This is a genomic window from Cyanobium sp. WKJ7-Wakatipu, assembly GCF_024345355.1.
Classification (GTDB): domain Bacteria; phylum Cyanobacteriota; class Cyanobacteriia; order PCC-6307; family Cyanobiaceae; genus Cyanobium_A; species Cyanobium_A usitatum.
Genome location: NZ_JAGQAY010000004.1, coordinates 1 through 55448, shown reverse-complemented (window position 1 = coordinate 55448; position 55448 = coordinate 1). Strand labels below are relative to the sequence as shown.

Here is a 55448-nt window from a genome sequence, read left to right as displayed (position 1 = left end):
GTTGCTTTCAGCCTCACCGCGAGCCCCCTTCTGCCAGAGCAGCGCCGTGAGACCAGCTCGAGCATCGGCAAACAGGGGATAGCGGCGGATCAGGTTGCGCAGCTGCCGCTCGGCCTCGGCGCGATCACCCAGCTGGAAGGCCGCCAGGGCGGCGCTGGAGCGGGCCATGGCGAAGCCTGGCCTGGCTAGGGAAGCGGCTTCAAAGCAACGGCGCGCTTCCTGCCAGTCACCCAGGGAGCCCTGCACGTTGCCGAGGTTGTAGAGGGCTGAGGCGCGCGGTTCACCCTCGTCGCTGGGGGCGCGCTCAAGGATCCAGCGGTAGTCGGCTTCGGCGGCAGCCCACTGGCCCAAGGCCTCCTCGGCTGTGCCGCGATTGAGGTGAGGATCGGGGCTCTCGCCATCGAGCTGCATCGCCTTGGTCTGGTCAGCAATGGCGGCGCGGGGATCGCCCAGGGCCAGCTGCACATTGCCGCGATTGCTCCAGGCCGCCGCATCGCCTGGGGCCACCTCCAGCACCTGGTTCCAGAGCGGTAGAGCCTCGTCAAAGCGCCCCTGCCGGCTGGCGCTGAGGGCCTGATCAAACAGCTGGGGCAGCAGCAGTTGCAGGCCCAGCAGCAAGGAAAACAATGTAGGAATCATGGTTGGCTGCTGGTCATGCGGCCGCGTTAGCCGGCCAGCCCAGGTGATTGCGGCCCGCCGGGGTAACCAGCCGACCCCGGGGGGTGCGCTGCAGAAAACCCAGCTGCAACAGGTAGGGCTCCACCACCGCTTCGAGGGTGGCGGAATCTTCGCCGAGACCGGCAGCCAGGGTATCGAGGCCCACGGGGCCGCCGCCATAGCCCTCGAGCATCAAGGTGAGCAAACGCCGGTCACTGGCATCGAGGCCGCGGTCGTCAACGCGATGCAGGCTGAGGGCCTCCGCAACCAGGGGCGCGCCGATGCGGCCATGGCCCCGCACCGAAGCCACATCGCGCACCCGACGCAGCAGGCGATTGGCGATGCGGGGGGTGCCGCGACAGCGGCGGGCCACTTCCAGGGCCGCCCCACCCTCCAGCTTGATCTGGAGCAGGCCAGCAGCCCGCTCCACAATTTGCTGAAGCTCATCGAGCCCGTAAAACTCAAGCCGCTGAATCAGGCCGAAGCGATCCCGCAGCGGTGAGCTCAGCGATCCCGCCCGGGTGGTGGCGCCAACAAGCGTGAAAGGGGGCAGATCCAGGCTGCGGGTGCGGGCCGTGGTGCCCTTACCCACGGTGAGATCGAGGCGGTAATCCTCCATCGCTGGATAAAGAATTTCCTCAGCCACCCGGTTGAGCCGATGAATCTCGTCGATGAACAGCAGCTCATGGGGCTGCAGGTTGACCAGCAGGCCAACGATGTCGCGAGGGCGCTCTAGAGCCGGGGCGCTGGTGATGCGGCAGCGCACGCCCAACTCCTCAGCCAGCACCAAAGCCATGGTGGTTTTGCCCAGGCCCGGTGGGCCGTAGAGCAGCACGTGGTCGAGGGCCTCTTGGCGGGCGCGGGTGGCCTCCACCGCAATTGCCAGCACCTGCTTGAGCTCGCTCTGACCGATGTAATCGGCAAGGCGCTTGGGGCGGAGACTGTCCTCGCGGGGCAGGCCACTGGCTGCAGCCGGGAGCTCCTCAAGCACGGGAGCGGGATCAACAAGGCGTGCTGGTAGCTCGTCGCGGCTGGGGCGGCCGCGGGGCGCCGAGGATCCCGAGGAGACGATGGCCATGCAGCGAGGGTACCGGGGGCTCCCTAGGGTCGGGAGATCAAGGGGACGGTTGCGGAGCAGCGATGGCCAAGGGCGGGGGCAAGAAGAGCGCTAAGGCCCAGCGCGATGCCGCCAACAAGCTGCTGGCCGACAACCGCTTTGCCCGGCATCAATACGAAATTCTGGAAACCGTGGAGTGCGGCCTAGAACTGTTTGGCACGGAGGTGAAGTCGATCCGGGCCGGGCAATCAAACCTGCGCGATGGCTTCTGCCTGATTCGCAAGGGAGAACTGCAGCTGCACAACGTGCACATTTCGCCCCACAGCCATGCCAGCGCGTATTTCAACCACGAGCCGCTGCGGGTGCGCAAATTACTGGCCCACCGCCGCGAAATTGACAAATTGCGGATTGCCCTAGATCAAAAAGGCCTCACCCTGATCCCCCTGAACCTGCACCTCAAGGGCTCCTGGATCAAGCTGACAATCGGCTTGGCCAAGGGCCGCAAGCTGCACGACAAGCGTCACGAGGAGCGGCGCAAGCAGGACATCAAGGACGCCAAGGCCGCAATCGCCCGGCTCTGAATTGGGGGGCCAGAGCGCCCGAGTTACCCCCCCCATATGCCTCCCGGATTCCGTACAACTTGTACATAACCCGGGAGACGCCCAACACCTCACCCCCCAGGCTGGAGTCAGTTCACTGGCGGTGGCACGGGCGGCAGGGGATCGGCGGGAGGCACGGGCACGGCCGGAGCCTGGGGAGGCTCTGGCTGGGCCGCCGGCGCCTGCGGTGAGGGTTCGGGGACGGCCACCGGCGGCGTCTCGACAGGGGGCGGATCTGCCCGCAACGACAGGGTGATCAGGGCCGGAGCCACGCCCTCATTAGTCACCAGCAGCTGCACTGGGGAGTTCTTCTGCACCCCCAAACTGACCACCCGCAGGGGCCCCTTGGCTTCCAGCAGCTCACCATCGGCACTAAACACACTCATCTGCATCAAGGGCGAGCCGTTCACGCCCAGCACCAGGCGATAGCCCGGCGGCAACCGCACCGGGAACAGCCGAGCTCCACCAGCTTCGACCTGGGCTGAAATCACCTGGGTTGCCTGGGCTTGGGCCTGAATCGCCTCGATCTGCACGTTGGCCAGGCCCTGCTCCGCCGCGGCAAACCACAGCTGGCGAAAAGGCTCGGCAGGGATGTCAGCGCCGGAGCGGCCGGGCAGCAGGCTCTGGGCACTGCCCGACACCAACTGGCGCAACACCGCCGAGCTGAGTCCCTGGCCAACCAGGGCCTGCTGACGCCTCTCCCAGTCACCGTTTGTGTAGGAACCCAAGCGGCGCCGAATCTCGAGGGGTAGCTGCTCCACCCGAGCCAGCCACTCCTCTGCAAGCTCATTCCAGACCTTGCGCAGAGGGGAGTCGTCGAGGGAATCGCTGGGCAGGCGGCCGCCCCGCTCTGGAAACTGGGCCAGCAGGCTGGCATCCACCAACTTCAAGAACCAGCCCCGATCCACCTGCATAGCCCGCAGCCGGTTAAGCAGCTGCTGGCGCTGATCCACCTCCGCCGGCGGCAGGCTGTTGGGCAACTGCAGGGCCGCATCGGGAACGGGCATGGTCAAGCGACCGCGGCTCAGCCACCACCAGCCCAGGGCAGTGCCCACGACCGCCGACAGCACCAAGGCAATAACCACCGGCCAGACGCCGCCTTCAGCGACCTCCTCGCGCTCCTCCAAGCGGCTACGCAACGCGGCCGCAGGCGGTGGGGGCAGCTGAACCGGCTGAGACAGCTCAAGTGCGGGTTCAGCAGGAGCTTCAGGTGCGGCAGGTGCAGGTGCAGGAGGTGGTGGGGGCACCAGGGCGACGGTGCGGTCGGCGCGGGGCACCGGACCGGTGCTCTCTGGCATGGGTATGGCCTGAAAGGCGGCCAGGGCCTGGGAGGCGGAAGCGAAGCGCTCGCTGGGCTGGCGCTCCAGCAGCCGCTTGATTTGGGCCAGCAAGGCCGGTTCAGCCGTGAGGGCCGCCGGCCAGCGCCAGTCCATGGTGACCGGATCCAGGAGCCGGGCGGGCTCCTCGCCGCTGAGCAGCACCAGAGCCACCACTCCGAGGGCATGCAAATCCATCCAGGGCTCCGGCTCTGCGACCCGAACCCGCTCGGGTGGGGCGTAGCCCGGGGTGGCGACGGCCGTGCCTGCCACCAGGCCGAAATCGAGCAACACCGGCAGCCCGTCGCTGTCGCGGCGCAACAGGTTGGCGGGGCTGAGGTCGCCGTGCACCAGCTCCTGGCTATGCAATACGGCCAGCACCGGCAGCAGCTGGCGCAGGAGCAGCAGCACCTCGCCGGCACCAAAGACCAACTGGCGCTCGGCACGGGCCTGCAGCAGCAGTTGGTAGGTACGGCCGGCCTGCCATTCGCGCACCAGCCACAAACCCTCCTGGGCCTGGATGGCCGCCCCGAGCCGGGGCACCTGGGGATGGAGCAGCCCCTGCAGCTGGCCCCAGAGCTGGCGCGCCCGGGCCGGGTCGATGGCTGGGCCCAGCAGCCGCAACGCCATCGGCGCATCGGCGGCTAGCTGATCGCTAGCGCGCCAGAGTTCCCCCTGGGGAGCCTCTGCCGGCGGGGCGGAGCTGAGGCGTTGCTCGAGCCGGTAGCGCTCGCCGATCAACTGACCCACCTGCACCGCCATCAACCCACCTCCAGCGAGGGCCGCAGGGGTTGGTGAAACCCCTTGACCGCCAGCCAATCGGCTTCATAGAGCCGAGATCGGTAGCGATCGCCGCTATCGCACAACACGGTCACGATCGTGTGACCAGGACCAAGCCGCCGGGCCGTTTCCACCGCCGCGGCCACATTGATGCCCACCGAGCCGCCCATAAACAGGCCCTCCTGCCACAGCAGCTGATAGATCGTCTCGAGCGCGGTCTGGTCGTCGATGCGCACGGCATCATCGATGGGAGCACCCTCCAGGTTGGCGGTAACGCGGCTGTTGCCAATCCCCTCGGTGATCGAACTTCCCTCACTGACCAGCTCACCCCGGCTGGCCCAGCTGTGTAGGGCACTGCCGTGGGGGTCGGCCAGCACGCAGCGCACGGCTGGGTTCTGCTGCTTCAAATACAGGGCAACCCCGGCATAGGTGCCGCCGGTGCCAGTGGCCGCCACCCAGGCATCCACCGCCCCATCGGTTTGCTGCCAAATCTCCGGGCCGGTGGAGTTGAAGTGGGCGCGGCGGTTAGCCAGGTTGTCGAACTGGTTGGCCCACACGGCCCCGGGCGTTTCGGCAGCGATACGGCCCGAAAGCCGCACGTAGTTGTTGGGGTCGCGGTAAGGCACCGCCGGCACCGTGCGCACCTCGGCGCCGAGGCTGCGCAGCAGACCGATCTTCTCAGCCGACTGGGTGTCGGGGATCACGATCAGGGCCCGGTAGCCGCGGGCGTTGCAGAGGTGGGTGAGGCCAATGCCGGTGTTGCCAGCGGTGCCTTCCACCACCGTGCCTCCAGGCTGCAGCAGCCCCTGCTCCTCCGCCTCCAGCAGGATGCCCAGGGCGGCGCGATCCTTCACCGACCCCCCAGGATTCATGAACTCGGCCTTGCCGAGGATCTCGCAGCCCGTTTGCTCGCTCAGAGCATTGAGCCGGATCAGGGGCGTGTTGCCAACGGCGCCCACGAACCCTGAAGTGATGCCGGCCATATCCGCGTGCGATGCGTGGCGGGATCGTAGGCAAGGTCCCTAAGGTCGGGCCTGAATTAGCCCCAGATTGGCGGCAGCGGCATGGGGCAGGAGCTGAAGGTGCGCTACGCGCAGGTGCGCCAACGCAGCCTCGAGCTTGTGGCTCCCCTGCAGCCCGAAGACGTCTGCCTGCAGGGCATGGCCGATGCCAGCCCGCCCAAGTGGCACCTGGGCCACACCACCTGGTTTTTTGAGCAGTTTGTGCTGCGCAGCCCCGTGTCGCCAGAGGCCTGGGGCTTTCTTTTCAACAGCTATTACGACTCAGTAGGAGCCCGCCACCCCCGGCCCCAGCGGGGCCTGCTCAGCCGGCCGGCCCTGGCCGAGGTGCTGGCCTGGCGGCAGCGGCTGGATCGGGCCCTGCTCAGCCTGCTGGAGCAGCTGGAGCCGGGCGATCCCCGGCTGGAACTGGTGGAACTGGGGCTGCAGCACGAGCAGCAGCACCAGGAGCTGCTGCTGATGGACCTGCTGGATGGCTTCAGCCGCAACCCGCTCGAGCCGGAATATGGCCCAGAGCCGGAGGCTGCCTATCAGGCGAGCGTTACCCAAGAGCCCACCTGGCTGCAGCACGAGGGGGGGCTGGTGGAGATCGGCCATCCAGGTGGCAGCTTTCATTTCGACAACGAGGCGCCCAGGCACCGCCAGTGGCTCGAACCCTTTGCGCTTAGCTCCCGTTTGGTGAGCAACGGCGAATTTGCAGCCTTCATTGCCGATGGCGGCTACAAGAGGCCGGAGCTGTGGATGAGCGAGGGCTGGGCGGTGGTGCAGGCCCGGGGCTGGCGGGGGCCGCGCTACTGGCGCGACGGCGACGAGTTTTCACTGGCGGGGCGTCAGCCGCGGCGCCCCGAGTTGCCGGTGCGGCACCTGAGCTGGTTTGAAGCCGATGCCTACGCCCGCTGGGCGGGTGCCCGGCTGCCGGGCGAAGCCGAATGGGAGCTGCTGGCACCCCAACTTGACCAGGCCTTCGGGGTGCTCTGGCAGTGGAGCGCCAGCCCCTACAGGCCCTATCCGGGCTTCGCCCCGGCGGCCGGGGCGGTGGGGGAATACAACGGCAAGTTTATGAGTTCCCAGATGGTGCTGCGCGGCAGCTGCTTCCTCACCCCGCCTGACCACGAACGGCTCACATACCGCAACTTCTACCCACCGGCGAGCCGCTGGCTAGCCGCTGGCCTACGCCTAGCCCGGGATGGCGGCTGACATGCAACTGATCGACCTCCACCCCGAACCGGCCGACATGCGGCGGCTGGTGCGCGAGGGCATGGCCCGGCAACCACGCCAGCTGCCGGCCTGGCTGCTGTACGACGCCGAAGGCTCACGGCTGTTTGAGGCGATCTGCGAGCAGCCGGAATACGGGCTCACCCGCACCGAAACGGCCCTGCTGGAAGCGCGGGCGCCTGAGCTGGCGGCGGCCCTGGGGGAAGGGGTGCTGGTGGAGTTTGGCGCCGGCAATGCCCGCAAGGTGGGGCCCCTGCTCGAGGCGCTGCAGCCACCGGCCTATGTAGCCCTTGATATCAGCGCCGATCATCTTCAGCAGAGCTGCGTGGCCCTGCAGGCGCGCCACCCGGCAGTGCCCGTGCTCGGCATCTGCTGCGACTACAGCGTCCTGCGGCAGCTGCCCGAGCACCCCTTACTCAGCGGCCAGCGGCGGTTGGGTTTCTATCCCGGCAGCTCAATCGGCAACTTCAGCCCCGAGGAAGCGCAGGCGCTGCTGCAGCAGCTAGGCCAACTGCTGGGCCCCGGCGCCAGGCTGCTGATCGGCATCGACCAGCCCAAAGCCGTGGCACGGTTGGAGGCCGCCTACAACGATGCCGCCGGCGTGTCGGCGGCCTTTGCCCGCAACCTGCTGGTACGGCTTAACCGCGACCTGGCAGGCAGCTTCGACCCCGACGCCTTCGCCTACTCCGCCCGCTGGCAACCCGAGCACAGCCGCATCGCCATGGCCCTGGTGAGCCGCGAAGCGCAAACCGTGCAGCTCGCGGGAGAGGCCTGGAGCTTTGCGGTGGGCGAGCCGCTGATCACCGAGTACAGCGTCAAGTACGACCCGGTGGCCTTCCTCGCCCTCGCCGCCCGCGCCGGCTGGCGGGGCGCTGGCCGTTGGAGCGATCCGGCCGACGACCTTTCGCTGCACCTGCTGGTGACGGCAGACTCCTGACATCCGGCAGGAGAACCATGGGTCGTGAGGAGCAGCGGGCCGCCATGCGCCAGGTGCGCGAGGGTCTGATCGCCGAACTGGAGGAGCTGTATCGGGGCGCCTTTGATCGCATCAGCAACCAGGACCTGGGCGAGGGGGCAATCGCCCGACTCACCCAGCTGCTGCTGCGCTCCCGCGAAGCGGCGATCACACCGCTCCAGCAAGAGATCGAGGCGCCGTTGATCACCACGCCCGCCGGGCAGCCCGCCCCGTGAGCTGGCTCGACGAGCTGGAGGCGCAGCTGGATCAGCAACTTGCGGCCTTTCTCGCCGCCAACCCCAGCCAGGAAGCCCTGCTTGGCGAGCAGGAAGCGCGAGATCGCCAGGCCCGGCTGGTGGGGCAGCGGCGCCAGTTGCAAAGGCAGGCGGAACAGGAGCGCCAGGCCCTGCTGCAATTGGCCGCTGAAATCCGCTGCTGGCAGGAACGGCTTGCCAAGGCCCGCGCCGCCGGCGCCTCAGCCCTGGCCGAGCGAGCTGAAGCCCACCAACTGGGCCTGATGGAACAGGGCCGGCTGCGCTGGCAACGCCTCGGGGAACTGGGGGTGAGCTTCGTGGCCGTGGAGCGCGATCTGCGCGAACTGGAGAGCCGTCCCCGCCCGCCAAAGGCCTCCAGCCTGGAGCAGGACTGGGCCAGCTTCGAGGCCGAACAAGCCCTGGAGGCGTTGCGACGGCGCCAGGGCTGAGAACAAAGGCAGAGCTACGCCGGTCGACGCGTTCCAAGCCCGAGCCCTGCTGTATTCCGTACAGGCTGTACAGAATCCTGGAGAGCCCACAATCACAGCCGCTGACGCCCAGCCCAACCACCTGCCGCCATGGGTTTTCTGTTGTCCAAACTGCTGCCGTTGCTGCTCTACCCGCTGGGTCTAGGGCTGCTGCTGCAACTCCTGGGCCTGGCCGCGGCGTCCAAAGGCAGGGAGCAATGCAGTCGCCGGCGGCGTCAGGCCAGCCTCTGGCTAAGTGGCACGGGGGTGGGACTGATCTGGCTGTGTGCCATGCCGCTCAGCAGCCGCCAGCTGATCTGGGGCCTGGAGGATCGGGCGGCGGCGCTCACCCCGCGGCAGCTGCCCCGGGCCGACGCGGTGGTGGTGCTGGGCGGCGGCTTGCGGCCGGCCCTGCCACCCCGGCAGGGTGTCGAAGTGGCGGAAGGGGGCGACCGGCTCCTGCGCGGCGTGCAACTGGTGCGCCGGGGCCTGGCTCCCCTGCTGGTGACCAGCGGCGGACGGGTGAGCTTCACTGGCCATGATCCCGCCCCACCTGAAGCGCTCTGGGCCAGGGATCTGGCCGAGGAGCTGGGGCTGCCAGCCGATCGGATCCTGATCAACCCCGGCTCCCGCACCACCGCCGAGGAGGCTCGCGACATCGGCGCCCTGGGCCGGCGGCGGGGCTGGACCCGGGTTCTGCTTGTCACCAGTGCCTTTCACATGCCCCGCTCACTGGCCACCTTCCAACGGCGCAGCGGCCTGACGGTGGTGCCGGTCGCCTGCGACTACCAACTGCCGGATCGTGCCCACTACGGCAAACCCACCTTGGGCAACACGCTCAAGAGTTTGTTGCCCGACGCCGAAGCGCTCTACCTGAGCACCTTGGCCCTGAAGGAGCACTTGGGGCTGGCGATCTATCGGCTACGGGGCTGGAGTTAATAGAGCTGGCTTGTGGTCCAGCCTGTTGACCTTCAAGCCTTTTGGCGTTCAAGCCTTGGGCGCCGGGGGCACCAGGCTGACACCATCGGGTGGCGGAGTGGGGTCGGGATCGGCGATCAGCATGTGCTGCAGCACGATCTCGGGACGTTCACTATCCCGCCAACGAATTCGGTAGGCGGGCATCTTGGTGCCGCGGCTGGTGGTCTGCTCCACCGGTTCCATCACCCAGCCCCGGCGCGAGCGACCCTGGGGGTTGCGCTTCACCACAGCATCCGCGTGTTTGAAGCGAAAACCAACGCGCTCGCCACTCATGGAATCGCTGACCCCGGATGGGGGAGATTGCCTACTAGAGGGATTATCCCATTGCGCCAGGCCCAACCTCCTGACGCGTCTCCGGACGTAAGAGGGGGAAGGCGATCACATCACGGATCGAGGGGCTGTCGGTGAGCAGCATCACCAGTCGATCAATGCCAATTCCCAGGCCGCCCGTGGGGGGCATACCCACCTCCAGTGCCTGGATGAAGTCCTCGTCAACGCCTTGGGCCTCGTCGTCGCCGGCAGCACGGCGCTCCTGCTGGGCCTCAAGCCGCTGGCGCTGGTCCACCGGATCAATCAACTCGCTGAAGGCGTTGGCGGTTTCACGGCCCACGATGAACAGCTCAAACCGCTCCACCATGCCGGGCTTGCTGCGATGGGCCCGGGCCAGGGGTGAGTTCTCCACCGGGTAATCGACCACGAAAGTGGGCTGGATCAGCTCAGCCTCGACCCGCTGCTCGAAGGCCTCCACCAACAACCGGCCGACGGAATCGGCCAGGGCTGGCACCTCCAGCCCCTGCGCTCCCATGGCTGCAGCCGCTGCCTCTCGGCTAGCAAAAGAATTGAAATCAAGGCCGGTGGCGGCTTGCACCAACTCGTGCATGGTGGCCCGCCGCCAAGGGGGCGCCAGGTCGATGTCGGTGCCCTGATAGCTGATCTGGGTGGTGCCGCACACCTGTTGGCACACGTGGGCAATCAGCTGCTCAGTGAGCGCCATCATGTCGGTGTAGTCGGCATAAGCCTGGTAGATCTCCACCGAGGTGAACTCGGGATTGTGGCGGGTGCTGATCCCTTCGTTGCGAAAGATGCGCCCCAGCTCGTAGACCCGCTCGAAGCCGCCCACCACCAGCCGCTTGAGGTGCAGCTCGGTGGCAATGCGCAGGGTGAGGGGCAGATCGAGGGCGTTGTGGTGCGTCTCAAACGGGCGGGCATCAGCACCACCGGGCACGCTCTGCAGCACCGGCGTTTCGATCTCCAGAAACTCGCGCTCATCGAGCCAACGACGCATGGCACTCACAGCCACGGCCCGGCGCCTGAAGGTTTCGCGGGTCTGGGGCGACACGATCAGATCCAGGTAGCGCTGGCGGTAGCGCTTCTCCACATCCGCCAGGCCGTGCCACTTATCGGGCAGGGGCTGGAGCGATTTGGTGAGCATGGTCCAGCCCTTCACCTTCACCGAAAGCTCACCACGATCGGTGCGGCGCAAGCTGCCCTGCACGCCGATCAGGTCGCCAGCATCCACCAAGGAGGTGAGGTGGGCGAAAGCCTCGGGATCCTCCGGCATGGACGCCTCAAGGGTGGCCTTCTCAATAAACAGCTGAATCGGACCGGTTTCATCAGCCAGGGTGAAGAAGGCGAGCTTGCCCATCACGCGGCGAGTCATCACCCGGCCTGCCACGGCCACTTCCAGTTGCCGCTCCTCACCGTTGGCCAGGTCGGCATGGTCCTGCTGCAAAGCCGCCGTGCGGTGGCTGGGCTCAAAGCGCAGGGCGTAAGGACCCTGGCCGAGGGCAGCTAGGGCGGCGGCTTTCTCCAGACGGGTCTCGCGCAGATCCGACAAGGCAGACAGGGGGCTGAATCGGCCCATCCTGCAGTAGCGCTAGCCATTTGCAGCCAGGCTGGCTTCAGCCATCCGCTGGGAGGCGTAGCCAGTGCCGCGCACCGTGAGGATCAGCTCTGGATTGCGGGGGTCGGGCTCGAGTTTGCCGCGCAGGCGAGCTACATACACGTCCACCACCCGCAAGTCGGCTGCGCGGCGGGGGGGATAGCCCCAAAGCTGCTCAAGGATTTCGGCCCGGGGCACCACCCGACCGGGTTCCCGGAACAGCAGCTCCAGCAGGCTGAATTCGGTGTAAGTAAGCCCGATGCGCTCGCTGTCGCGGGTCACCTGGCGGCGGTTGGTGTCCACCACCAAGTCCCCAACCCGCAGCACACCGCTACCGCTGGGCACCTCGCGAGGCTCGGCAGAAGCTGAACCGCGGCCAACCCGTCGCAAAATTGTGGCGATGCGGGCTTCGAGCTCCTTGGGGCTGAAGGGCTTGGGCAGGTAGTCGTCGGCGCCGAGGTCTAGGCCCGACACCCGCTCGGCGATCGCATCAAGGGCCGAAAGGAAAATGATCGGCACGCAGGATTCAGCCCGCAGCCGGCGGCAAACCGCAAAGCCGTCCAGCTTGGGCAGCATCACATCGAGCACGACGAGATCGGGCTGCTCTTGGTGAAACAGGCTGAGGGCTTCCTCGCCGTCTTCAGCGCAGATCACCCTGTAGCCAGCCAGCTGCAAGCGCATCACCAGCACCCGGCGCACGGCGGCTTCGTCATCAACCACCATCACGGTGGCTTTGGGCTCGACCGGGGCAGGCCCCAGGGAATCGGAGAAGGCGTCTGAAATGGGCCTGTCCTCCGAAGGCATGGGCGGTGCGTCGGGATGAAGAATCGTAACCATACCGCTCGATGCCCCCTGGGGTCACCCCCAACGGGCTCGGGAGTAGCGGTTCCACTCGTCAGCCGCAGCAGTCAGGGCCGCATCACTGGCCACCTGGCCGAGCATGGCGCGCTGCAGCTGGGTGTACACAATCGCCTGCAGTCGTTTCACCCCCGGGCTCGCAGGCACCAGCACCCTGGCCTGGCGAAGGGTCTGGGCCGACAGCAACCGGGCCCGCTGCACCAGGGCCTCTTGCGCCCCAGCCCCAGCCCCAAGAGCAGGAGCAGGAGCAGTCGCCAGGCTGGCCTCCAGCTGCTTTAGGGCTTGCCGGTTGGAGGGCAGCACCCGCGCCTGCTCGGCGAAGGCCAACTGGTTGGGGCCATTGGTGAGAAATAGGGCGAAGCGGGCCGCCTCGGCCGCCAGGGCGCTCTGCTTGGGCACCACCAAATTCATCACCGCCACGTTGGCCTCAGCGCTGGCGCCCGTGAGCGGCGCAAAGGGCGCCGTGACCGCTGCAATGCCGGGAGCATTGGTCTGCAGGTTGCGCAGGAAGTCGGGGCCCGTGGCCACCTGGGCCAGGTCGCCCGATTGGTAGAGCTCGATAGCTCTGCGGTAGCCCTGGCTCACCACCTCCCGTGGCAACAGGCCGCGGCGGTAGAGGTCACTCCAGAAGGCAAAGGCCCGCCGCCCTGCGGGGCTATTAAAGGCGGCTCGTTGCTCCCCATCCAGCAACTTGACCCCCATCTGCACCAGGGTCTCGAGCAGCTCGGCGGAGTCGTCGGGCACCACGGTGACAAACAAGGCGTAGCGGCCCGTGCGGCGGCGCACGGCCTCGGCAAAGGCCGGCACCTGGTCCCAGGAAGCCGGTGGGGCGCTGTAGCCGGCCCGCTCAAGCAGCCGGCGGTTGGCCATGGTGATCCGCGCGGTCAAATACCAAGGAATGGCAAATTGCAGGCCCCCCTGCCCCTGGCGGCCTGCCTCCCAGATCGCTGGCAAATAGGCATCAGCAGCCCCCGCCGGCAGCACATCACTTAGATCAAGCAGCCCCCCCTTGCTGGCCAGGTTGGCCGCGAAAGGGGGGTTGAGATTCACCAGGTCCGGGGCGGTGCGGGCAAACACAGCCGCCAGCAACTTGCGCTCTACCGAGCTCCAAGGCACGTCGGTCCAGCGCACCTGCAACCCGGGGTTATGGCCCTCCCAGGCTGCGATCAGCTCCCGCAAATAGTCGTTGAACTTGGGGGCCAGGTCCAGGGTCCAGAAATTCAGCACCTGGGTCGCCGCGGAATCAGTCCCCGGACCAGTCCTGCCACAACTGCCCAGGCCCGCTGCCAGCAGGGCAGCAGCGGAGCCGCCGCCAAGAAGCTCAAGGAAACGCCGCCGGGTCTGGATCAATGCCATCTACTCAGCCTCGCCCGCCCTGGATCTGCTGGCGCCAAAGCAGCAGCTGCAGGGAGCAAAGCAGCGGTGCCAGCAGGGCCGTGAGCAGGGTTTGGGCCAGCCAGGTGTGCAATGCGGGCTCAAGGGGCCAGGGGCCCAGCAAGCGGCTCTGCAAAATCAGGCTGCCGCCAAGCAGGGCCGCACCCAACAGAGCCAGCAGGCCAAGACTGAAGCTGCGCTCGATCGGCGGCCCCTGGCGGCCCAGCCGACCCCACCACCAGCCCAGTAGGGCCAGGGCAGGAATCTGCGTAATTGGCCCGGGGTGCAAAGCATCAAGCAGCAGTCCCAGCCCGGCCCCAGCCAGGGCGCCGGAGAGGGGTCCATCGGCCAGGGCCCAGGGCAGCAGCCAAAGCACGGACCAAGCCGGGGGAATGCCCGCCAGCTTCAGGGGCCCGGGCGCAGCAAGCACCAGCCAGGGCACTACTAAAGCCGTAGCCACACACCAACCATGGCGGGCCAGCCGACTCATGGCAGCCGCACCTGCACCCAGTCGACCGCCTCAAGCGGAGCACTCAGCTGCACCACGGCCTCGGTCGCCGGTACGGCCCGGTCGTCGACCGACTGGATCACACCCACCGTGAGGTTGGGAGGCACCAGGGTGCTGGCGGGCGAGGTGACGACCACATCCCCCGGGCGCACGCCTGGATCCTTCTCCAGAAAGCGCAGCAAGGGGCGGCTGGTGCCAATGCCCGTGAGCAAACCATGGCGCCGAACCCGTCCCACCCAGACGCCAACCCGGCTGCCGGGATCGGTGAGCAGGGTGACGCTGGCCGTAGTGGGTGTAACGCCGGCAATCCTGCCAATCAGCCCCCCCGGCGCCGTTACCGCCATGCCGGGCCGTAGGCCCTGCAACTCGCCGCGGCCAATCACGAGCTGCTGCCACCAGCCCCCTGTCTGGCGCGAGATCACCGCTGCCGCCAATTCGCGGCCCCCCTGACCCTGCAGCTCCAGCAAGCTGCGCAGCCGTCGGTTGTCGGCATCCAGCTGGCGCAAGCGGGTTTGATCGTTGAGAGCCTGGCCGCTACGCACCCACTCACCCTGGGCACTACCGGGCCAGAAAGGCCGGCTCAACAGGGCGTAAACATCGGTAAAACCCACTCCTTTACTGAGCCGCACGGCCAGCAGGGCCAGCACCAGCAAGGCCCAGGGCCAGGCCTGAACTACAGCGCCCAAGGCGGGAAGGCGAAGCCTGCGGCCGGCCTGCATCAGAATTAAACGTGCTGACGCACGAAGTCAGGGGTGTCGAGCACGCGCTGCAGCCGCTTGTAGTCCTCAAGCACCATGCCGCAGCCGTTCACCACGCACAGCAGCGGGTCTTCTGCCACATGGGTAAGGATGCCGGTCTCGTGGCTGATCAGGTCGGTGATGCCGCGCACTTGGGCACCACCACCGGCCAGCATGATGCCGCGATCGACGATGTCGGCGGCCAGCTCAGGCGGGGTGCGCTCCAATGTGCGCTTAACGGCTTCCACGATCACGTTGAGGGGTTCGGCCATGGCCTCGCGAATATCGCCGGCGCGGACGTTGATGGTGCGGGGCAGACCGGAGAGCAGGTGCAGGCCGCGCACATCCATGGAGGTGTTGTCGTGGGCATCGTCAGGGAAGGCGGAGCCGATGCGGATCTTGATGTCCTCGGCGGTGCGCTCGCCCACCACGAGGTTGTGCACCTTCTTGAGATAGACGCCGATGGCGTCACTGAGTTCGTCGCCAGCCACCCGCACCGACTCGCTCAGCACGGTGCCGCCCAGGCTGAGCACCGCCACTTCAGTGGTGCCGCCTCCGATATCGACAATCATGGTGCCCACCGCCTCGGTGACGGGCAGACCGGCGCCGATGGCGGCCGCCACCGGCTCATCGATTAGATGCACCTCACGGGCGCCGGCCAGGCCTGCTTCTCGCACAGCACGGCGCTCCACACCTGTGACTCCACTGGGGATGCCGATCACCAACCGGGGCGCCACGATGCCGCGGCCTTCATTGGCCTTGCGAATGAAGGTTTTGATCATCTGCTCGGCGGCGTCGAAATCGGCGATCACGCCGTCACGCAGGGGCCGCACGGCGCGAATGTTGCCGGGGGTGCGGCCCAGCATCATCTTGGCCTCATCGCCCACTGCCAGGGGCACACCCCGCTCCAGATCCATGGCCACCACAGAGGGCTCCTGAAGCACGATGCCTTTGCCCGACACGAAGATGAGAGTGTTGGCGGTGCCCAGATCAATGCCGATATCGCGCGAAAACTGGAAACGACGGAAAAACACGGACGCCCGGCCTGCAAGGGCCGAATCATACGAGGGTGTTACAGACGGCTCTAACGGTGGAACTGATGAAAGGTGGCAGCCGAACCGGGTGCCGCATCATTGATCCATCAGCAACAGGAGACATCAACCATGGGCGTGAATTCCATCACCCTTGTCGGCCGGGCCGGCCGCGACCCCGAAGTCCGCTATTTCGAATCAGGCAGTGTGGTCGCCAACCTCACCCTTGCCGTCAACCGCCGCAGCCGTGACGACGAGCCCGACTGGTTCAACCTCGAAATCTGGGGCAAACAAGCCCAGGTAGCCGCCGACTATGTCCGCAAAGGGGCTCTGGTGGGCATCATCGGCAGCTTCAAGCTTGACCGCTGGACCGACAGGGCCAGCGGTGAGGAGCGCACCAAGCCCGTCATCCGGGTAGACCGGCTGGAATTGCTCGGCTCCAAGCGCGACGCTGAAGGTGGCGGTGGCATGGGAAGTGGCATGGGGGCAGGCTTCGGTGGTGGCTCTCCAAGCGAGGAGGAAGTGCCCTTCTAAGCCGGGTCTGGATCAGTGGGAATCGCGGCGCTTCTTCCAGATGCGCAGCCCCAGCCAGACGGCGCCGGCGGCCAAGGCCAGCACCAGCACGAGCTTCACCGCCTTGGCCACCGGCTCTATCCAGTGCTCCACATTTGCGTAGCCCTCACCCAGTGCCAGGCCCGCCAAGGTGAGAAGCAGGGTCCAGATAAGGCTGCCGGCTGTGGTCCAAAGCAGGAAAGGCGCTATGGGCATCATCTCGATGCCCGCGGGCACCGAAATCAAGGTGCGGATGCCAGGCACCAGCCGGCCCCAAAAAACCAAAGCGGTGCCGTATTTGGCAAACCAATCGCGGCTGCGATGCAGCTCCATGGGGCTGATGCCAATCCAGCGGCCGTGGCGAGCCAGCCATTGCTCCAGGCGCTGCTCGTTGATCAGCCGACCGATGCCATACCAAGGCAAAGCCCCCAGCACCGTGCCGAGCAGCCCCGCCACTACTACTGGCAGCAGGGCCAATTGGCCCTGCTGCACATAAAAGCCCCCGAGGGGCATGATCAATTCGGAGGGGATCGGCGGGAAGAGATTCTCAAGGAACATCGCCGCAAAGATCGCTCCATAGCCAAGCCAGGGATTGGCCTCCACTGCCGCACCAATCAGCTGAGGCAGCTGTTGCACCAGTTCGCCAATCCCCATCGGGCTCGTCTCAGTAGCGGTAGTGATCGAGCTTGTAGGGCCCGGCTACCGGCACGTTGATGTAATCAGCCTGCTCCTGAGAGAGCTCAGTGAGCTTGGCGCCGATCTTGTCAAGATGGAAGCGGGCCACCATCTCATCGAGGTGCTTAGGCAGCACATACACCTGCTTGGCGTACTGGTCGCCCTTGGTGAACAGCTCAATTTGAGCCAGCACCTGGTTGGTGAAGGAGGCGCTCATCACAAAACTGGGATGGCCGGTAGCGCAACCCAAATTCACCAAACGGCCTTCAGCCAGCAGGATGATTTTGTTGCCGCTGGGCAGCACAATGTGATCAACCTGAGGCTTGATGTTATCCCAGGTATACAGCTTGAGGGATGCCACATCGATCTCATTGTCGAAGTGGCCGATGTTGCAAACGATTGCCTGATCCTTCATCTGAATCAGGTGCTCGTGGCGGATCACCTTGAAGTTGCCAGTGGCAGTCACGAAGATGTCCACATCGCCCACCACGTCGTCAAGACGCACGACGCGATAGCCCTCCATCGCGGCCTGCAGGGCGCAGATGGGATCAACTTCGGCGATCATCACGGTAGCGCCAAGACCGCGCAGCGACTGAGCTGAGCCCTTACCCACATCGCCGTAGCCAAGCACCAGGGCAACCTTGCCGGCCACCATCACATCAGTGGCGCGCTTGATGCTGTCCACTAGGGATTCGCGGCAACCATAAAGGTTGTCAAACTTGCTCTTGGTGACCGAATCGTTGACGTTGATCGCCGGGAAGGGCAGCTCGCCACTCTTCTGCATTTGATAGAGGCGGGCCACACCGGTGGTGGTCTCCTCGGTAACGCCCTGAATTTCGGCGTATATGCGGGAGTAGAAGCCAGGTTGGGCGGCCAGCTTTTGGCGAATGCTGTTAAAGAGGGCTGTTTCCTCTTCGTTAGAGGGGTTATCTAGAACTGAAAGATCGCTCTCAGCCTTCGTACCCAACACCACGAGTCCAGTGGCATCGCCACCGTCGTCGAGGATCATGTTAGGTGTGCCACCATCGCCCCACTCAAGGATGCGGTGGGTGAAGGCCCAATACTCATCAAGGGTTTCGCCCTTGTAGGCAAACACCGGCACATTGGCCGCTGCAATCGCGGCGGCAGCGTGATCCTGGGTTGAGAAGATGTTGCAGCTGGCCCAGCGCACTTCGGCGCCGAGAGCCACCAAAGTTTCAATCAGAACCGCAGTCTGAATCGTCATATGCAGGGAACCTGCAATGCGGGCGCCCTTGAGGGGCTGCTCAGCGCCAAACCTTGAGCGCAGGGCCATCAGGCCAGGCATCTCAGTTTCGGCAATTGCAATCTCCTTGCGGCCAAAATCGGCCAGGCCGAGATCGGCAATCACGTACGTATTAGTGCTTTGCAGCACGGGCGCGGAAGCCGTTGAGGCGGGTGAAGCCACCATGGGTTTTGTTTGGGGTACTGCTCGCTCCCGGCTGGGAGGGCGTGGTTTGGAAATATCTGCGGAGACGCCGAGGCTTCGGGCTCGCTGAAAATGCAATCTACAAGGAGCCCCTCAACTCTCGTGATGCAAGCCCCGTGATGCAAGCCCTGAGTGATGCCGCCGCCACCCAGTCCTTCGGGCGGCAACTGGCGCTGCGTCTACCCGCTGGCAGCATCCTGCTGTTGGCAGGTGACCTGGGGGCCGGCAAAACCTGCCTGGTGCAGGGCCTGGCCGCCGGCCTCGGCATTGAAGAACCAATCACCAGCCCCACCTTCGCCCTCGCCCAGCACTACCCGCTGCCGAAGGGCGGCGGGCTGGTGCACCTCGATCTCTACCGGCTGGAGCTGCCCGCCGCCGCCGACGAACTATTTGCCCAGGAGGAGGAGGAAGCCCGAGCCCTAGGCGCCTTGCTGGCAGTGGAGTGGCCCGAGCGACTCAGCAGTGCACCGGCCGGCTGCTGGCAGATCCAGCTCAGCTTGAGCGACCCCTTCAACCCAGAAGCTGGACGCCTGATTGAGGTGCGTTCGCCGAGCTGATCGACCAGCCGGTGCAGCTTGCTGTTTTACTTGGCTAGCTAAGTATTGGCTTAGCTAGCTGCCGCGAATGAAGTGCCCGCCCCCAGCAGCGCAGCAATGATCTGGGCGTTTGCCGCCGGGAAGGGATATTCGCCCAGCTGCTCAGGCCGCACCCAGCGCACCTGCTGGGAGGCCAGCGGCTGGGGCTCGCCGCTCAACCAGGTGCAGAGATGCACCACAAAGCACAACTTCTTATGGCTGTAGGCGTGCTCCACCACGATCAGCTCCTCGCCCACCTCCACCTCAATCGCCAACTCCTCCTCCAACTCACGGCGGATCGTTTCATCGATCAGCTCACCCGGCTCCTGCTTGCCGCCGGGGAATTCCCACAACCCCCCCAGCAAACCCTCATTGAGCCGCTGATCGATCAGCACCTCACCGGCGCCGTTGCGCACCACCCCCACGCCGATCACCTGGAACGGCAACTCGCTGCTCAACCGGCTACATAAGCCTCTACGGCATCGCTGATGCGGCGCAGGCCGGCGAGTCCGTCACGCTCCAAGTTGCGCACCCGATCGCGGCTGATACCCAGAATGCGGCCGATACCGGTGAGACTCATCGGCTCGCCACCCTCAGGGTTGTCAGCGCAGGGGATGCCGTAGCGCATCTTCAGCACCCGCCCCTGCAGCTCCGGCAGTTGCTCCAGCAGCGCTCGCAGGTCGCCCTTTAGGCACTCTCCATCCACCCGCTCCTCCGGCAGCTCCGCATCTCCTGCCAGCAGGTCCAGCAGTTCGGTGTCATCGCCGTCGCCCACCTTCGTCTCCAAGCTCACCGGTTGGCGCGCACGGCACAGCAGATCCTTCACCTCCTCCTCCGGAAGCTCCACCGCTTCTGCAAGCTCCGTCACCGTCGGCGTGCGCCCCAGAAGCTGGCTCAGTTCACGCTGACCCTTCTTCAGCTTGTTCAGCGTTTCGGTGATGTGGATTGGCAGCCGGATCGTCCGGCTCTTCTCAGCGATTGCCCGCGTGATCCCCTGGCGAATCCACCAATACGCATAGGTTGAAAATTTGTAGCCACGCGTTGGGTCGAACTTCTCCACGCCGCGCACCAGCCCGATCGTGCCCTCCTGGATCAGGTCCAGCAGCTCCATATTCCGCCGCGTGTACTTCTTGGCCACGCTCACCACCAGCCGCAAATTCGCAGCCACCATCCGCTCCTTGGCACGCCGGCCCGCCTGCAACCGCTTCTTAAGCAGGGGCGCGCTCAGACCAGCGGCCTGGGCCAATTCCGCCTGGCTTGGCTTGTTGCCCAGTTGCACCTCCAGCTCCAGCTCCAGCTCCTCTAGACCCACCAGCTCCTGCACCTGGCGGCCCAGCGTGATCTCCTGCTCATGGGATAGAAGCGGCACTCGCCCGATGTCCCGCAGGTAGCTACGCACCAGGTCGCCGTCGGCCGCGGGCATGGAGCGGGCAGCCTTGTCGGGAGCAGCTGCGGTGGGTGCAGTAGCGATGGCGACGACCACGGCGTTGGGGCTTTGAAGATGTGTAAAGCCTAACCTGAAGAAGTGTTAACTCCTCTCAGAAACCCCAAAACTGCTGCGGCGGCTCAAGCCACTCCCAGCAGCTACCTAGCCAGGCGCGGCGCGTTGCAGCAGCCAGGAGGCGGTTTGCAGGTAGATGAACACCCCAGCGACGTCTGTAGCGGTGGCAATAAAAGGCGCGGACATCAAGGCCGGATCCAGGCCCAGACGGTCAAACAGCAGCGGCAGGGCCGCGCCGGCCGTTGCAGCGAGGGTGGTGATCGCCACCAGGCTCAGGCCGGCGGCCATAGCCACTAACCAGCTGCCTGCCACGTAGGCGGCCCACGGCACCACCGCCAGCACCATCAACAAGCCCAGTAGGGCGCCGGCCACAGATTCACGCCAGATCGCCCGCCAGGCGCCCATCGCCTGAATGCGCTGGGTGCTCAGACCCCGAATCACCACAGTGGAGCTCTGGGCTCCAACATTGCCGCCGGTGCCGATCAGCAGCGGAATAAAGGCGGCGAGCACCACCACCTGCTTGAGCACCAACTCCTGGGAGGCGATCACCGCCGAGGTGCCGCTGTTGGCCACCAGCAGCACCAGCAACCACACCACCCGGCGCCGCGCCACGGTGAACAGGTTGCTCTGGAAGTAGTCGTCTTCATCGCCAGCCTGCACGGCGCCGGCGGCGTAGAGGTCGCGGGTGGCCTCCTGCTCGATCACGTCGATGACGTCGTCCACGGTGACGATCCCCACCAGCCGCTGCTCCCGGTCCACCACCGGCACGGCCAGGAAGTCGTAGCGCTGGATAGCCCGCGCCACCTCCTCCTGGTCGGTGTCGGTCCCGACGCTCACCACATCGCGGGTCATCAGATCGCCGATGCGTGCCTCAGGGTCCGCCGTAACCAGATCCCGCAGCGACAGGATGCCGGTGAGGTGGCGCGAGCCATCGGTGACATAGAGGGAATAAATGGTTTCTGTATCGCGGGCGCGGCGGCGCACGATCGCCAGGGCCTGGGCGGCGCTGTGAAACTCCTTGAGGTCGACGAATTCGGTGGTCATCAGCCGGCCCGCCGTCTCCGCCTCGTAGCCGAGTAGTTGGGCCGTGACCCGCCGCTCCGCCGGGCTGAGTTCGGCCAGCAGGCGCCGCACCACCTTGGCGGGCAACTCATCAAAAAGCCGCACCCGATCGTCGGGTGACATTTCCTCCACCAGCTCCAGCACCTCGCCGGAGCGCAGCCGCTCCAGCAGGGTCTGCTGAACTGACGCATCGAGGTATTCGTAGACCTCAATTGCTTCGTCCTTGGGCAGCAGCCGAAAGGCCAGGGCCTGCAGGGTGCGCGGCAGGCTACCGATCGCTTCAGCGGCGTCTACCTCCTGCACGGGGCCGAGCAGCAACTTGGCACCGTCGTAGTTACCTGCCTCAAGCAGGCTTTCCAGCTGTTGGGCGACCACCTCGGCCACCTGGATCCCGTTGGCTTCGCCCATGGGCCCCGCGACGCCGCAATGCTGAGTTTATGGGTCGCGGCTGCCTTCGGCCCGCTATGGTCCGGCCACTTGATGACAACCGCACCAATGGCTATCTCCGTAAGCAATGTGGCCGTGCGCGATGCCAAAGGCGACGAGCGCAATTTGGGCGAATGGGCCGGCAAGGTGCTGCTGATCGTGAACGTGGCCAGCCGCTGCGGATTCACCCGCCAATACGCAGGCCTGCAGGCCCTCCAGGAGAGCTACGGCCCCCAGGGCCTGGCCGTGCTCGGCTTCCCCTGCAACGATTTCGGCGCCCAGGAGCCCGGCACGCTGCCAGAGATCCAGCAGTTCTGCTCCACCACCTACGGCGCCGACTTTGAGTTGCTCGACAAAGTGGTGATGGCCGAAGAGCCTTACACCACCCTCAGCCAGAGCGAGCCCGCCGGCCCCGTCGCCTGGAATTTCGAGAAGTTTCTGGTTGGCAAGGACGGCACCGTGTTGGGCCGCTACAAGAGCAACGTGGAGCCCGATTCCGCTGAATTGAAGGGCGCCATCGAAGCCGCTTTAGCCGCCTAACCGGCGGATCGTGGGCCTGTTAGCCCTCATTGAGTTTGTACCGATGTACAAACTCAATGACATACCAATATCGAGTGTGCCCTCAAGGAGCTCACTCAACCAGCAGCCAACCAGCCGCGGCGATCGGCGGCCTGCACTTGAAGCCAGCGCTGGCCGGAACTGCCCCGCCAGCTGCGCAGCACTCGCATGGGCTCGCCGGGTCCAAGCTGCTGCAGGGCAGGGGCGCGCTGCTCCGGTGCTGCCCGCAACGCCACGGCCTGGGTGGACAGCAAGGGATCTCCGGCACAACGACGGCGCACTTCAAGTTGCCTGCGATCAGCCCCTCCGGCAGGCAAGCCCACGGGGGTGATCAGGGCAAAACCAAGCAGGGCCGCCCAGCGCCAGGCTGCAGACGGCTGCATCATGCGGGTACCCCCCATCAAATATCGAGCTGGGCTAGATCGAGGGTGGCGCTATGGGCCTCGATAAATTCCCGACGCGGGGCAACTTTGTCGCCCATCAGGATTGTGAAGATGCGATCGGCTTCGAGGGCATCTTCAATCTCGACTCGCTTCATCATGCGAGTGGTGGGATCCATGGTGGTTTCCCATAGCTGCTTCGGCATCATTTCGCCCAAGCCCTTGAAGCGCTGGATCGTGTAATTCGCCTTTTCGCCAAACGATGCGATCGTTTTCTTGAGATCGTCTTCGTTGTAGCAGTAGGTGTGGTTCTTACCCCGCTCCACTTTATAGAGGGGTGGGCAAGCAATGTAGATGTAGCCGCCCTCAACTAGGGCCCGCTGATAGCGGAAGAAGAAGGTGAGAATCAGGGTGCGGATGTGGGCGCCGTCAACGTCAGCGTCAGTCATGATCACGATCCGGTGGTAGCGCAGATTTTTCTCATCAAACTCCTCTCCTTTGATCCCCAGACCTAATCCAGTGATCAGGGCCTGAATCTCCGTGTTTTTATAAATCTTGGCGTCATCTGTTTTCTCGATATTGAGAATTTTCCCCCGCAATGGCAGGATTGCTTGGAAGCGTCGGTCGCGCCCCTGTTTGGCAGAGCCACCAGCTGAATCCCCCTCCACGATGTAGATCTCAGACTCGGACGGGTCGCGGGAGGAGCAATCTGCCAACTTGCCAGGCAGGGTGGAGCTCTCGAGCACGCTCTTGCGTCGCACCAGCTCGCGGGCGCGGCGGGCAGCTTCGGCTGCATTGAAGGCCTGAATCGCCTTCTCGAGGATCAGATCGATCACCGAGGGGTTGAATTCTAGATATTCGCTGAGGGCTTCACCCACCAGCGTGTCAACAATGCCGCGAACCTCCGTATTGCCCAGCTTAGTTTTGGTCTGACCCTCAAATTCCGGGTCGGGCACCTTTACCGATAGCACCGCGGTGAGGCCCTCGCGGATGTTTTCGCCGGCCAGATTGGTATCGGCATCTTTGCGCTTACCGCGCTTTTTGGCAAAGGTATTAAGGGTGCGGGTAAGCACCGTTTTCAGGCCCTCGATATGGGTGCCACCATCGACAGTACGGATGTTGTTGGCAAAGCCAAGAATGCTGTCTGAGTAGGCATCCACGCACCACTGCAGTGCCGCTTCCACCTGTACACCGTCCTTTTCGCGGTTGACGTAAATGATTTCGGGGTGGAGAGGATCCTTCTCCTTATTCATGTAGGCGACGTATTCCTTGATGCCGCCTTCGTAGAAATAGATCTCTTCGTGAGCTTCGCCAGCGGCATTGCGGGCCGCAGCACGGTCGTCACGGAAGACAATCCGCACCCCACCATTGAGGTAGGCCAACTCGCGTAAACGCGAGGAGAGAGTTTGGTAGTCGAACTCAATGCCGGTCGAGAAAATCTCGATATCGGGCTTGAAGCACACCGATGTTCCAGTGCGGCCCTTCTCACCAGCGGCTGATTGCAGGATGCCAATCGGGGCGCCGCGCTCAAAGCGCTGGGTGTGCACCTGGTCTTGGCGGTAAACCGTGACCTCCACCCACTCGGAGAGGGCATTAACCACCGACACACCAACGCCGTGCAGGCCGCCAGAAACCTTGTAGCCACCAGAGCCAAACTTGCCGCCGGCGTGCAACACCGTGAGCACGGTTTCAAGGGCGCTCTTACCGGTGCGCGGGTGGATATCGGTGGGGATGCCGCGGCCGTTGTCGGTGACGGCGCAAGAGCCGTCGTCGTTGAGCACCGCCAGGATCTGGTCGCAGTGGCCGGCTAGGGCCTCATCCACTGCGTTGTCGACCACCTCGTACACCAAATGGTGCAGGCCTCGGGGCCCGGTGGAGCCGATGTACATGCCCGGCCGTTTACGAACCGGCTCCAGGCCCTCCAGAACCTGGATCTGCTCGGCGCCATAGGCGGCCTGAATTTTCGTGGAAGCTTGGCTTTCAGCGCTCATGCAGGAAGTTCTCCCCAGGGATTCGGCACAGGACGGCGAAATCCCGGGGCAAGTACGGCGCAAACGGGCCCAAAAGCCCTATTGCAATAAGCAATTTACCACCGCCAACCCGGGCTGACACCCCCTGGCAAGGTGGACCCATGAGCCCCACTGAGTCCGCAGGCCAACCCCTTGTCATCGTCTTGCTGGGCCCCACGGCCAGCGGCAAAACGGACCTGGCAATCGCCCTGGCCCAGGCCCTCGATCTGGCGGTGCTGAACGTGGATTCGCGCCAGCTCTACCGGCAGATGGACGTGGGCACCGCCAAGCCCACGGCCGCTCAGCGGGGGCAGGCGCGCCACGAGCTGCTGGATCTGCGCGATCCCAACCAGCCGATCAACCTGCAGGAGTTTCGGGCGATCGCCGAGGCCCAGCTCAACGCCGAACTTGCCAGCAAGCCCCTGGCCCTGCTGGCTGGCGGCAGCGGCCTCTACCTACAGGCCCTCACCCAGGGGCTGGAGCCCCCAGCGGTGCCACCCCAACCCCAACTGCGCGCCCAGCTAGCAGCCCTCGGCCAGCCCCTCTGCCACCAGCTGCTGCGCCAGGGCGATCCAGCGGCCGCCGCCCGCATCGCCCCCGCCGATGCCGTGCGCACCCAAAGGGCCCTGGAGGTGCTTCATGCCACAGGGCGGCCCCTATCCAGCCAGCAGGGAGCCACGCCGCCGCCCTGGCGGGTGCTGGAGCTGGGCCTAAACCCCACCGACCTAACAAGCCGCATTGCCAGCCGCACCAAGGGCCTATTTGCTGCGGGGCTGGTAGCTGAAACCGAAGCGCTGATCGAGCGCTACGGGGCTGAACTGCCCCTGCTCAACACCATCGGCTATGCCGAGGCAAAGCAGCAGCTGGCCGGCGAGCTCAGCGAAACTGAAGCGATCGCCCTTTGCGAGCAGCGCACCCGCCAATTCGCCAAACGGCAACGCACCTGGTTTAGGCGGCGCCATGCGCCGATCTGGCTGGAAGAGCGCAGCACCGAGGGGCAGTTGGCCCAGGCGTTGCAAGTGGTCGAGCGCGGACTAGGGTGAAGCGTTACCGATTTCGCGATCCTTCACACCCCTGAATGCCTCCACGTCCCCGTTTTGACCGCCGTGCTCCCGTGCGGGAGCTGCCCAACATCAACGACCGCATCAGCTACCCCAACCTGCGGGTGGTGGATGCCGATGGCAGTCAACTGGGGGTGATCACCCGCGAGGAGGCCCTTGAGGTTGCCAAGGACCGCGAGCTCGATCTGGTGTTGGTGAGCGAAAAGGCCGATCCGCCGGTGTGCCGGATCATGGACTACGGCAAATACAAGTTTGAACAGGAAAAGAAGGCCAAAGAAGCCAAGAAGAAGTCGCACCAGACGGAAGTAAAAGAAGTGAAGATGCGCTACAAGATCGACTCGCACGACTATCAGGTGCGGATCGGCCAGGCGCAGCGCTTCCTTAAGGACGGCGACAAGGTGAAGTGCACCGTGATCTTCCGCGGCCGCGAAATCCAGCACACCGCCCTAGCTGAAGTGCTGCTCTACCGCATGGCCAAGGACCTCGAGGACAACGCCGAGATCCAGCAGCCCCCCAAGCGGGAAGGGCGCAACATGATCATGTTCCTGAGCCCCCGAAAGGCCGCCGCTCCAAAGGGCAACACCAAGGTGGCTTCAAGTTCCGCTGCAGAACCCACGGGTTAAATCGCTTCTCTAGCGATCGCCGACATATCGCTCAAGCGCTGAGCGGTTGAAAGGAAGGTCTGGGCTGCGGACATTGGCGGGCGGACATTGGCGGGCTTGCATTTGGTTTTTGCGCGTGCAGGAAGTTGTACAGATGTACAACTTCCCGGAGGGCCGCCCACTTGCACCAGGCCCAACCGGCACACGCGCGTATGCCAACAGGGGGATTGTCCCCAGGGCCAAGCCTCTTTATGGTGGCCACCAGCCCAATTGGCCCAACCCCGGCGTGCGATTCCACATCCAGCAGGAAAGCGACATCCCGGCGTCGACGCAGCTCTACAACCAGATCTGCTTTGCCATTGCGGCCCGCCACTACCCACCGGGGCACCGATTGCCCAGCACCAGGCAGCTGGCGATGCAGACCGGCCTGCACCGCAACACGATCAGCAAGGTGTATCGCCAGCTGGAAACCGACGGCGTCGTTGAAGCGATGGCGGGATCGGGCATCTATGTGCGCGACCAGCAAAAGCCGCGGGAAATCAAGCCGCCGCCGGGCCCCAGGGGCAAGCTCCTGCCGGACATCGACCGCCAGGTGCGCCAAAGCGTCGATGGCCTGCTCAATGCCGGCTGCACCCTTCAGCAGGGCCGCGACTTATTCACCCGCGAGATCGACTGGCGCCTGCGCTGCGGCGCCCGGGTGCTGGTCAGCACCCCCCGCGAGGACATCGGCGCATCGATGCTGATCGCCGAGGAGCTCATCCCCAGCCTGGAGGTGCCGGTGGAGGTGGTGCCGATGGAGGAGCTGGCGGCGGTGCTCACCGAATCCAACAACGGCACGGTGGTGACCAGCCGCTACTTCCTGCAGCCGGTGGAGGAGATTGCCAAGCAGCACGGCGTGCGGGCGGTGGCCGTTGATCTCAACGATTTTCGCCACGAGCTCGACCTACTCAAGGAGCTGCGCCAGGGCAGCTGCGTGGGCCTGGTGAGCATCAGCCCGGGGATCCTGCGGGCCGCCGAGGTGATCCTGCACAGCATGCGCGGCAACGAGCTGTTAGTGATGACCGCCAACCCCGACACAGGCAGCCGCCTGCTGGCCCTGCTGCGGGCCGCCAGCCACGTGCTCTGCGACCGCCCCAGCCTACCTCTGGTGGAGCAGAGCCTGCGCCAAAACAGGGCCCAACTGATACGGATGCCGGTGGTGCACTGCGCCCAGAGCTACCTAGGCACCGCCACCATCGACGGACTGCGCAAAGAAATTGGCCTACTGGCTACGTAAAACCATTGGCTACATGAACCAAATAGCAGGCTGAATCAAGCGGATGAAGAGATTCGAACTCTCGACCCTCTCCTTGGCAAGGAGATGCTCTACCACTGAGCTACATCCGCAACTACCGGCTTTGCCGATTTCAAGATCATGCATGACGGGGGGCCCCTCGGTCAAACTGGCTCCATGCTCAAGGCACTGCAGGCCGATCTGGCGATCATCAAGCAACGAGATCCTGCGGCCCGAGGCACGCTGGAAATCCTGCTCTGCTACCCGGGCTTGCACGCCCTAACCCTGCACCGTCTCAGCCATTGGCTCTGGGGCCGGCGGCTGCCGCCGTTGCCCCTGCTGGCACGGCTGCTGAGCCAGCTGGGGCGACTGGCTACCGGCGTTGAAATCCACCCCGGCGCCCGGATCGGCCATGGCGTGTTCATCGACCACGGCATGGGAGTGGTGATCGGTGAAACAGCCGTGATCAGCAACCGCTGCCTGCTGTATCAGGGCGTCACATTGGGCGGCACCGGCAAGGCCCATGGCAAGCGCCACCCCACCCTGCTGGAGAACGTGGTGGTGGGCGCCGGCGCCAAGGTGCTGGGGGCGATCACCGTGGGTGCCAACACCCGCATCGGCGCCGGCTCGGTGCTGCTGCGCGACGTGGCGGCCGACAGCACGGTGGTGGGCATCCCGGGCCGGGTTATCCATCAGAGCGGGGTGCGCATCGATCCCCTGGCCCACTCAGCCCTGCCAGATACGGAAGCGAATGTGATCCGCAACCTGATGGAGCGCATCGACGTGTTGGAAATGGAGCTGGCCCGCACCCAAGGCTGCCTGCGGGAGCTGGCCGCCGGCCGCCCCCTGCTGGAGCCCTGCAACGGCGCCGCTCAAAACCTCAAAGATCGCGAGATCCTGGAGTTCCTGGGCGACAACCCTGGCACCACCAGCTGAGTCCTGGTTTCACACGCGTGCCTTCAGATGGCAGCTTTCACATCAGTGCGAGCAAAATCATCACCTTTGAACAGCAGCGGCAGGTCCAGGGCCATGGCTAGGCCGTAGCTGAAGCAATCACCCAGGTTGAGGCCAGCACGGTGGCGGCCCTTGCCGAAGTGGCGCCAGCCGTGGAGGGCCCAGTGCACATGCAACGTGTCGAGCGGAAGCGACTTGATCTCCGCTCGGCCCAAGAGCAAGTCCAACTCAGGAGGCCCTGCCTCACCGAGCTGACTGATCACCAGGATCTGAGCTTCCAAGAGAGTGGCGGTGGAGATCCACTTCGGAGATGGCTGACTCAGGCAGCCAAGGAGTTCGGCAGCTTCCGGCTCCGCTTTGAGAATGGCTATCAGAGCAGAGGTATCGATCACCATCAGACCGGCAGACCGTCATCGTCGTAGAGGGCATCCTGCAACTCCTTGCTGGTGCGCTGGTCTGGCCAATGCAGATTGCTGAAGCGCCCCAACAAAGCGAGTAACTGCTGCAACTTGGCATCCTGCAGCTTCAGCGCAGATGGCTCTGGGCTTCTCTCCAGTTCGGCCGCAAGCGCACGACGCACGGCATCGGTCACGGTGGTGCCATGCCGCGCCGCTAGCTCACGGGCCATGGCATGAACCTCAGGGTCTTTGATGTTCATGCCCATGGATGCTCACACCCCCCACAAGGAGCCGGGTAGAAATCAACAATAGTTCTACCTAGACCCCGATCTCACCCAAAACGAAGATCACCTTCTTGTAGCCGTGAACAACAAGTCAAGGCGCTAACTTGACGCCATGGACGACAAGCTGCCCGCAGACCTGCAAGCCCTGCTGCGCCAGAAACTGGTGGACAGCTGGCAGCAGCCGCTACCCCAGCTGACCCAGCGCGACACCTGGATCCCCAGGATCCCCGGCAAAACGCTGGCCGTGATCGGCATGCGCCGCAGCGGCAAAACCTCACTGCTATGGCAGGAGCTGGGCCGGCGTGTGGAGGCGGGCGAGGAGCGCAGCTGGCTGCCGATGCTGTCGCTAGAAGACGAGCGCCTGCTGGCCCACAACCCTGGTGCGGAGCTGCTCGACCAGCTTCTCGAGACCTATTTCCAGCTCCAGCCCCAGGCGCGGCAAGCGGGAGCGCGGCGGGGCTGCCTGTTTCTCGATGAGATCCAACGCATTCCCGGCTGGGAGGGATTCGTGCGGCGGGTGATGGACAGCGAACCGATCGACGTGGTTGTGAGTGGCTCGTCGGCGGAGATGCTCTCCACCGAGATCGCCAGCAACCTGCGGGGGCGCGCCCTAGAGGCGGTGGTGTATCCGTTCAGCTTCCGCGAGAGCCTCCGCCACCGAAACCTGGAGCCGCTGCAGCCGAGCACGCACTGGAGCAGCGCCCAGCGCTCGCAGCTCACTCACCAGCTGGAGCACTACCTGCGCTGCGGGGGTTTCCCGGAGGCTCAGGGACTGGAGGAGCGCAGCCGCCGGCTGCTGCTGGGCAGCTACGTGGACAGCACCGTGCTGCGGGATGTGATCGAGCGCCATGCCATCCGCCAGCCCCTGGCTCTGCAATGGCTGGTGCGGCAGCTGCTCGGCAACGGTGGCGGCAGCTTCAGCCTCAACCGCCTGCATGGGGCCCTGAAAAGCCAGGGTCTGGCGATCGGCCGCGAACACCTGGCCGAGCTGGTGCAGCACCTAGAGAGTGCCTTCCTGATCCACTGCTTGGGCGTGGTGGGAGGTTCGCTGAGGCGTCAGATGACGCTGCCCCGCAAGGTGTATCCGGTCGATCCGGGTTTGCTGCCCCTCTATGAACTGGAGGGGCGCAGCAATCTCGGACATGCGCTGGAAACCGTGGTGCTTTTGGAATTACTGCGGAACGGAGCGGAGGTGGGCTACCTGCGTACAAGCAACGGCCACGAGGTGGACTTCCTCGCCCGTTTCCCCGATGGCCGGCGGGAGCTGATCCAGGTGTGTACCGATCTCAGTGAACCAGCGACTTTGCAACGAGAGCTGCGGGCACTCCTGGAGGCCCTGCAGGAACCGTCGAGCAGCGGCGCCCAAGCGCGGGTGATTTCACTCAACAACAGACCGCCCCGGGGGGAATGGCCACAACCGGTGGCCTGGAGCAGCGCAGTGGAATGGCTGCTGGAGTGAGCCGAATCAGCTGATGCACTGGCCTTGTCGAGGTGCGTTTAGGCAAGCTGCCGGCAGCCAGCGGACTGGTCGACACCCTGCCCCAACTTCTGGCGGCTTCAGCCCTGCAGGCCTTCCCTTGCCGCTTGCTCTGGTAGCCGCCCGGTAAGATGTGGTTTGTGCTGGCCGTTCCGCCTCAATGCTCAAGCTGCTGCTGGGTGATCCAAATGCCCGCAAGCTGAAGCGCTACCAGCCGATCGTTTCTGATATCAACCTGCTCGAGGAGGAGATCGCCCCCCTCTCCGACGACGAGCTGCGCGGCCTCACGGCTGAATTCCGCCAGAAGCTGGAACAGGTGGCGGGCAATACCGCCAAGGAGCGGGCCTTGCTCGATGAGCTGCTGCCCCAGGCCTTTGCCGTGGTGCGCGAGGCCGGCAAGCGGGTGCTGGGCATGCGTCACTTCGATGTGCAGCTGATCGGCGGCATGGTGCTGCACAACGGGCAAATCGCTGAGATGAAAACCGGCGAGGGCAAAACCCTCGTGGCCACCCTGCCGGCCTACCTCAACGCCCTTACCGGCCGGGGCGTGCACGTGGTGACAGTCAACGACTACCTAGCCCGACGCGATGCCGAGTGGATGGGCCAGGTGCACCGCTTCCTGGGGCTCTCGGTGGGCCTGATTCAACAGGAGATGACGCCAACCACCCGCCGGGCCAACTACGCCTGCGACATCACCTACGCCACTAACAGCGAGCTGGGCTTCGACTACCTACGCGACAACATGGCCAGCGACATCGCTGAGGTGGTGCAGCGCCAGCCCAACTACTGCGTGATCGATGAAGTCGATTCGATCCTGATCGATGAGGCCCGCACGCCGCTGATCATCTCCGGCCAGATCGAGCGCCCCCAGGAGAAATACCGCCGCGCCGCCGAGGTGGCTGAGCTGCTGGAGCGTTCTGCCGAGCTGGGTAAAGACGGCATCGACCCCGAGGGCGACTACGAAGTCGATGAGAAGCAGCGCAATGTGACCCTCACAGACGAGGGCTACGCCAAGGCCGAGCAGGAGCTGGGGGTGAGCGATCTCTTCAACCCAGAAGACCCCTGGGCCCACTTCATCGGCAATGCCCTCAAGGCCAAGGAGATGTTTGCCCGAGACGTGAACTACATCGTGCGTAATGGCGATGCTGTGATCGTGGATGAATTCACCGGCCGGGTGATGCCAGGGCGGCGCTGGAGCGACGGCCTGCACCAGGCAATTGAGGCCAAGGAGCAGCTGGAGATCCAGCCCGAAACCCAAACCCTCGCCTCGATCACCTACCAAAACTTCTTCCTGCTCTACCCGCGCCTGGCCGGGATGACCGGCACCGCCAAAACAGAAGAGGTGGAATTCGAGAAGACCTACAAGCTCGAGGTCACGATCGTGCCCACCAACCGGGTGCGGTCCCGCTCCGACTGGACCGACCAGGTGTACAAAACAGAAACCGCTAAATGGCGGGCGGTAGCCCTAGAAACCGCCGAGGTGCACAAGGGGGGTCGGCCGGTGCTGGTGGGCACCACCAGTGTGGAGAAATCGGAGTTGCTATCAGCCCTGCTGGCTGAGCAAGACATCCCTCACAACCTGCTCAACGCCAAGCCAGAAAACGTGGAGCGGGAAGCCGAGATCGTTGCCCAGGCCGGCCGGGCCGGCGCCGTGACCATCGCCACCAATATGGCGGGCCGTGGCACCGATATCATCCTGGGCGGCAACAGTGATTACATGGCCCGCCTCAAGCTGCGCGAGGTGCTGCTGCCCAAGCTGGTGCGCCCAGAAAATGAGCACCGGCCCATCCCCTCAGCGAAAGCCGCACGCGAGGCCCGCAGCTTGGGAAGCCTCTATCCCTGCACTCTGAGCGAAACTACTGATCAGGCTCTGGTAACCCTCGCCAAAGACCTCGTGAATGCCTGGGGCGACCGGCAGCTCACCTTGCTGGAGCTGGAAGACCGCATCGCCCAGGCAGCCGAAAAGGCACCGAGCGATGACCCCCAAATCCAATCCCTGCGGGACTGCATCGCTCAAGTGAAGGCCGAATACGACGCCATGGTGAAACAAGACGATCAGCAGGTGCGCGAAGCCGGTGGCCTGCACGTGATCGGCACCGAGCGCCACGAATCCCGCCGCGTCGACAACCAGTTGCGCGGCCGCGCCGGCCGCCAAGGCGATCCCGGCTCAACCCGCTTTTTCCTATCGCTGGAAGACAACCTGCTGCGCATCTTTGGCGGCGACCGAGTGGCCGGCCTGATGAATGCCTTCCGGGTGGAGGAAGACATGCCGATTGAATCGGGCATGCTCACCCGCTCGCTGGAGGGCGCCCAGAAGAAGGTGGAAACCTATTACTACGACATCCGCAAGCAGGTGTTCGAGTACGACGAGGTGATGAACAACCAGCGCAAAGCTGTATACACCGAACGGCGCCGAGTGCTGGAAGGCCGTGAGCTCAAGGCCCAGGTGATCGGCTACGGCGAGCGCACGGTCGAAGACATCGTGGAGGCCTACGTGAACCCGGAGCTACCACCTGAGGAGTGGGACCTCAGCCGCTTAGTGGACAAAACCAAGGAGTTTATTTATATCCTGGAAGATCTCACCCCAGACCAGCTACAAGGTTTAGGGGTTGAGGAGCTCAAGGCCTTCCTGCAGGAGCAGCTGCGCAATGCCTACGACATCAAGGAGGGCCAAGTTGAGCAGCAGCGCCCGGGGTTGATGCGCGAAGCCGAGCGCTACTTCATCCTCCAGCAGATCGACACCCTTTGGCGCGAACACCTGCAGGCGATGGATGCCCTACGCGAGTCGGTGGGCCTGCGAGGGTATGGCCAGAAGGATCCGCTGATCGAATATAAGAATGAGGGCTACGATATGTTCCTCGAGATGATGACGCAGATGCGGCGGAATGTGATCTACTCGATGTTTATGTTCCAGCCGGCGCCGGCGCCTCAGGGGGCGGCCGCTTAGCTTAGTATTATGAAAAGCTATATTCATCTTTATGCAATAAGCCTAATCCCTTTCCAGAAGATATAGGATCTCAAGCTTTAAAGTGAACAAAACAGCTCTCATCACAGGGATCACTGGGCAAGACGGCTCCTACCTGGCCGAACTGTTGCTGGAGAAGGGCTACACGGTGCATGGCATCAAGCGGCGGGCCAGCAGCTTCAACACCGCCCGGATCGATCACCTCTACCAAGACCCGCACGAGAGCGATCCCCGGCTGGTGCTGCACTACGGCGATCTCACCGACAGCACCAACCTGATCCGGATCATTCAGCAGGTGCAGCCCGATGAGATCTATAACCTCGGTGCCCAGAGCCATGTGGCGGTGAGCTTCGAGGCACCGGAATACACCGCCAACAGTGATGCCTTGGGCACCCTGCGGATCCTGGAAGCGGTGCGGATGCTGGGGCTCAGCGCCAAAACCCGCATCTATCAGGCCAGCACCAGTGAGCTTTACGGCCTAGTCCAGGAGATCCCCCAGAAGGAAACCACGCCCTTCTATCCACGCAGCCCCTACGGGGTAGCCAAGCTCTACGCCTACTGGATCACGGTGAACTACCGCGAGGCCTATGGGATGTATGCCTGCAACGGGATCCTGTTTAACCACGAATCACCCCGGCGCGGTGAAACGTTTGTGACCCGCAAGATCACCCGCGGTCTGGCGCGTATCAACGAAGGTCTGGAGGATTGCCTCTACATGGGCAACCTCGATTCGCTGCGCGATTGGGGCCACGCCCGCGACTACGTGGAGATGCAATGGCGCATGCTGCAGCAACCCGGCACCCCGGAAGACTTCGTGATCGCCACGGGCCGGCAGGAATCGGTGCGGCGCTTTATTGAGCTGGCCGCCGCCGAGCTGGGCTGGGGTGCAATCGAATGGCAGGGCAGCGGCATAGAGGAGGTGGGGCGGCGCAGCACAGGCGAAGTGGTGGTGCGCATCGACCCGCGGTATTTCCGCCCAGCTGAGGTGGAAACATTGCTGGGCGATCCCAGCAAGGCCCACGAAAAACTGGGCTGGACTCCCACCACAACGCTTGAGGAACTGGTGGCCGAGATGGTGGCGGCTGATAAGGAAGAGGCGGCCAAGGAGGCGTTGCTGCGCCGCAAGGGTTTTGCGGTGGTTGGTTCGATGGAGAATCCACCCACCAACGCTGCTGCGGTGGCACAGGCGCACGGGGGCAAGGGCTGATGGCGGAATTGATCACAGCAGACGACCGCATTTTTGTGGCCGGCCACCGCGGCATGGCGGGCAGCGCCATCTGCCGGGCGCTGCAGCGCTCGGGCTACAGCAACCTGCTCACGGCGAGTCGCGGCGAGCTGGATCTGGAAAACGGCCCGGTTGTGCAGCGCTGGTTCAGCGAGCACACGCCCACGGTGGTGGTGCTGGCGGCGGCCAAGGTGGGCGGCATCCAGGCCAACAACAGCTACCCAGCTGATTTTCTGCTCGACAACCTCAAGATCCAGACCAACGTGATCGAAACGGCCTGGCGCTCTGGGGTGAGACGCCTGCTGTTTTTGGGCAGCAGCTGCATCTATCCAAAGTTCGCCGAGCAGCCGATCCGGGAAGAAGCGCTGCTCACCGGCCCGCTGGAGCCCACGAACGAGTGGTATGCGATCGCCAAGATCACCGGCATCAAGCTGTGTGAAGCTCTGCGCCGGCAGCACGGCTTTGATGCGATCAGCCTGATGCCCACCAATCTGTATGGCCCGGGCGACAACTACCACCCCACCAACAGCCATGTGCTGCCGGCTCTGATTCGCCGCTTCCATGAGGCGGCCGAGGCCAACGCACCCAGTTTGACCTCCTGGGGCACTGGCACACCCCTGCGGGAGTTCCTGCACGTGGATGATCTGGGCGAGGCCTGCGTGTTTGCCCTCGAGCACTGGCAGCCCGGTCTTGATCAGCTCCAGTTTCTGAACGTGGGTACGGGCATCGACCTGAGCATCCGCGAGCTTGCCGAGGCAGTGGCCGCTGCCACTGGTTTCCAGGGCGAGATCTGTTGGGATGCCAGCAAACCGGATGGCACCCCGAAGAAACAGCTGGATGTGAGCCGCTTGGCGACTCTGGGCTGGCAGGCGAGAATCCCGCTCAAGGAAGGACTGAGAAGTACCGTGGACCTGTATCGAAAAGAATCAGAAGCACGAATTATCTGACGATAAATCTGAATCGGCCAGCAAGCCACCGAGAACCAAAAACCACAAATGACCCAAGTCACGCAGATACGACCAAAAACAAGACTTTCAGCCTTTGAGTGGAAAGAAGTGTTCGCTTATCGAGACCTTCTTTATTATTTATCGATGCGTGATGTCAAGATTCGCCATAAACAAACCAGTCTGGGCGTGGTCTGGGTGGTGCTTCAACCACTTGTACCCGCAATCATCTTTGCCGTTTTGTTTGGAAACTTCGGCAGACTTCCCAGCAATGGTCAACCCTACATATTGATGGTATTCACCGGGCTCGTTGCCTGGGGATTTTTAAACAATTCGGTGGCAAGAGGTAGCGGGAGCCTGGTTGCGAGCTCAAACCTACTTTCCAAGATCTACTTTCCACGCATTATCATCCCACTGGCGTCGATGTCATCGGTGGTGATTGATGGCCTGATTGGATTAGCAGCCATGGCCGTTCTTGCCCTTCTTTTTGGCATCAAACCAGGGCTCCACCTGCTGGCTGCACCCTTTTTCTTGGCGGCATCCCTGCTGATGGGGCTGGGCTTAACACTGTTCAGCGCATCAATCAACGTTTACAGAAGGGACATTGGCTACGCCATCCCGTTTATACTGCAAGCCTGGAACTACATGACACCCGTCGTATACTCAAGCGAACTAATTCCGAAAAAGTGGATGTTCCTATACTCACTAAATCCAACAGTTGGCCTCATTGAAGGCTTCCGCTGGTCTATCCTGGGGGGGCGCCCCGCATCGCCACTTATGCTTACAACAATGCTGATTGGCATTGTGTTGTCGCTGGTTGCAGGCTTCGCCGTATTTCAGAAAATCGAACGCGGCTTCGCGGACATTATTTAAACAACGCCATGCATTCACCCTCTGACGTTGCTATCAGTGTTCGCTCGCTAGGAAAGTCTTACAAAATCCAGCACCAAGCTACAAGTTCTAGTCGAACAACGCGAACCAGCAAAAGAGGTTTCGCCTGGCCTTGGCAAGATTCAAATAGCAACGGCAAATTCTTATCTGAAACATTCTGGGCGCTACAAAATATCAGCTTTGATGTTCCGCGTGGCAAAGTATTTGGCGTCATAGGAAGAAATGGCGCCGGTAAAAGTACATTGCTCAAGATTTTATCTCGCATCACAGATCCGAGCACAGGTCAAGCTGACATTCGCGGACGCGTAGGCTCCCTTCTAGAAGTTGGCACAGGATTTCACCCTGAGCTGTCAGGCAGAGAAAACATTTACCTCAATGGCACGCTACTAGGCATGCGGCGGCGTGAGATCAATGCTGTATTCGATGAGATTGTTGACTTTTCGGAAGTTTCACGATTCATAGACACACCAGTGAAGCGCTACTCGAGCGGTATGTACGTGCGTCTTGCTTTTGCGGTCGCCGCCCACCTGCAGCCCGAAGTTCTGATAATCGACGAAGTATTGGCCGTTGGCGATATAAGCTTCCAAAAAAAATGCCTGGGCAAGATGAAAGATGTGACCGGCGAAGGGCGCACGGTGCTGTTTGTTAGCCATAGCTTGAGTACGGTAAATAGCATCTGTGATGAATGCCTACTACTCGAAGATGGCCGCACTAAACTAGTTGGACCCACGACAGAGGTCACGAGTGCATATTTTGACATGAGCCAGGAAGAAAGCGGCTCACAACTGGATCTCTCAGCCCAGCCAGAAGGTGATGAAGTCGCTGTGCTGCTCTCAGCCAAGCTTGTTGACCAACATGGAGAAAGCATCACCTATGCCAGCCTCGACGAGCCCTTTGGGATTGAAATAGCCTATGAGATCATGGATTGCCGCCAGCCGATCATTCCCAATCTCCATTTCTTCAGTGGTGGCACCTGTGCCTTCGTCACCACACCAGCAGAGCCAAGCGATTGCAGAGTTGGCTTGCATCGGGCCATTGCATGGCTGCCGACTGGACTGCTTAACGCTGGACAGTACACCGTTAATATCGCAGCAAGTTCGATGAATCCTGTCCGCGCTCATTTTCACCTTCAGGATCGATTCAGCTTTAATGTGATCGATGACGTCCATAACTCCTCCCGCCAAGGCTATGTACATGCCGTTCCCGGAGTTGTCAGGCCCCGTCTCGCCTGGAACGTAGAAGTAGTTCGCGCATGAAAGCAGTCATTCTTGCTGGCGGGCTAGGCACACGCCTGAGCGAAGAAACGCATCTCAAGCCAAAACCGATGGTGGAAGTAGGTGGCAAGCCCATTCTTTGGCACATTCTTAAAATTTACAGCCATTTCGGCATTAATGAGTTTGTGATCTGTTGCGGCTACAAGGGCTACCTGATCAAAGAATACTTTGCCAACTATTTCCTGCACACAAGTGATGTGACTTTCCACATAGATATCGACAGCCATATGGAAGTACACCACCGCAAAAGCGAGCCTTGGAAGGTGACTTTGGTTGATACCGGTGAAATGACTCAGACCGGTGGCCGGCTCGGCAAAGTAGGGCCCTACCTCAATGGCGAAAGCTTCTGCTTCACCTACGGCGACGGCGTAGCTGATGTCAACATCAGTGCTTTACTGGCACAGCACAAACTGCAAGGGCGACAAGCCACGCTGACCGCAGTGCAGCCTCCTGGCCGCTATGGAGCACTGCATCTGGAAAGCGATATTGTGAACCAATTCCAAGAGAAACCAGATGGAGATAATGCCTGGATCAATGGTGGATTTTTTGTGCTTGAGCCCGCGGTCTTAGATCGTATTAATGGCGACGCCACCAGTTGGGAAGCTGATGTTCTCCCCCGCCTGGCTGCAGATGGGCAGCTGGCCGCCTACCGACATCAAGGCTTCTGGCAGCCCATGGACACACAACGGGATCGCAGCCGACTGGAAGATCTCTGGGCGAGCAATAAGGCTCCCTGGAAGCTGTGGCTGTGATCCATCCAAGCTTCTGGCGCGGTCGCAGAGTTCTGATCACAGGCCATACGGGTTTCAAGGGCAGCTGGCTGGCCCTTTGGCTGACTCAAATGGGCGCCCAAGTGCATGGTGTTGCACTCGCACCTGATACGAGTCCGGCCCTTTTTAATCAGCTCCAACTCACAAGCAGGCTGGCAAGCCATCACTTGATCGATATTTGTGATCCTGAGGCTTTGGTCCAAGTGGCTGCAGCAGCCCAACCAGAGGTGGTGCTGCATCTGGCAGCGCAACCCCTGGTGCGGCGCAGCTACCACGATCCATTGGGCACCTGGGCCACCAACGTGCAGGGTTCCCTGAACCTGCTGGAAGCCCTCAAACCTGTGCATCATCCATGCGCGGTAGTCATGGTGACGACCGACAAGGTATATGCCAACCAGGATTGGGATTATGGCTACCGCGAATGTGATCGCCTTGGTGGCCACGATCCCTATAGCGCCAGCAAAGCTGCTGCTGAATTGGCGACTGCGAGCTGGCGGGCCAGTTTTTGCGGCGAAGAGGGTCACCAAAACCCTTATTTGGCTATTGCAACGGCGCGGGCCGGCAATGTCATTGGTGGCGGCGACTGGGCTGAGGATCGCATCGTTCCAGATGCGATGCGTTCGCTGGCGGGCCATGAAGCCATCCCAGTGCGACACCCATTGGCGACCCGGCCCTGGCAACACGTGCTGGAGCCTCTGGGTGGCTACATGCAGCTGGCAGAGCAGCTGTTCACCGCTCAAGCGTCGCCAAGGGAGCCCAAGGAGCCAGCCCACAACCGCTTCGCCAGCGCCTTTAACTTCGGCCCCGCGCTTGAAGCCAACCGAAGCGTGAGCGAACTGGTGGAGGCCGCCCTACAGCACTGGCCTGGATCGTGGCGTCATCAATCGAATCCCAACGCCCCCCACGAAGCCGGCCGCCTACACCTGCAGATCGACAAGGCCCACCACCAGCTGGGCTGGCAACCCCAGTGGGATTTCGCCACCACCGTGGCCCGCACCGTGGCCTGGTATCGCGCCGTGCATGAGGGCGCAAGCCCGCTGACGTGCTGCCTGGCTGATCTGAGCGCCTATCAGACGCAAGCAGCCCATGGCCACTGAAGACCACCCCACCCCCATCTGCGGCGTGATCGAGTTGGTGGGCCAGCCCTTTGCCGACGAACGCGGCTCCTTTTTGAACGTCTTTCGTGCCCAAGAACCCAGCTTTGATCAGGCCTGGGGCCAGCGGCCGATCGCCCAGGTGAACATCAGCCGCAGCGAGGCCGTGGCCACAGTGCGCGGGCTGCACCTCCAGGCGCCACCCCACGGCGAAGCCAAACTGGTGCGCTGCCTGCGGGGACGGGTGTGGGATGTGGCGGTGGATCTGAGGCCAGACTCGGCCACCTATGGCCAGTGGCATGCCGTGGAGCTCTCACCAGCCACCGCCAGCGCCCTGTTGATCCCTGAGGGTTGTGCCCATGGCTTTCAAGTGCTTGAGCCCGGCAGCGAACTGCTCTACCTCCACTCGGGAGCCTGGGTGCCGGAGGCCGAAACCGGCATCCGCTTCAACGACCCACGCCTGGCCATCCCCTGGCCGCTGCCACCTGTGGGCCTGAGCGAGCGGGATCTGGCGTTACCACTGCTTGAATCGCTGCCATGAGCCCGCACCCCTGCCGCCACTGCGGATCACCCCTGGAGCACACGGTGATCGACCTGGGCCATCAGCCGCCCAGCAACGCCTACCTGCGGCCTGAGCAGCTGGCGCTACCCGAGATCACCTACCCACTGCGGGTGTTCGTGTGCACCGGCTGCTGGCTGGTGCAGCTACCCGCCCATGCGGCGGCCGAAGAGCTATTTACGGCGGATTACGCCTACTTCTCCGCCACGTCCAGCAGCTGGTGCGCCCATGCCGAGCGTTATGTGGCAGCGGCGGTGAAGCGGTTGGGGCTAGGGCCCCAGAGCCAGGTGGTGGAGCTGGCCTCAAACGATGGCTACCTGTTGCAGTACGTGCAGCAGCGCGGCATCCCCTGCCTGGGCATCGAACCCACCCACGCCACGGCTGAAGCCGCGAGGGCCAAGGGAATCACCACCATCGAGCGCTTCTTTGGGCTTGCGCTGGCAGCAGAGCTGGAACCCGCCGATCTGGTGGTGGCCAACAACGTGCTGGCCCACGTGCCCGATATCAACGATTTTGTGGCCGGCATCGCCCGCCTGATGAAGCCGCTGGGCCGCGCCTCAATCGAGTTTCCCCATTTGCTACAGCTACTAGCGGGAAACCAGTTCGACACGATCTACCACGAGCACTACAGCTACCTGAGCCTGCGCGTTGTCCAGCGCATCGCCAACGCCGCTGGCCTGGAGGTGGTTGATGTGGAGGAGCTACCCACCCATGGCGGCAGCCTGCGGGTGTGGCTGGCCAATCAGGGCGTCACTGGAGCCACTGCGGCAGTGGAGGCGGTGCTCGCTGCTGAAGCAGCGGCGGGGCTGGAAACGCTGATGGCCTACGCCGGATTTCAGCAGCGAGCCGAGGCCGCAAAGCAAGGCCTGCTGGAATTTCTGCTGCAGGCCAAACGCGGGGGCCGGCGCGTGCTCGGCTACGGAGCCGCCGCCAAAGGCAACACCCTGCTCAACTACGCCGGCATCCAGGCCGACCTGCTACCCGCCGTGGCCGACCGCGCCCCCAGCAAACAAGGCTCACTATTACCCGGAAGCCACATTCCGGTAATCAGCCCAGAGCAGCTGACCGCCGAGGCGCCCGATGCACTGCTGGTGTTGCCCTGGAATCTGATCGACGAGCTTCAGCAACAGTTGCCCGATACTGAGCTGGTGACGGCAATCCCAGAGCTGCGGCATTGGAATGGAGGGCGTTAAGATGACTACCAGCGAGATCCGCAGGATTCCCTATACCAAGCCCTCGATCACTGAACTGGAGCTGTGACAACGATTCACCTGTTAGGAAGTGAAGGCTTCATCGGACGTGCTCTCAAGCGAGAGTCTGGCAGCCTTTCCCTGCATTGCTGGAGCCACCGACAAGCAGATCCTGAGCACCACTTCGACTTGCTCGATCCAACAAGTTGGCAGGCCCTGCTCAATCGCCGGCCAACACATGTCATTCTATTGAGCTGGCCAGGGCTTCCCAACTATCAAGAGCCTTTTCACGTCACCCGCAATTTGCCAGCATGCATTGAATTGGTCGAGCAGCTGGCGGCGACGGGCCTACAGCGCCTTGTAGTTGCAGGAACATGTTATGAATATGGTTTGCAGCATGGGCCATTAAAAGAAAATCAGTTCACGGATCCAGTGAATTGCTACGCCATTGCCAAAGACAGCTTGCGACGCTTTATCGCGAGTCTTAATACCAAACAGGCATTTCAATGGTGCTGGGCCCGTATTTTTTATCCCTTCGGCGATGGCCAGGATCCTAATTCACTATTGCCGTCTTTGCAGCGCGCAATAGATCAAGGTGATACCGAATTTGCCATGAGCTCTGGCCGTCAGATTCGTGACTTCATACCCGTCGAACAGGTTGCCCAAATTCTGCTGCAGCTGTCTACAGATTCACTTGCTCAAGGTGTTTATAATTGCGGATCTGGTCTTCCGGTTTCATTGAGGGAATTAGCCGAAGAGCGCATCGCCAATTCCCTCTCTTCAATAACTCTTAAGCTAGGGGTTTATCCTGACAGGCAAGACGAGCCTCTTGCCTTTTGGGCAGACACAAGCAAAATCAACAAACTAAGATGATGAGAATACCACAAACTCTTTATCGAGCAACAGAGATTCCGGCAATGCAGAACAAGCTCTTCTCAAGCAGGGCCGAAGCTTTAGCGGCCCCCTCCGGCTCCCTTGATCTATGCCAAGACGAAACAGGCCTAGTCTTTAATCGAGTCTTTAATCCTACTGTTGTCACTTATGATGACAGCTATCAGAATGACCAAGGCCATTCTCTGCAATTCCAAAGACATCTCGATGAGGTCTGCGAGTTGTGTCGCCGCTTTCTAGCCAGCAGAGAGAGCCTAGTTGTAGACGTCGGCTGCGGCAAAGGTGGTTTTGTTGAACTACTGAGGGGAAAGGGAGTCAATGCAATTGGATACGACAATGCCTACCAAGGCAGGAGTCCTTACGTCCGAAAGTCTTTCTTTAGCGTTGAGTCACACGGCCAAGGCGACCTGCTCACTCTCAGGCACGTTCTTGAGCACATCCCATCTCCCTGGCACTTCCTTGACGGCATTGCAGCGGCGAACGCCAATCAGGGACTTTTATACATTGAAGTGCCAGATCTCGAATGGATTCTCGAACATCGTGCCTACTTTGACTTGTTTCATGAGCACGTCAACTATTTCCGCATGAGTGACTTTTTACGCCGCTTTGGCGATGGCGTTATTTTTCAGTCCAAGAGTTTCGGCGGGCAATATCTATCAGTGGTCATCAACTTAGAATGTGTGCACAAATGTAATCAGTCTGTGTTGGGGCGTGATAGTGATTCTGGTCTTCAGACAGCCTTTGAGCAGCTTTCTGAATACGAAGAGAAGATCTATACCGCGTTGAGAGAAAGCCATGAGATTGTGCTGTGGGGAGCGGCAGCCAAAGGCGTTGTATTTGCAGCCAAGACTCCTTTAGGGATCAAACGTAAAATCACCTATGCAATCGACATCAATCCCAGCAAGCAAGGCCATTTCATGCCCATTTCTGGCGTGGAAGTCTTGGATCAGGATATAGGCGTGGCAAGGCTTGATCCATCCAGCCTTGTTGTTATCATGAACCCCAACTATGAGCAGGAGATTCGAGAGTGCCTTCCTTATAATCAAACCTGCCTAGTTCTTTACCAATGAATAAAGTTCACAACTTCGACAAAACAAACATTAATAGCCACAGCTATCCCCAAGAGCATGGACGCTAAGCCCCCACATACCAATATCCTCCGACTCGATGTTAATTCTTTTTCTGGTACCGAAGCTCACCTAGCCGCATTAATTCGGGAGGCACTAGATGATCAAGGATGCTTCGTAATAGAGCCTGGATTTGATACTTTCACCATGAGCTCGATAAGTAGCGCAATAGATGACGCTCTAAAGGACATTGGCATTGATCATGCGTGCGATTCTCCTGAAGCCTCAGATATGCTGCAAAAAAATAGGCACATGCAATCCGCCCTGTATGATCGCCTAATTAGCATGCCAGAGAAGAATATCTTCTTTTTGACTTCTTCGTGCATGCAGTCAGTGGTGTCTTGCTTATTTGATGAGCCAGTATTATACGAAAAGAGTCCGTTAAGGGTTGACGTTCCTTTTGATTTAAGTGAAATGACATTGTGGCATCAAGATTTCTTTTATGTAAAAGGGAGCGTTGATGTTGTGACCTTTTACATACCATTAAATGATTTAGACTATTTAGGTGGTGCATTGAGCGTTTGCCCTGGAAGCCATAAATCTGGTCCACTGCCTCATGCCTTAAGTTGGGGGAAGAAGTCATATCCAAACTATGCCGGGTCCTTGGCTAGTGCATGCTGCGAGCTGAAAGCTGGCTCAGCATTAGTGTTTAATTCCCTTCTACTTCATCAGACAAATCCAAACTACTCAGAACTGATAAATTTTAATATTCAATATCGAGTCAGCGGCAGACGATGTTTGCATAATTCGCAGATGGGGAATTTGATTCCCATACCGAACCCTCTTTAAATTCTATATAAATGGAAAACACCTTCTCCAGAGAGCCAAAAAATCAATCTGCAGATGATTTGACTCAGTTCCAGCAAATGAGTGACTTATTTGTGCACTCTCATGGTACTCTTGTCGAAAAAATTGATGCATTTCCAAAGTTTGCAACAAGACAGTCACTTGCAAAATTTTTGACTAAGTACGAGATCTTTAAACAGGTGTTAGATGTCAACGGATCCATTATTGAGGGCGGGGTTCTGCATGGTGGCGGCACACTTACATGGGCAAAGTTGTCCTCAATCCTAGAACCAATAAATCATACTCGCAAAGTCATTGGGTTTGATACATTCTCGGGGTTCCCCTCTGTTGGCGATGAGGATCTTAAGGGTGGTACTTCAAGCCATTTTCATGTTGGTGGCCTTACTGGTAGTCCGAAAGAGGATGTAGAAAAGGCGATCAAGCTTTATGATTTGAATCGCCCACTCAAGCATATTCCTAAGGTCGAGCTCGTTGAAGGGGACGCATGTTTGACTGCTCAACAGTATTTAAAGGATAACCCACATCTGGTGGTCTCTGTTCTTTATCTTGATGTTGATCTCTTTGAGCCCACCAAGGCCTTGATTCAAGCGTTTTTACCACGAATGCCAAAGGGATCTATCATTGCCTTCGATGAATTGAACGCTAAGATGTTTCCAGGCGAAACAGTTGCCGTGGCCGATGCGATAGGTATCAATAATTTACATATAAAAAGATTCCCGTTTGATTCTTATGTTTCATATGCCGTATTATAAAGATACCCCTATTCCCTACCCTTTGCCCCTGGCGCGAATGTCTTTTTCAGATTTGAGATCTCAGATCATTATCAGTCAAGCAAGGAATAAATGCCTAAAAACTGCCGCCTCTGACTTTTTTGAATTCACAGTGAATTCGAGCTATTCGTATGTTTTTGACTGGCTAGGTATTCCCATTATCCAGTATCCGCAAGACATTGTTGCTTTTCAAGAAATCGTTTCTCAGGTAAAACCTGATCTGATCTTGGAAACTGGCATAGCCCACGGAGGATCCCTCGTTCTCTCCGCATCAATGCTCTGCCTCCTCGATGTAATGGAAGGCCTAGACCCCCGCCAATCTCCCCGCAAAGTCGTCGGCGTTGACATTGATATCCGCCCCCACAACCGCAAAGCCCTCGACGACCATCCCCTGCGCTTCAAGATGGAGCTGATTGAGGGATCCTCGATCGACCCCGAGATCATCCAGCAGGTGCGCAGCCATGCCGATGGCGTCGATCGGGTGCTGGTGTCCTTGGATTCCAACCACACGCATGAGCACGTGCTCGCTGAACTGAATGCTTACGCCGATCTTGTGTCCGTCGGCAGCTACTGCATCGTGTTCGACACTGCCATTGAAGACCTACCCGCCGGATCCTTCCCCGATCGCCCCTGGGACGTTGGCAACAACCCCAAAACGGCTGTTCATGAATGGCTGAAGGACCATCCGGAGTTTGTGATTGACAAGGATATTGATAATAAGCTATTGATTAGTGTGGCGCCGGATGGGTACCTGAAGCGGGCTGGCTAGGGCCCGAAAGAATGAATGTACTAATCATTTACGCTGAGACAGCGCTCTTCTTAGAAACTTTGACAACAAAATAGCATTATGGCGCCAAAAGTTTTGCAATGGCAATAGCCCATCGAACCACATCGCTTGAAAACAAAACAGCAGGCCCACGCACGATGCATTCTATAGATTCACGCTTGTCAATAAGTGTAGGCATACCAACATATAACCGCCCCGATCTACTAGACAGAGCGCTTGCATCCGTTGCGGCCCAAGTTGAGCACCCAGACGAGGTCATCATTGGAGACAATTCTGACAATTGCAAGTCTGAAGAGATCTACAAACGATGGAAACCGCATATTCCCTGCTTGCGATACATCAGACACTCGAGAAATATTGGGGCACTTGGCAATTTCCTTAGACTAGCAGAGATCTCAACGTCATCTCACTTCATGTGGCTTGCAGATGATGATGCCCTAGAGCCCACTCATTTACGCGTAGTCAAGGATTTTCTAGCCAATCATCAGAACGTCCAATATCTCGGCTGGGGTTATCAAGTGCATAACTATGTCACTGGAAGCACAGAGCACCCATCTTACCTGCCGTCGATTACCTTGAGCGAGGGAAACTATGAAAACGCATGCTCTTACCTGAAGCAGCCCATATCCTGTTACTTTTATGGATTGTACGATCGGAAAATATTTTATAAGTCTCCTTTGAGCCGTTGGCATAAACTTAGGGCGTCATTTGACTGGATGGATGTAGCCTTTGTAATGCATAACATTCTCAACTACAAATCTCATTTTCTTTCTGATAATCTCATTACATATGGCATTGATGAGATTGTAAGGCCTCGAAAAGGCGCGGAGGGACAACCCGTCAAGGACTACGCCCCAACACCTTGGCTCATGCATGGCATTATGCTAATATTATTCAGTTCAAAGCTGACGCTTTTCGAGCGCCTAAAGATTCTCCCAAAATTTATTTATGCTTGGAAGAATACTACATCGCATGCGATCAAGCACAATTAACAATCGCAACATCAAGGACGATTCTGCATTGGCTGTCAAGCCTTTGCAAAGCGATGACTATAAGCGAGCCACCTTTTTCCAGTGCGGCGAAGATGCAATAATTGACTTTGTCGCAAGGCAATGTGGTATCGAGATAAATAGCTATTTTGATATCGGAGCAAACCATCCCTTCGAATATAGCAATACTCATTTATTCTACTCTCGTGGCGCTAGCGGTGTCTGTGTTGAGCCAATACCCACAATGGCCGACAAGTTCAGATTAGCTCGTCCAAAAGATACTGTTATCACTAATGTTATTTCATCGGTGACCGATCCAGTCCTCTTCTACGTCCTGGACCCCTCCACCCTCAGCACTCTTGATCCAGGAGCGCTAGAACGAGCACTACAGACACCTGGAGCTGTACTTGTTGACAAGATTAATGTATATCCCACAAGCTTAGATACGCTATTTAAACAGCATGGTGTTCCACAGCTTCTATGCATAGATGTAGAAGGGGGTGACATGGACGTACTTTCTACGTGGGACATGACCAGATATCGGCCGCCTCTGCTTTGCGTGGAAGATCTGGAATACACCACGATTCGGACCGCAAGGCGTCCTTTGGGCGTCACAGATCTTCTTCTCCAGAATGGGTACATGCTATTTGCCAATACTTTCATTAATAGCATTTTAGTTGATACCAACACCTGGGTAGAAGCTTGATCCATCATGTCTTTTAAGAGATACCTCGGGCCGGCTATCACTATCAAGAGGGCTATTGATCGGCAGTTGTATGCCATCAATACATCAAGAAAGAACCTAATTATTTCCTTTCGTGAATGGATGTCTCTGGTCCGAAGAATTAATAGTCATGACTTAACGACTGGCATCCTTAATTCTTCGTCAAGAGATCTATGGGTTCAAAAGGTACTTGGTGAAGTACCTGCCAGATCAAGACTGCTAGATGCTGGAGCGGGAGAGCAGAAGTATCGCAGCTTCTGCTCACATCTTGAATACTCTTCCCAGGATAATGCTGCGTATGATGGACAAGGTGATGGCCATGGAGGACATGTTGAAGGATGGACATATGGGTTAACCGACTATATTTGCGATATAGTTAGTATACCTGCAGAAAGCGAATCCTTTGATGCCATTCTCTGTACAGAAGTCTTAGAGCATCTGCCCGATCCTATTGCGGCAGTCACCGAGTTAACGCGCTTGTTGCGCCCAGGGGGACTGCTGCTCCTCACTGCTCCTTTTTGCAGTTTTACTCATTTTTCTCCTTATTTCTATTCAACAGGATTTTCACAAAATTGGTATCTCCATCATCTCGAGAGGCTGGGATTTACCAATATTGAATTAACACCAAATGGCAACTTTTTTGAATATCTTGCACAGGAAATCAGGCGACTGCCTAAAGCGTCTGCCGACTATACATTACATAATGACTCCTGGAAAGTTAGGCTAGCAACATTGACTTTGCTGATTTTTCTGAAGAAATGCTCTTCTGAAGACACTGGATCAAGCGCATACTCCTGTTACGGGTGGCATGTTAAAGCTGTGAAAGGGGCAAATGCTGAACAGGATGGCGAATGAATGAGCGACCTACCCCTTGTTTCAGTTATTTTACCAGTGCATAATGGCGGCATTTATCTTCACGCCGCAATATCATGCATCTTAGGCCAGGCCTATCAAAGGCTTGAGATCATCATAATTGACGACGGCTCTTCTGATGACTCGGAATTCACTATTCGCAGCTTTAGCGACCCCCGTATACAATTTTTTAAGCAGGCCAATCAAGGCCTTGCAGCCACGCTGAATCGCGGGATTACCCTGGCCAGAGGCAAGTACATCGCCAGACAGGATCAAGACGATCTTTCAAATCCAGATCGAATCTCGTTGCAGGTGGCCTATATGGAGGACCATCCGGATTGCGTTCTCCTCGGCTCCTGGGCCCAAATCATGGAGGTGGATCGTCTTGTAGAGCGTTTCCATCGCCATCCGGTTGACGAGTTAATGCTTCGCTATCAGCTGTTGTTCAATAATCCATTCGTCCACAGCTCCGTACTCTTACGCCGTTCGGCACTGCTTGAGGTAGGCGGTTATACGACCGATCCTGAACGACAACCCCCGGAAGACTATGAACTGTGGTCCCGGCTCTCCCGCATCGGCTCAGTGGCCAACATTGGGGAGGTTCTGCTGACCTACAGGGAAATTCCGGGGAGTATGTCCCGCGTAGGGCCGTCGCCATTTAGGCGCCGACTCATCATGATCTGTGCAGAAAATATAGCTGCTGCAACTGGTCTTCCCAGCGATGACTCCTACATTCGTGCCATTGCCGCGTTGACCCACGGTGAGGCTTCTGAACTGGCGCAGCGTCCAGACTTCGCTCGAATGAAGGACATCCTCCTGGAAGCCATCAATGGTCTTGGAACTGGTGACGCGCTGCTGCCGTTGCGTCAGGATGCCATCTCCCGAGTCCAGGGCATGCAGGCCGCTTGGATGATCCGCGAAACGCCTGCCTATCGTATTCTTGACCAGGTTGGGCCACTGAGAAGCATGGCCAAACGGATCTGGCATCTGACACGCTCGCTCAGGACGCCGAAATGAAGACGATCGTTATCGGTGGTGCCGGCTTCATCGGTTCCTTGGTCAGCCAGGCCCTCATTCAATCCGGCCGTGATGTGACCATCGTCGGCCGGAGTGCCCCCGGCCCTCACACTTCATCGCTGGACTGTGCCTACCGCTGTGCCGATCTTGGCAACCGTGCCCAGATGCGGGAGATTCTTGAACCCGGCTGTGAGGTGATTGATCTGGCCTATGCCACTGTTCCGAAGACCAGCTATAGCGACCCCGCCTTTGATCTGCTCGCCAACCTTCCTGGCAGCGTTAACTTATTGGAGGAGTCGATGGCTGCAGGTGTCCGCCGTCTGCTGCTGGTTTCTTCCGGCGGGACAGTGTATGGCCCTCCCCAAGTGCTGCCGATCCAGGAATCTCATCCGACGGCGCCTATCAGTCCCTACGGCATCACCAAGCTGACCATTGAACACTATGCCCTGATGTTTCATCACACCCGCGATCTACCGATGGTGGTAGTACGCCCGGCAAATGCCTACGGTGTAAATCAGCGCTCGCGCACGGGCCAGGGCTTCCTCGCTGCCGCCATCGACGCCATCCTTTCGCGTCGAGCGATCGAGATCTACGGACCTTCAGGCACAATTCGCGATTACATCCATGTAACTGATGTGGCTACTGGCATTCTTGCAGCCCTCAATTTCGGGATTGATGGTGAGATCTACAATCTCGGCACCGGTATCGGAGCCAGCAACCTAGATGTGATCTCCTTGCTGCGACCTCTTACAGAGTCCTGCGGGTATTCCATTCAAGTGAACCAACTGCCCTCACGTCGATTCGATGTCGAGGCCAATGTCCTCGACTGCCAAAAACTCTCTTCCGTCTCCGGGTGGAGAGCACAGGTTTCTCTCCCGCAGGGTCTCGCCGAAATGTGGGACCATACCTTGACTAGGTCCTCTATCCCCTGAGGGCGCCCTCCGCACTCGCGACGTTGACCAATGGGAATCCTTTCTCGGCTGCTGAAACTCAGGGTATCTGCTGCCCAGCCGACACCCCAGGACCCCTTTCTCAGCACAACCAACCCCTCACGCAATCCTGGCTGCAACGAGTTTGAAGTCGATGGCTGGGCCACCTCAGCGTTCGTCGCCCATACCCTTGTACCCCTGGTCGGTGTCCATCCGTTCCCTCTCCAGGAATTGATGCTGATGACAGCGACAGTCTGCCGGTTTGAGCCCTCCTTGATCTTTGAATGGGGCACCAACATCGGCAAGTCAGCACGAATCTTTTATGAGATCTCCAAGTATTTCCATATCCCAACAGCAATCCACACCTGCGATCTCCCCGACGATGTCGACCATGTAGAGCACCCCCATGCCCAGCGCGGTGCGATGGTGCAGGGTCTGTCAGGTGTAACGCTCCACCAGGGCGACGGGTTGAGCACATCCCTCCGCCTCTGGGAGGAGTCGGGCCGTCCCGATCGTCCCCTCTTCTTCCTTGATGGCGATCACAGCTACGCCAGTGTCAGGCGCGAGATCGACGGGATCCTAGAAGCCGTGCCTGACCCCGTCCTTTTACTGCACGACACCTTCCTTCAGTCGTCGGAATCGGGATACAACATCGGGCCACGCCGAGCATTCGAGGAATCCCTGGCCGTATGTCAAGGCCGGTTCAATGCCGTTCACTCGGGGCTCAGCCTTCCTGGCATGAGCTTGCTGTATTCGACTGCACCCCCTGCGGCGAAGGCTGGCTCCAGCTCCCTCAACACATGAAGATTCTCCACACGGTCGAGTCCTATCTACCGGCCCGTCATGGCATGTCTGAGGTAGTACGCCAGATCTCCGAACGACTCGTGCAGCGGGGCCATCAAGTAACCGTCGCCACGAGCAAAGACCAACAACGCCACGACAATCAGATTGAAGGCGTTGAGATCCGATCCTTTGATGTTCATGGCAAGAGCGCGATTGGCGTCTGGGGCGATGTTTCTGGCTACCAGAACTTTCTGCTCGACTTTAATCCAGATATCATTGTGAACTTCGCGGCCCAACAATGGGCCACCGATCTCACCCTACCGCTGCTCTCCCGGCTAAAAGCTCGCAAGGTGTTCGTGCCAACAGGCTTTTCTGCTCTCGCAGATCCAATGTTCCGCAACTATTTCTCCGCGATGGGAGAGTGGATGCGCAGCTACGATGCATGTGTCTTTCTTTCCGACTCCTACCGGGACATAGACGTTGCGCGCAGCGCAGGTATTGAATCGATCGCCATCATTCCAAATGGGGCAGCGGCCGAGGAATTCAATCGCTTGAAAGATTCGGGATTGCGTGAACGGCTAGGCATCCCGGCAGATCACCAACTGATCCTGCATGTAGCTGGTTATCTCTCCGTTGCCAAGGGACAGGCTGAAGCCGTTGAGATCTTCTCCCGCTCCTCCTTGAGCAAAGCCACGTTGCTGCTCGTCTGCCCCGATTTCAGCAAAGCAGCTACGAAAGCACTCACACCCAAGCAAATTCTTAAGGGTCTCTACCACATGGCCCGCGGCAAAGGCCTGCGTGGCATTGCCTTTCCCACCCAGCTGCAACTATTGCGGCGCTTTAGGCGCAAACGCAACAGAGCAAACGACCGGCAGATTCTTGGGGTGTCACTATCGCGTGAAGACACAATCAGTGCCTTTCTGGATACCGATCTGTTGTTGTTTCCATCTTGGATTGAATGTTCGCCGTTGGTGCTATTTGAGGCCTCAGCAGCGCGAACCCCTTTTCTGGTTACAGATGTGGGCAACGCCAGCGAGATCATCCGCTGGACGGGTGGAGGGCGCCTACTCCCAGGTGTGCGCAGCAACGACCGGGAAGGCAGCGTGCAGGCCGATTTGGAAGCCGGCGCCCTCTGCCTCAACGACCTAATGGCTGATCAACAGGTACGGGAGCAGATGGCAACAAACGCCCATGAAGCCTGGCTTCGGCATTTCACCTGGTCGCGTATCGCCGAGCAATATGAACAGCTATACAGAACCCTGCTGGCCAATGAACCCATTCAGGGGCTATTCCCGCCACCCCAATCTCTCCAATGACGATCCAAGCGATCATCTTCTCCAAGGATCGCCCCCTGCAGCTGCATGCCACGCTTGCGTCCTTCGCCCTGAACGCAACGGACGCTGCCATAGTGCAGATCCACGTGCTATGCAAAGCGTCAAACGAAGCCTATGCCCGTGGCTATGCCCTAGTGGCTGAAGAATTGGCCGGGCAGCTCCAGATCAACTGGGTCCAGGAATCAGATTTCAAAGTGGATCTGCTGGCCGTAATGCAGGAGCCGCGCTCATCCTCGCGGCGGCGGCGCCTGTGGGATCGGCTAACCCTTCGAAATCCTCGCCTGCGCAGCGACCATCTGCTGTTCCTGGTGGATGACAATCTCTTCATCCGTCCCTTCTGCCTGCAGCAGATCGCCGACTCACTGAATGCCCATCCTGACGCCATTGGCTTTTCGCTGCGCGTTGGCCGCAACACAACCAGTTGCTATTCCATGCAGTGCGAGCAACCACTGCCACCATTTGAATCAGCTGCCCTAGGCCTTCGCTTTGATTGGTCAGGGCAGGTGGGTGATTTCGGCTACCCGCTGGAGGTGTCAAGTTCTGTCTACCGGTGTGCTGACTTGACACCCCTACTTCGCACTCTCCCCTACAACAATCCCAATCGCCTCGAACAAGCCCTATCAGCCGCCAGCGGTTTGTTCGCGCGCCGGCTGCCGTCACTGCTGTGCTTTGAGCAATCCGTGGCCTTTTGTGCACCTGTGAACAAGGTGCAATCGGTTCTCGACAATCGCTCGGGAGCACAGGAGGAGTACTCCAGCGAAGCCCTCAACACGCTGTTCCTGGATGGGTACCGCGTGAACGTTTCAGCACTCAGTGAATTTGTACCAAGTGCAGCTCATGTGGAAATTGAATTGCCCCTTTCGCAGCCGTGAACCCTTGCGTCATTGAACAATGAACGCATGCCAGCCTCCACTGTCCATCGCCACACTGATCTGCATGCGGGCTGGATCACCTCTGGATCTTGCGCTGAAAGCAATTCGCTCCACTGCAGCAAGCCTGACCCATAGCGACATCATTCTGCTGCGGGTTGATGGTGGTCTACCTACGGATCTGGAGCTCTTCCAGCAGGCAGCTGCTCCAGTGCCTGTGCGGCTACTGGGCTCTCAGCACCACCAAGGGCTTGCAGCCTGTCTCAATGAACTGATCGAAGAGGTGCTTAGCGATGAACGCTGGCAATTAATCGCACGCATGGATGCCGACGATGAATCACTACCCGGACGCATGAAAATGCAGCGAATGTTTCTGGCCGAACATCCTCAGATCGATATCCTTGGCACGGCCTGCATCGAGGTGAATGAGCATGGACAACATCTGCAGACCAAGCGGATGCCGCTCAATCACGAAGCGATTGTTCGCAGGCTGCCACGCAGCAATCCGCTCAACCATCCCAGCGTCATGATAAGACGCCGTGTATTTGCTAGTGGACTTCGCTACCGCACGGATGCAAGTCGCACTGAAGACTACCACCTTTGGATTGATGCTGCCTCGAAGGGATTTAAATTTGCAAACCTATCCGAGCCACTGCTTAATTTCAGAAGGGACAGTCGTTTCTTTAATCGGCGCGGGGGACTAAGGCAAGCGATTGCGGACTCAAACGTTCGCCTACGCGCAATTCGCGTACTTGGCCGAACGAACCCAGTTGAACTTTTCTGGGTTTTTGCGGCCTTCGGAATGCGACTACTGCCAGGGAGTCTACAAAAGATTGCCTATCTATGCATTCGATAGCAAGCCAAGGGATTTCATGCCCCTCGCCTTAGTTAATCCCCTCTAGATTATTCTTAGATTATATTCAAGCCCCTGCAAACTTCTTCGATCACAGGCAAATTAAGCCGGGGCCAACAATCCTCTCAGGGTCGCATCTTTCCTTTCGCACAGCATGCTAAGATTTCAATAATTGAGAGCTGCTAGATGATTGGCAATCTTCAAGTTTTGCGTGCATTTGCCGCGCTAGCCGTTGTATTATATCACACTTCTTATCCACTTATAAATGGGCGACCCAGCGACTTCCAAGGCGTTGCCATATTCTTTGTGATCAGTGGCTTCATCATGAGCTATGTGGTTCTCAAAGATGATAAGCAGTCAAAAGCTGATAAATTCTTACTGCACCGGTTTGTTCGGCTAGTCCCTTTTTACTGGCTGTGCGTAGTTGCATTTATATATCTATCAAATCTTGGCCTTCTAAACCTGTCTCAAACACTGCCAAGGCTTGGCGCGCTGCTGGCAAATGATTGGCTTGGAGCATTGCGCTGGGTTGCGTCAGGCTTTAATTTGACTATCCATTATAGCATTCAAGAGATAGTAAAGACGCTGTTCTTTATACCCTATAAAGACGTAAACGGGGATTACCATCCTATTCTCGGAGTGGGCTGGACTCTAAACTTGGAAGTGTATTTTTTTATTATCTTTGCGTTAACACTACTTTGGCGAAAAGCCTACGCACCTACTATAGGGTACCTCGAAATTTACGAGATTTGCCAGCTCTGATCACCATAAAAAAATGCCTTTCGGCATCGTCGCAGCAGATCATAAGTGCTCAAGCAATGCAATATTGTCGGCAAATTGATTCGTACTGGATACTGCTTAGGCAATAGTCAGGGCGTTAGTT

The 55448-nt window shown here is 60.3% G+C and carries 57 protein-coding genes, 1 tRNA gene and 1 pseudogene (1 of these 59 running past the window's edge); 38 read left to right on the top strand and 21 right to left on the bottom strand.

What is annotated here, in order from left to right; translation table 11 throughout:
* Positions 1-639: the 5' portion of a tetratricopeptide repeat protein gene (locus KBY83_RS03580; protein ID WP_255018356.1), read on the bottom strand. 120 nt of this gene lie to the left of the window's left edge; 639 of the gene's 759 nt are visible here — the first part of the coding sequence; it begins with the start codon at positions 637-639; its stop codon lies beyond the left edge, outside the window.
* A 13-nt stretch (positions 640-652) separates the two neighbouring features.
* The gene (ruvB, locus tag KBY83_RS03575; protein WP_255018355.1) at positions 653-1735 is read right to left on the bottom strand and encodes a Holliday junction branch migration DNA helicase RuvB; all 1083 of its coding nucleotides are present in this window, start codon (positions 1733-1735) and stop codon (positions 653-655) included.
* A 62-nt stretch (positions 1736-1797) separates the two neighbouring features.
* Between ruvB and smpB the strand changes: the two genes are divergently transcribed.
* On the top strand, positions 1798-2295 hold the full coding sequence (smpB, locus tag KBY83_RS03570; protein WP_106632925.1) for an SsrA-binding protein SmpB: 498 nt from the start codon (positions 1798-1800) through the stop codon (positions 2293-2295).
* A 107-nt stretch (positions 2296-2402) separates the two neighbouring features.
* Here the strand turns inward: smpB and KBY83_RS03565 are convergent, their stop codons facing one another.
* Positions 2403-4391 (bottom strand): protein kinase domain-containing protein, encoded by a 1989-nt coding sequence (locus KBY83_RS03565; RefSeq protein WP_255018354.1) that lies wholly within the window; start codon positions 4389-4391, stop codon positions 2403-2405.
* Positions 4391-5392 carry a cysteine synthase A gene (locus KBY83_RS03560; RefSeq protein WP_255018353.1) on the bottom strand — a complete coding sequence of 334 codons (1002 nt, stop codon included), beginning with the start codon at positions 5390-5392 and terminating at the stop codon, positions 4391-4393. The genes KBY83_RS03565 and KBY83_RS03560 overlap by 1 nt, the downstream gene beginning before the upstream one ends.
* A gap of 81 nt (positions 5393-5473) precedes the next feature.
* Between KBY83_RS03560 and egtB the strand changes: the two genes are divergently transcribed.
* The 5 genes from egtB (at position 5474) to KBY83_RS03535 (ending at position 9258) form a co-directional block, all read left to right on the top strand.
* Positions 5474-6625 carry an ergothioneine biosynthesis protein EgtB gene (gene egtB, locus KBY83_RS03555; RefSeq protein WP_106632922.1) on the top strand — a complete coding sequence of 384 codons (1152 nt, stop codon included), beginning with the start codon at positions 5474-5476 and terminating at the stop codon, positions 6623-6625.
* A complete protein-coding gene (egtD, locus tag KBY83_RS03550) occupies positions 6615-7580 on the top strand; it encodes an L-histidine N(alpha)-methyltransferase (RefSeq protein ID WP_255018352.1) in 966 nt (321 codons plus the stop codon). The genes egtB and egtD overlap by 11 nt, the downstream gene beginning before the upstream one ends.
* A 17-nt stretch (positions 7581-7597) precedes the next feature.
* On the top strand, positions 7598-7834 hold the full coding sequence (locus tag KBY83_RS03545) for a hercynine metabolism small protein (protein WP_255018351.1): 237 nt from the start codon (positions 7598-7600) through the stop codon (positions 7832-7834).
* Positions 7831-8301, top strand: coding sequence for a hercynine metabolism protein (locus KBY83_RS03540; RefSeq protein WP_255018350.1), 471 nt, complete (start codon positions 7831-7833; stop codon positions 8299-8301). The genes KBY83_RS03545 and KBY83_RS03540 overlap by 4 nt, the downstream gene beginning before the upstream one ends.
* Positions 8302-8430: 129 nt before the next feature.
* A complete protein-coding gene (locus KBY83_RS03535; RefSeq protein ID WP_255018349.1) occupies positions 8431-9258 on the top strand; it encodes a YdcF family protein in 828 nt (275 codons plus the stop codon).
* A 48-nt stretch (positions 9259-9306) separates the two neighbouring features.
* Here KBY83_RS03535 and KBY83_RS03530 read toward each other — a convergent pair whose 3' ends face one another.
* The 7 genes from KBY83_RS03530 to KBY83_RS03500 are packed head-to-tail and all read right to left on the bottom strand — an operon-like array spanning position 9307 to position 15690.
* Positions 9307-9570: a hypothetical protein gene (locus KBY83_RS03530; protein ID WP_094559041.1), complete on the bottom strand. Its 264-nt coding sequence runs from the start codon at positions 9568-9570 to the stop codon at positions 9307-9309.
* Positions 9571-9613: 43 nt separating this feature from the next.
* The gene (lysS, locus tag KBY83_RS03525; protein ID WP_255018348.1) at positions 9614-11134 is read right to left on the bottom strand and encodes a lysine--tRNA ligase; all 1521 of its coding nucleotides are present in this window, start codon (positions 11132-11134) and stop codon (positions 9614-9616) included.
* A gap of 39 nt (positions 11135-11173) precedes the next feature.
* Entirely contained in the window at positions 11174-11983 is an 810-nt protein-coding gene (rpaB, locus tag KBY83_RS03520; protein WP_396093328.1) for a response regulator transcription factor RpaB, read from the bottom strand.
* 54 nt (positions 11984-12037) lie between these two features.
* The gene (locus KBY83_RS03515; protein ID WP_255018347.1) at positions 12038-13393 is read right to left on the bottom strand and encodes an ABC transporter substrate-binding protein; all 1356 of its coding nucleotides are present in this window, start codon (positions 13391-13393) and stop codon (positions 12038-12040) included.
* A 4-nt stretch (positions 13394-13397) separates the two neighbouring features.
* The gene (gene mreD, locus KBY83_RS03510; protein ID WP_255018346.1) at positions 13398-13901 is read right to left on the bottom strand and encodes a rod shape-determining protein MreD; all 504 of its coding nucleotides are present in this window, start codon (positions 13899-13901) and stop codon (positions 13398-13400) included.
* Positions 13898-14638 carry a rod shape-determining protein MreC gene (mreC, locus tag KBY83_RS03505; RefSeq protein ID WP_255018345.1) on the bottom strand — a complete coding sequence of 247 codons (741 nt, stop codon included), beginning with the start codon at positions 14636-14638 and terminating at the stop codon, positions 13898-13900. The genes mreD and mreC overlap by 4 nt, the downstream gene beginning before the upstream one ends.
* Before the next feature lie 5 nt (positions 14639-14643).
* Complete coding sequence (locus KBY83_RS03500; protein WP_255018344.1) at positions 14644-15690, bottom strand: rod shape-determining protein; 1047 nt, start codon at positions 15688-15690, stop codon at positions 14644-14646.
* 129 nt (positions 15691-15819) lie between these two features.
* Here KBY83_RS03500 and KBY83_RS03495 point away from each other — a divergent pair, with 129 nt between their 5' ends.
* A complete protein-coding gene (locus KBY83_RS03495; protein WP_255018343.1) occupies positions 15820-16221 on the top strand; it encodes a single-stranded DNA-binding protein in 402 nt (133 codons plus the stop codon).
* A 12-nt stretch (positions 16222-16233) separates the two neighbouring features.
* Here the strand turns inward: KBY83_RS03495 and KBY83_RS03490 are convergent, their stop codons facing one another.
* The gene (locus KBY83_RS03490) at positions 16234-16893 is read right to left on the bottom strand and encodes a DedA family protein (protein ID WP_254961018.1); all 660 of its coding nucleotides are present in this window, start codon (positions 16891-16893) and stop codon (positions 16234-16236) included.
* A gap of 10 nt (positions 16894-16903) precedes the next feature.
* Entirely contained in the window at positions 16904-18343 is a 1440-nt protein-coding gene (ahcY, locus tag KBY83_RS03485) for an adenosylhomocysteinase (RefSeq protein ID WP_255018342.1), read from the bottom strand.
* A gap of 137 nt (positions 18344-18480) precedes the next feature.
* Between ahcY and tsaE the strand changes: the two genes are divergently transcribed.
* Positions 18481-18918, top strand: a complete 438-nt coding sequence (tsaE, locus tag KBY83_RS03480) for a tRNA (adenosine(37)-N6)-threonylcarbamoyltransferase complex ATPase subunit type 1 TsaE (protein WP_255018341.1) — start codon at positions 18481-18483, stop codon at positions 18916-18918.
* A gap of 50 nt (positions 18919-18968) precedes the next feature.
* Here the strand turns inward: tsaE and mutT are convergent.
* The 3 genes and pseudogenes from mutT to mgtE all read right to left on the bottom strand — a co-directional run.
* Positions 18969-19382, bottom strand: a pseudogene (gene mutT / locus KBY83_RS03475) (8-oxo-dGTP diphosphatase MutT); the annotation flags it as partial.
* An 8-nt stretch (positions 19383-19390) separates the two neighbouring features.
* Entirely contained in the window at positions 19391-20359 is a 969-nt protein-coding gene (locus tag KBY83_RS03470; protein ID WP_255018442.1) for an RpoD/SigA family RNA polymerase sigma factor, read from the bottom strand.
* A gap of 165 nt (positions 20360-20524) precedes the next feature.
* Positions 20525-21907: a magnesium transporter gene (gene mgtE, locus KBY83_RS03465; protein ID WP_106632449.1), complete on the bottom strand. Its 1383-nt coding sequence runs from the start codon at positions 21905-21907 to the stop codon at positions 20525-20527.
* Between the two features lie 87 nt (positions 21908-21994).
* On the opposite strand from mgtE, the gene KBY83_RS03460 reads away from it, so the two are divergent.
* The gene (locus KBY83_RS03460; RefSeq protein ID WP_106632532.1) at positions 21995-22465 is read left to right on the top strand and encodes a glutathione peroxidase; all 471 of its coding nucleotides are present in this window, start codon (positions 21995-21997) and stop codon (positions 22463-22465) included.
* Between the two features lie 95 nt (positions 22466-22560).
* Here the strand turns inward: KBY83_RS03460 and KBY83_RS03455 are convergent, their stop codons facing one another.
* Together KBY83_RS03455 and gyrB are read right to left on the bottom strand one after the other, a co-directional pair.
* Positions 22561-22884, bottom strand: a complete 324-nt coding sequence (locus tag KBY83_RS03455) for an SH3 domain-containing protein (protein WP_255018340.1) — start codon at positions 22882-22884, stop codon at positions 22561-22563.
* Complete coding sequence (gene gyrB, locus KBY83_RS03450) at positions 22884-24854, bottom strand: DNA topoisomerase (ATP-hydrolyzing) subunit B (RefSeq protein WP_255018339.1); 1971 nt, start codon at positions 24852-24854, stop codon at positions 22884-22886. The genes KBY83_RS03455 and gyrB overlap by 1 nt, the downstream gene beginning before the upstream one ends.
* Before the next feature lie 140 nt (positions 24855-24994).
* Here gyrB and miaA point away from each other — a divergent pair, with 140 nt between their 5' ends.
* The 3 genes from miaA (at position 24995) to KBY83_RS03435 (ending at position 27811) form a co-directional block, all read left to right on the top strand.
* A complete protein-coding gene (gene miaA, locus KBY83_RS03445; RefSeq protein WP_255018338.1) occupies positions 24995-25915 on the top strand; it encodes a tRNA (adenosine(37)-N6)-dimethylallyltransferase MiaA in 921 nt (306 codons plus the stop codon).
* Between the two features lie 35 nt (positions 25916-25950).
* Positions 25951-26556 carry a translation initiation factor IF-3 gene (gene infC, locus KBY83_RS03440; protein WP_254962298.1) on the top strand — a complete coding sequence of 202 codons (606 nt, stop codon included), beginning with the start codon at positions 25951-25953 and terminating at the stop codon, positions 26554-26556.
* Positions 26557-26821: 265 nt separating this feature from the next.
* Positions 26822-27811 (top strand): GntR family transcriptional regulator, encoded by a 990-nt coding sequence (locus tag KBY83_RS03435; protein WP_255018337.1) that lies wholly within the window; start codon positions 26822-26824, stop codon positions 27809-27811.
* Positions 27812-27849: 38 nt separating this feature from the next.
* On the opposite strand, the gene KBY83_RS03430 is transcribed toward KBY83_RS03435, so the two are convergent.
* Positions 27850-27921, bottom strand: a tRNA-Gly gene (locus KBY83_RS03430).
* A gap of 64 nt (positions 27922-27985) precedes the next feature.
* On the opposite strand from KBY83_RS03430, the gene cysE reads away from it, so the two are divergent.
* Positions 27986-28744 carry a serine O-acetyltransferase gene (gene cysE, locus KBY83_RS03425; protein ID WP_106632454.1) on the top strand — a complete coding sequence of 253 codons (759 nt, stop codon included), beginning with the start codon at positions 27986-27988 and terminating at the stop codon, positions 28742-28744.
* Between the two features lie 23 nt (positions 28745-28767).
* On the opposite strand, the gene KBY83_RS03420 is transcribed toward cysE, so the two are convergent.
* Together KBY83_RS03420 and KBY83_RS03415 are read right to left on the bottom strand one after the other, a co-directional pair.
* Positions 28768-29157 (bottom strand): type II toxin-antitoxin system VapC family toxin, encoded by a 390-nt coding sequence (locus tag KBY83_RS03420; RefSeq protein ID WP_255018336.1) that lies wholly within the window; start codon positions 29155-29157, stop codon positions 28768-28770.
* Positions 29157-29426 carry a type II toxin-antitoxin system VapB family antitoxin gene (locus KBY83_RS03415; protein ID WP_255018335.1) on the bottom strand — a complete coding sequence of 90 codons (270 nt, stop codon included), beginning with the start codon at positions 29424-29426 and terminating at the stop codon, positions 29157-29159. Before KBY83_RS03415 ends, KBY83_RS03420 begins: the two co-directional genes overlap by 1 nt.
* Positions 29427-29556: 130 nt before the next feature.
* Here KBY83_RS03415 and KBY83_RS03410 point away from each other — a divergent pair, with 130 nt between their 5' ends.
* The 25 genes from KBY83_RS03410 (at position 29557) to KBY83_RS03295 (ending at position 55327) form a co-directional block, all read left to right on the top strand.
* Positions 29557-30903, top strand: a complete 1347-nt coding sequence (locus KBY83_RS03410) for an ATP-binding protein (protein WP_255018334.1) — start codon at positions 29557-29559, stop codon at positions 30901-30903.
* A 178-nt stretch (positions 30904-31081) separates the two neighbouring features.
* Positions 31082-33868 (top strand): preprotein translocase subunit SecA, encoded by a 2787-nt coding sequence (gene secA / locus KBY83_RS03405; RefSeq protein WP_255018333.1) that lies wholly within the window; start codon positions 31082-31084, stop codon positions 33866-33868.
* 82 nt (positions 33869-33950) lie between these two features.
* Positions 33951-35093 carry a GDP-mannose 4,6-dehydratase gene (gene gmd, locus KBY83_RS03400; protein WP_255018332.1) on the top strand — a complete coding sequence of 381 codons (1143 nt, stop codon included), beginning with the start codon at positions 33951-33953 and terminating at the stop codon, positions 35091-35093.
* Entirely contained in the window at positions 35093-36058 is a 966-nt protein-coding gene (locus KBY83_RS03395; RefSeq protein WP_255018331.1) for a GDP-L-fucose synthase, read from the top strand. The genes gmd and KBY83_RS03395 overlap by 1 nt, the downstream gene beginning before the upstream one ends.
* A gap of 48 nt (positions 36059-36106) precedes the next feature.
* On the top strand, positions 36107-36928 hold the full coding sequence (locus KBY83_RS03390; RefSeq protein WP_255018330.1) for an ABC transporter permease: 822 nt from the start codon (positions 36107-36109) through the stop codon (positions 36926-36928).
* Between the two features lie 8 nt (positions 36929-36936).
* Positions 36937-38202 (top strand): polysaccharide ABC transporter ATP-binding protein, encoded by a 1266-nt coding sequence (locus KBY83_RS03385; protein WP_255018329.1) that lies wholly within the window; start codon positions 36937-36939, stop codon positions 38200-38202.
* Complete coding sequence (rfbF, locus tag KBY83_RS03380; protein ID WP_255018328.1) at positions 38199-38972, top strand: glucose-1-phosphate cytidylyltransferase; 774 nt, start codon at positions 38199-38201, stop codon at positions 38970-38972. Before KBY83_RS03385 ends, rfbF begins: the two co-directional genes overlap by 4 nt.
* A complete protein-coding gene (gene rfbG / locus KBY83_RS03375) occupies positions 38963-40087 on the top strand; it encodes a CDP-glucose 4,6-dehydratase (RefSeq protein ID WP_315858927.1) in 1125 nt (374 codons plus the stop codon). The genes rfbF and rfbG overlap by 10 nt, the downstream gene beginning before the upstream one ends.
* A complete protein-coding gene (locus KBY83_RS03370; RefSeq protein WP_255018326.1) occupies positions 40077-40625 on the top strand; it encodes a dTDP-4-dehydrorhamnose 3,5-epimerase family protein in 549 nt (182 codons plus the stop codon). Before rfbG ends, KBY83_RS03370 begins: the two co-directional genes overlap by 11 nt.
* Positions 40622-41836, top strand: a complete 1215-nt coding sequence (locus KBY83_RS03365; RefSeq protein WP_255018325.1) for a class I SAM-dependent methyltransferase — start codon at positions 40622-40624, stop codon at positions 41834-41836. The genes KBY83_RS03370 and KBY83_RS03365 overlap by 4 nt, the downstream gene beginning before the upstream one ends.
* A gap of 63 nt (positions 41837-41899) precedes the next feature.
* Positions 41900-42706, top strand: a complete 807-nt coding sequence (locus tag KBY83_RS03360; RefSeq protein ID WP_255018324.1) for an NAD-dependent epimerase/dehydratase family protein — start codon at positions 41900-41902, stop codon at positions 42704-42706.
* Positions 42707-42750: 44 nt separating this feature from the next.
* A complete protein-coding gene (locus tag KBY83_RS03355; protein WP_255018323.1) occupies positions 42751-43794 on the top strand; it encodes a class I SAM-dependent methyltransferase in 1044 nt (347 codons plus the stop codon).
* Between the two features lie 57 nt (positions 43795-43851).
* On the top strand, positions 43852-44640 hold the full coding sequence (locus tag KBY83_RS03350) for a phytanoyl-CoA dioxygenase family protein (RefSeq protein ID WP_255018322.1): 789 nt from the start codon (positions 43852-43854) through the stop codon (positions 44638-44640).
* An 11-nt stretch (positions 44641-44651) separates the two neighbouring features.
* On the top strand, positions 44652-45410 hold the full coding sequence (locus KBY83_RS03345) for a TylF/MycF family methyltransferase (RefSeq protein ID WP_255018321.1): 759 nt from the start codon (positions 44652-44654) through the stop codon (positions 45408-45410).
* A 37-nt stretch (positions 45411-45447) separates the two neighbouring features.
* Positions 45448-46197, top strand: a complete 750-nt coding sequence (locus KBY83_RS03340; RefSeq protein ID WP_255018320.1) for a cephalosporin hydroxylase family protein — start codon at positions 45448-45450, stop codon at positions 46195-46197.
* Positions 46198-46295: 98 nt separating this feature from the next.
* Positions 46296-47207 (top strand): glycosyltransferase family 2 protein, encoded by a 912-nt coding sequence (locus tag KBY83_RS15465; protein ID WP_396093316.1) that lies wholly within the window; start codon positions 46296-46298, stop codon positions 47205-47207.
* Positions 47188-47910: an FkbM family methyltransferase gene (locus KBY83_RS03335; protein WP_255018319.1), complete on the top strand. Its 723-nt coding sequence runs from the start codon at positions 47188-47190 to the stop codon at positions 47908-47910. Before KBY83_RS15465 ends, KBY83_RS03335 begins: the two co-directional genes overlap by 20 nt.
* Positions 47911-47916: 6 nt before the next feature.
* Complete coding sequence (locus KBY83_RS03330; protein ID WP_255018318.1) at positions 47917-48783, top strand: methyltransferase domain-containing protein; 867 nt, start codon at positions 47917-47919, stop codon at positions 48781-48783.
* Positions 48784-49797 (top strand): glycosyltransferase, encoded by a 1014-nt coding sequence (locus KBY83_RS03325; protein WP_255018317.1) that lies wholly within the window; start codon positions 48784-48786, stop codon positions 49795-49797.
* Complete coding sequence (locus KBY83_RS03320) at positions 49794-50729, top strand: NAD-dependent epimerase/dehydratase family protein (protein WP_255018316.1); 936 nt, start codon at positions 49794-49796, stop codon at positions 50727-50729. The genes KBY83_RS03325 and KBY83_RS03320 overlap by 4 nt, the downstream gene beginning before the upstream one ends.
* Positions 50730-50966: 237 nt before the next feature.
* On the top strand, positions 50967-51530 hold the full coding sequence (locus tag KBY83_RS03315; RefSeq protein ID WP_255018315.1) for a class I SAM-dependent methyltransferase: 564 nt from the start codon (positions 50967-50969) through the stop codon (positions 51528-51530).
* A complete protein-coding gene (locus tag KBY83_RS03310) occupies positions 51416-52825 on the top strand; it encodes a glycosyltransferase family 4 protein (RefSeq protein WP_315858926.1) in 1410 nt (469 codons plus the stop codon). Before KBY83_RS03315 ends, KBY83_RS03310 begins: the two co-directional genes overlap by 115 nt.
* Positions 52822-53715: a hypothetical protein gene (locus KBY83_RS03305; RefSeq protein ID WP_255018314.1), complete on the top strand. Its 894-nt coding sequence runs from the start codon at positions 52822-52824 to the stop codon at positions 53713-53715. Before KBY83_RS03310 ends, KBY83_RS03305 begins: the two co-directional genes overlap by 4 nt.
* Before the next feature lie 19 nt (positions 53716-53734).
* Positions 53735-54568 (top strand): glycosyltransferase, encoded by an 834-nt coding sequence (locus KBY83_RS03300; protein ID WP_255018313.1) that lies wholly within the window; start codon positions 53735-53737, stop codon positions 54566-54568.
* Positions 54569-54751: 183 nt separating this feature from the next.
* Complete coding sequence (locus KBY83_RS03295) at positions 54752-55327, top strand: acyltransferase (RefSeq protein ID WP_255018312.1); 576 nt, start codon at positions 54752-54754, stop codon at positions 55325-55327.
* Positions 55328-55448 lie beyond the last annotated feature (121 nt).

Excerpts from the sequence above, each read along its gene's own strand:
- ruvB (WP_255018355.1), bottom strand. The coding sequence starts at position 1,735 with ATGGCCATCGTCTCCTCGGGATCCTCGGCGCCCCGCGGCCGCCCCAGC.
- smpB (WP_106632925.1), top strand. The coding sequence starts at position 1,798 with ATGGCCAAGGGCGGGGGCAAGAAGAGCGCTAAGGCCCAGCGCGATGCC.
- KBY83_RS03565 (WP_255018354.1), bottom strand. The coding sequence starts at position 4,391 with ATGGCGGTGCAGGTGGGTCAGTTGATCGGCGAGCGCTACCGGCTCGAG.
- KBY83_RS03560 (WP_255018353.1), bottom strand. The coding sequence starts at position 5,392 with ATGGCCGGCATCACTTCAGGGTTCGTGGGCGCCGTTGGCAACACGCCC.
- egtB (WP_106632922.1), top strand. The coding sequence starts at position 5,474 with ATGGGGCAGGAGCTGAAGGTGCGCTACGCGCAGGTGCGCCAACGCAGC.
- egtD (WP_255018352.1), top strand. The coding sequence starts at position 6,615 with ATGGCGGCTGACATGCAACTGATCGACCTCCACCCCGAACCGGCCGAC.
- KBY83_RS03545 (WP_255018351.1), top strand. The coding sequence starts at position 7,598 with ATGGGTCGTGAGGAGCAGCGGGCCGCCATGCGCCAGGTGCGCGAGGGT.
- KBY83_RS03535 (WP_255018349.1), top strand. The coding sequence starts at position 8,431 with ATGGGTTTTCTGTTGTCCAAACTGCTGCCGTTGCTGCTCTACCCGCTG.
- KBY83_RS03530 (WP_094559041.1), bottom strand. The coding sequence starts at position 9,570 with ATGAGTGGCGAGCGCGTTGGTTTTCGCTTCAAACACGCGGATGCTGTG.
- rpaB (WP_396093328.1), bottom strand. The coding sequence starts at position 11,983 with ATGCCTTCGGAGGACAGGCCCATTTCAGACGCCTTCTCCGATTCCCTG.
- KBY83_RS03515 (WP_255018347.1), bottom strand. The coding sequence starts at position 13,393 with ATGGCATTGATCCAGACCCGGCGGCGTTTCCTTGAGCTTCTTGGCGGC.
- mreD (WP_255018346.1), bottom strand. The coding sequence starts at position 13,901 with ATGAGTCGGCTGGCCCGCCATGGTTGGTGTGTGGCTACGGCTTTAGTA.
- mreC (WP_255018345.1), bottom strand. The coding sequence starts at position 14,638 with ATGCAGGCCGGCCGCAGGCTTCGCCTTCCCGCCTTGGGCGCTGTAGTT.
- KBY83_RS03495 (WP_255018343.1), top strand. The coding sequence starts at position 15,820 with ATGGGCGTGAATTCCATCACCCTTGTCGGCCGGGCCGGCCGCGACCCC.
- KBY83_RS03490 (WP_254961018.1), bottom strand. The coding sequence starts at position 16,893 with ATGGGGATTGGCGAACTGGTGCAACAGCTGCCTCAGCTGATTGGTGCG.
- ahcY (WP_255018342.1), bottom strand. The coding sequence starts at position 18,343 with ATGGTGGCTTCACCCGCCTCAACGGCTTCCGCGCCCGTGCTGCAAAGC.
- tsaE (WP_255018341.1), top strand. The coding sequence starts at position 18,481 with ATGCAAGCCCTGAGTGATGCCGCCGCCACCCAGTCCTTCGGGCGGCAA.
- KBY83_RS03470 (WP_255018442.1), bottom strand. The coding sequence starts at position 20,359 with ATGCCCGCGGCCGACGGCGACCTGGTGCGTAGCTACCTGCGGGACATC.
- mgtE (WP_106632449.1), bottom strand. The coding sequence starts at position 21,907 with ATGGGCGAAGCCAACGGGATCCAGGTGGCCGAGGTGGTCGCCCAACAG.
- KBY83_RS03460 (WP_106632532.1), top strand. The coding sequence starts at position 21,995 with ATGGCTATCTCCGTAAGCAATGTGGCCGTGCGCGATGCCAAAGGCGAC.
- KBY83_RS03455 (WP_255018340.1), bottom strand. The coding sequence starts at position 22,884 with ATGGGGGGTACCCGCATGATGCAGCCGTCTGCAGCCTGGCGCTGGGCG.
- gyrB (WP_255018339.1), bottom strand. The coding sequence starts at position 24,854 with ATGAGCGCTGAAAGCCAAGCTTCCACGAAAATTCAGGCCGCCTATGGC.
- miaA (WP_255018338.1), top strand. The coding sequence starts at position 24,995 with ATGAGCCCCACTGAGTCCGCAGGCCAACCCCTTGTCATCGTCTTGCTG.
- infC (WP_254962298.1), top strand. The coding sequence starts at position 25,951 with ATGCCTCCACGTCCCCGTTTTGACCGCCGTGCTCCCGTGCGGGAGCTG.
- cysE (WP_106632454.1), top strand. The coding sequence starts at position 27,986 with ATGCTCAAGGCACTGCAGGCCGATCTGGCGATCATCAAGCAACGAGAT.
- KBY83_RS03420 (WP_255018336.1), bottom strand. The coding sequence starts at position 29,157 with ATGGTGATCGATACCTCTGCTCTGATAGCCATTCTCAAAGCGGAGCCG.
- KBY83_RS03415 (WP_255018335.1), bottom strand. The coding sequence starts at position 29,426 with ATGGGCATGAACATCAAAGACCCTGAGGTTCATGCCATGGCCCGTGAG.
- KBY83_RS03410 (WP_255018334.1), top strand. The coding sequence starts at position 29,557 with ATGGACGACAAGCTGCCCGCAGACCTGCAAGCCCTGCTGCGCCAGAAA.
- secA (WP_255018333.1), top strand. The coding sequence starts at position 31,082 with ATGCTCAAGCTGCTGCTGGGTGATCCAAATGCCCGCAAGCTGAAGCGC.
- KBY83_RS03395 (WP_255018331.1), top strand. The coding sequence starts at position 35,093 with ATGGCGGAATTGATCACAGCAGACGACCGCATTTTTGTGGCCGGCCAC.
- KBY83_RS03390 (WP_255018330.1), top strand. The coding sequence starts at position 36,107 with ATGACCCAAGTCACGCAGATACGACCAAAAACAAGACTTTCAGCCTTT.
- KBY83_RS03385 (WP_255018329.1), top strand. The coding sequence starts at position 36,937 with ATGCATTCACCCTCTGACGTTGCTATCAGTGTTCGCTCGCTAGGAAAG.
- rfbF (WP_255018328.1), top strand. The coding sequence starts at position 38,199 with ATGAAAGCAGTCATTCTTGCTGGCGGGCTAGGCACACGCCTGAGCGAA.
- KBY83_RS03370 (WP_255018326.1), top strand. The coding sequence starts at position 40,077 with ATGGCCACTGAAGACCACCCCACCCCCATCTGCGGCGTGATCGAGTTG.
- KBY83_RS03365 (WP_255018325.1), top strand. The coding sequence starts at position 40,622 with ATGAGCCCGCACCCCTGCCGCCACTGCGGATCACCCCTGGAGCACACG.
- KBY83_RS03355 (WP_255018323.1), top strand. The coding sequence starts at position 42,751 with ATGCAGAACAAGCTCTTCTCAAGCAGGGCCGAAGCTTTAGCGGCCCCC.
- KBY83_RS03350 (WP_255018322.1), top strand. The coding sequence starts at position 43,852 with ATGGACGCTAAGCCCCCACATACCAATATCCTCCGACTCGATGTTAAT.
- KBY83_RS03345 (WP_255018321.1), top strand. The coding sequence starts at position 44,652 with ATGGAAAACACCTTCTCCAGAGAGCCAAAAAATCAATCTGCAGATGAT.
- KBY83_RS03340 (WP_255018320.1), top strand. The coding sequence starts at position 45,448 with ATGTCTTTTTCAGATTTGAGATCTCAGATCATTATCAGTCAAGCAAGG.
- KBY83_RS15465 (WP_396093316.1), top strand. The coding sequence starts at position 46,296 with ATGGCAATAGCCCATCGAACCACATCGCTTGAAAACAAAACAGCAGGC.
- KBY83_RS03335 (WP_255018319.1), top strand. The coding sequence starts at position 47,188 with ATGCGATCAAGCACAATTAACAATCGCAACATCAAGGACGATTCTGCA.
- KBY83_RS03330 (WP_255018318.1), top strand. The coding sequence starts at position 47,917 with ATGTCTTTTAAGAGATACCTCGGGCCGGCTATCACTATCAAGAGGGCT.
- KBY83_RS03325 (WP_255018317.1), top strand. The coding sequence starts at position 48,784 with ATGAGCGACCTACCCCTTGTTTCAGTTATTTTACCAGTGCATAATGGC.
- KBY83_RS03320 (WP_255018316.1), top strand. The coding sequence starts at position 49,794 with ATGAAGACGATCGTTATCGGTGGTGCCGGCTTCATCGGTTCCTTGGTC.
- KBY83_RS03315 (WP_255018315.1), top strand. The coding sequence starts at position 50,967 with ATGACAGCGACAGTCTGCCGGTTTGAGCCCTCCTTGATCTTTGAATGG.
- KBY83_RS03310 (WP_315858926.1), top strand. The coding sequence starts at position 51,416 with ATGTCAAGGCCGGTTCAATGCCGTTCACTCGGGGCTCAGCCTTCCTGG.
- KBY83_RS03305 (WP_255018314.1), top strand. The coding sequence starts at position 52,822 with ATGACGATCCAAGCGATCATCTTCTCCAAGGATCGCCCCCTGCAGCTG.
- KBY83_RS03300 (WP_255018313.1), top strand. The coding sequence starts at position 53,735 with ATGAACGCATGCCAGCCTCCACTGTCCATCGCCACACTGATCTGCATG.
- KBY83_RS03295 (WP_255018312.1), top strand. The coding sequence starts at position 54,752 with ATGATTGGCAATCTTCAAGTTTTGCGTGCATTTGCCGCGCTAGCCGTT.